We start from the raw sequence: 53218 nt of genomic DNA on the forward strand, positions 1-53218 counted from the left end.
ACAAGTTTCATGAAAAGTGGATCAATAGCAATTGTTGCCCTATTATTTTACGGTATTGCTTTTTTAACGAAGAAAATATTAAAAATTGAAAAGACAGCCTTTGCCTTAATTGTTCTTGGAAGTTTGTTTTTGCCAATTTTTATCCTATCGCTTGGATGGTTTGGGTTATTAGGACCATATTTATCAATATCAGGGGAGGGACGTTATCTACTCGGAACGCTCGGGAGTTTGCTGCCAATTATTGTTTACTATTTATTTGCAAAGAACTTAGTTTCTAGATTATTTGTTTGGTTTACCTATGTCTCAATAAGCATAGGAACTGCCTTTCTTTTAGCCAGCTTCCATCTAAAAAATGATTTCTTTTACCTAGGTTTAATGGTTTTTAATGCTATCTTTATTTTTGTATATCATCAGTTAAAACACAAGGATTCATTCAAATTATTTACGAATGAATTTATTCCGTACGTCCAAGTAAATCTAGTTCTTTGTACCTTATTTATGCTTTTTTTATACGATAATGAGGTCTTATACAGCTTCAACCTGCTGTTAACAGCGATTATTTATTTATCAATGATGTATGTGAGCGGTCGAAAAGAATATCATTTCATTTTTAGCGTCATGATCGTTTATGGTGCTTATCAGTTAATTGAGCATAGCTTCCTCGTTAGTTTTGGGGAGATTGTATATGCTTTTATCGGATTTGGGATTGTATTCGTTCCAAAGGCTTTGGATGATAAATTCACATTAAATAAAGCCTTCCAATATACAAGTGCTGTTATCTCAGGTTTAGCGTTTATTTACATTAGCCTGGAGGGAATTCTCCTTCGTGCAGGCAATCCATCGATTGTGCTTATGCTTGCTTATTTTATCATTGCAGTTAACTTTATTTATTTATCCTCACAGGGTTCTAGACGATTATTTCCTTATTTAAGCGCAGTTTTTGCAGCTTCTGGCATTTATGAAACGATTGCATTAGTAAGCCAGCCTTTCGATATGGTCAATTTTTCTCTTCAGTTGTCTCTAGCCGGTTTTATCCTATATTTTGGGTTAGGCATTGCGCTACTTTCAAAGTACGTAAAGGTCATTCAGACTGCCTCCAGAGATGTCAGCTTATCGATAATGGTGCTGGCAATTTTGTCTGCAATTTCTTGGTTATTATGGTGGGAACTAGGCGTTATGTTATTACTATTGGTGGTTGCTGCCTTTCTATTGTATAAGAAGGAACCACGGATTTATCTTCAGGGGGCCGCTTTATGGAGTATTCCTGGTTTACTTGGTCTTTCCATCGTAGCTTTCGGAGAAGAAATTAATACAAATATTTCTGTTTATCTTAATGAATATGGTTATGCAATAAATTTTGCGGCTGGGGCAATCATGGTTTTATTATTTAGTTTTGTATGGAAAAAAGTTGGGGAAAAGGAATTAGGTATTATATCGGTATATACCTCACAGGTACTCTATACATTTGCCATTTTCCACGCTTTGCTAAGTCCGATTAACCATTTATGGGTTCAGCCGCTTGTTTTGTTGGTTGGAATCGGTATGTATTTTTATTTATATAAAAAAGTTGGTACGAAGTGGGTCCCTTTTATTGTAAGTATCTCAGTACTGCTTACGTATTTTTCGATTATCCAATCTACTACGCTTAAATTTTCATTAAGTCATACAATTAATTCACTAATTGCTTCAACAAGTGCAGTGGTCATGCTTCTAATCGCTTATCTCAGTCAGAAAAATGACTTGAATCTTTCCATTGCCTTTGCCTGGGTTGGACACAGCATTTATCCACTAGTGCTATTCTTCACATGGTTTGCATATCAGTCAGACTCGATTTATAGCTTTATCTTGGCAGTGTTTGTATATGCTTTTAGTACAAAGTTTACTAAGGTAGAATGGAAGATAAAAGTTTTTCTTTATGGGAGCTTTACGTCCTTCTACTTTATTGTTTCAACTGGGTTAGATCAATTAATCAATCGATATTTTGGAAACTATGAATTTCCAATCACTAGCGGTTTCATTCTTCTATTTGGATTTTTCGCTAAGGATGAATTTAAGAAACGGACAGCTTATTATTTCGTCCCATTTTCAACAATCGGAATTGTGTTTACATTAATTACCTATCCGTTTGATTTGCTGCCGTATCTTGTTACGCTTGCCTATATTGTTGGGACACTGTTTTATATGCATAAAATCAAATGGGATCTTCTAGGGGTCATCCTATTATTCTTAGCATTTATTGCAACGATTGAATACTCTTATCTTAGTGAATTAGATGAACTCGATAAAATCCTTCTGTCTGGTGGCTTAGGGATTGTTCTGTTGATTATTGGCCAATTCGTTTATAACAAGCTAGTTGAATATGGACCGAATATTCAGCAAACAAAATTCGATGGATTTACGCTAGTTTCATTCATGTTTTTCGTTCTTATGTACAGTTTCGAGAATCAATACATCTGGTGTCAGGCACTGCCAGGAGTGCTTATTTCAGCTTCCTTTTTGCTGCAAAGGAAAAGGGTTTCTGCAAGGTTCTCTGTCCTTTTGACAATACTTGGTGGAGCCTATTTGTTACAACCATACTATTCCATAATGGCTATGCTTCATATTCCGTCATTATGGGAACGTGAAGTGATTGTCCTTCCGTTTATAATTCTAATCATTTTCATTCGACGTTGTTTAAAGGGAAGGTATTCTGATATAACGAAGGCTGTTCAATGGGGAGTCCTAATAATCGTATCCCTATTATTAATCCAAGATGGCTTAGCAAGCAGCACGATTTATGATGCAATTATTTTAGGAACACTCTCATTGTTAGCGATGATGGCAGGTATGCTCCTGCAAATTAAATCCTATTTCTTTGTTGGGGCAGGTGTATTATTATTAAATGTCTTCCTGCAAACTAGACCATACTGGGGGAATTTGCCATGGTGGTTCTATTTATTAATTGCTGGTCTTATCTTGATTACAGTAGCAAGCTTTAATGAATGGAATAAGCAAAAAGTAAATAAAGGTGAATCGACCTTTATCACCAGTTTCAAGGAAAAAGTAATTGATAAAATGAAAAAGTGGGACTAACCGTGGAAAGACCGCCTGCAATTAATTCTCATTGAATAAAAACATAAAGTTTGTTATAATAGTAATAATTAAATAAATCATTTATTGTTTTTGGAGGAGCCTGTCACCAAGGGATATCTATGTCCCGTGGTTGACAGGCTTTTTTTGTTTTCTACAAAAAGGGTCTGATTTTTATAAAGCAGGCCCTTTAATTTTTTACAAGGAAAGGTGATTGGATGGAATTAATTTTTGAATTAGCGGTTATTTTATTTGCATCTAAAATTGCTGGGGATATCTGCGTTAAATTGGGTCAGCCCTCGGTTCTAGGGAAGTTGTTAATAGGGGTCATTTTAGGTCCAGCTGTGTTAGGCCTCGTTTCAGATACGAAAACATTGGCGGACCTAAGCCAAATTGGTGTCATCTTGTTAATGTTTATAGCAGGTATGGAGACTGATTTAAATGAATTTAAACGAACGTGGAAGGCATCAACCTTTGTTGGAATCAGTGGAATCATTGTTCCTTTAGTTTCAGGTTACTTAGCAGGAATTTTGATGAATATGACAACATTTGAAGCCTTATTTTTAGGATTATTACTTTCTGCAACAAGTGTAAGTATTTCCGTTCAAGCACTTAAAGAGTTAAATAAGATGAAATCTAAAGAAGGGACCGCGATTTTAGGGGCTGCCGTCATTGATGATGTTCTTGTGATTATCGCCCTGGCCTTTTTAATGAGTATGGCCGGTGGAGAAGTTAATTTAAGCATGATGATTATTAAAAAGGTCCTCTTTTTCATGAGTGCTATTTTAGTAGCTTGGAAGGTGGTTCCATGGGTTTTAAAGAAATTTGCCCCATTAAAAGTCACAGAGCCGCTCGTCACGGGTGCATTAATCATTTGCTTCATGTTTGCCTATGTAGCCGAAATAACAGGTGTTGCGGCGATTATAGGGGCGTACATCGCTGGGGTAGCTATTAGTCAAACTGAATATAAATTTAAAATATTTGAGAAAGTGGAAACAATCAGCTATTCCATTTTTGTACCTATATTTTTTACCTCGATAGGGGTAGCAGTTAGCTTTGACGGAATATCGAAAAATTTCGGGCTAATTATCGGTTTTAGCATCCTAGCCATTTTAACCAAGTTAATCGGTGCTGCAATGGGAGCAAAAATAGCTCATTTTTCCTGGAAGAGTTCACTTGGAATTGGAGCTGCTATGGTTTCACGTGGAGAGGTTGCCTTAATTATTGCCTCGATTGGTATGGAGACAAAATTAATCAGTCAGGAATTATTTGCTGTTTTAGTGGTAGTAGTACTAGTTACTACCATTGTTACACCCCCAATGATGAAGTATTTTTTCAGCGAAGGTAATAAACAAACAGAAATCAAAAAAACAGTATTTAGTAAAGTGGAAATTTAGTTAATAAAATCCAGCCAAATCATATTGGCTGGATTTTTGGGTTATTATGAAACTGATTTTAATGTTTTTTCATTCGATTGCTTCCCAACATTTTTATGCCAATGATTCCTTTTTATGAAAACCAGTGAAATATATCATACTTTCACAATTTATCAACAAATAAGTACTATTCCTTTTCATATTTTTTTGATTGATTGAGAAAGTACCCCCATTATTTTGGTGGAATAGTCGAATTATCTTTCAAACAAAAAACTTACTAAATTCAGGGGGTTAGAAATGGGAACCGTGATCATTGATATCGACAAATTACTAGAAGCAACGTCAAATCTAACATCTGAGAAAAGCAACAATAAAATGAAAAAGGTTGAAATTGACCTCTTACTTGAAAATACCCGTGATTGGTAAAAATAATATTATCAAGATAGTTTTCTAGAATGCCTTTCATTTATAAGAAGGCATTTTTTGTTGTTTAAAAAGAAAATGAAGGTTTTTAATAATGTCAAGATTTCCTATTAAATTATGCTGCTTTAAAGCGAAAAAATATTTTACGCATTTCTATTGCTTTTCGTGCAAAAAAATACTAGAATAATTTTTAATATATTAAATTTTATGAAAATTAGTATTTTATTATTTAAGGGGGATTTAGCTAGATGAAGAAAAAAGTTAAAGTATTGTCGATTGCCTTAGCAGGAATGATGTTGCTTGCAGGCTGCGGTAGTAAAGACAAAGCAGGGGGTTCTGAAAAAGAAGGAGCGGATAAGGAGTTCAAAGTTGGAATTACCCAGTTTGCCCCACACCCATCTCTAGACGCTGCGACAGAAGGCTTTAAAAAAGCCTTAAAGGATAAAGGGATTAAGGTAAGCTATGATGAACAAAATGCTCAGGCAGATATGAACAACACTCAAACAATTGCCAATAATTTTGTCGGTGACAAAGTGGATTTAATTTTTGCTAATGCCACTCCAAGTGCAACGGCAGCATTGAATGCAACAAAGGATATTCCGATTATCTTTACATCGGTGACAGATCCTGTGGGAGCAGGTTTGGTAGAGGCTTTTGATAAACCAGGGAAAAACATTACAGGTACAACCGATAACCATCCAGAAGCAACGAAAAAAACAATTAGCTTTATTACAGACGAAGTGAAAGCAAAAAATATTGGTGTGATCTATAACTCTGGTGAACAAAATTCAGTGGTTCAGGTGAAAGAAGTTAAGAAAATTGCTGAAGAGAAGGGTGCTAAACTTGTTGAAGTATCTGTTTCAACTACAGCAGAAGTGAAGCAGGCAGCTGAATCATTAGTTGGCCGTGTTGACGCGATTTATGTTCCAACTGACAATACCGTAGTTACTGCTCTTGATACGGTTATTGCCGTTGCAAACAGCAAAAAAATTCCACTTTTCGTTGGTGAACTTGATTCCATGAAAAAAGGAGCCGTTGCTGCCAGCGGGTTCAGCTATTTCGATCTTGGCTATCAATCTGGTTTAATGGCTGCTGATATTTTAAGCGGGAAGAAGAAGGTATCTGAAATTCCAGTAGAACTTCCAAACAGTTTAAAGCTTGTCATTAATACCAAGGCTGCTGAAGCTCAAGGCTTAACAGTAAATGATGCTTGGAAAAGTTTAGGCGAGTTTTTCGAAGGTAAATAAAATTATATTTTTCATGGATGGAGCCTTCATTTGAAGGCTCCATCCATGAACCAAACATTAGCTTGAAATAGGTTATTGCATCTTAGAGCAGGCTTAATGATTTAAAGAAAGGATGATCTCAATGTTTACAGCCATATTTGGATCATTTGAAGCAGGTATTATCTATGCGATTATGGCACTGGGCGTCTATCTTTCCTTTCGTATTCTGGATTTTCCAGATTTAACGGTGGATGGGAGTTTTGTGACGGGGGCAGCAATTTCTGCTGTAATGATTGCGAATGGAACCGATCCATTTTTAGCAACAATCATGGCGTTATTCGCCGGTTTTGCAGCTGGATGTATGACAGGTCTTCTACATACATTTGGAAAGATTAATAACCTGCTTTCCGGAATTTTAATGATGATTGCACTTTATTCAATAAATCTTCGAATCATGGGACGCTCAAATATCCCATTATTAAATACAGATACAGCTTTTACGAAAATTAGTGGATTTTTTGAAAAGACAGGAATTGATTCATTTTTCAATAACATTCTCTCTATGGTGGGGCTTGGCGACAGCTTGCCGGAAACATGGGGAATTCTTATTTTTATGATTATCGTAACATTTGTGATTAAATTCTTTACCGATCTGTTTTTGAAAACCGAAATTGGGCTTGCCGTCAGGGCTACGGGAGATAATAAACGGATGATTCGCAGCCTTTCTGCTAATACCAACCTCCTTGTTGTGCTTGGTTTAGGACTTTCAAATGCTCTTGTAGCTTTCTCAGGTGCTCTGATTGCCCAGCAAGGTGGATTTGCTGATGTGGGTATGGGGATTGGAATGATTGTGATTGGTCTAGCCTCCGTTATTATTGGTGAAGCCTTATTTGGTACAAAAACGATTGCTAGGACCACTCTCGCTGTTATTGGCGGATCGATTATTTATCGAATTGTTGTTACCTTAGCATTACGGGTAGATTTCTTGGACCCTGGTGATATGAAGCTGATTACTGCTCTCATTGTTATTCTTGCTCTTACGACTCCAAAGATTATTGAAAGTTCCAAAGAGAGAAAGCGGAAAGCCCGCAGAAGATCTGAAAGATCAAACATCATTCAGACTTCTGGCCATGCGAAGGGGGACAATCATGTTACAATTAAATCAGATTCATAAAATATTTAATGAAGGGACACCTGATGAAAAAATCGCCATTGATCATGTGAACCTAACCCTTCAGCCTGGTGATTTCGTAACGGTAATTGGCAGTAACGGGGCGGGGAAATCAACCTTAATGAATATCATTTCAGGTGTGTTAATCCCGGATATAGGGGAAGTACAGATAGGCGGAAAAAATGTCACAAATATGTCAGAGTTTAAACGGTCAAAAATGATCGGACGTGTTTTTCAGGATCCAATGGCCGGTACGGCTCCAAGTATGACGATTGAGGAAAATCTTGCCATGGCTTATTCTCGGAATAAAATGAGAACACTTCGACAAGGAGTTACAAAAAAGCGACGTGATTATTTTCGTGAGGTATTGGAATCCCTGCATCTAGGCCTCGAGAACCGCCTAAGTGCAAAGGTAGGCTTGTTATCCGGGGGAGAACGTCAAGCACTATCCCTGTTAATGGCTACCTTCACAGAGCCTTCCATCCTCCTTCTTGATGAACATACGGCAGCACTTGATCCATCAAGAGCGGAATTAATTACGAACTTAACGAGAGAAATTGTAGACAAATATAAACTGACCACATTAATGGTTACTCATAACATGCAGCAAGCCATTGACTTAGGCAATCGATTAATCATGATGGATAAGGGCCAAATTATTTTAGAGGTCAATGAGGAAAATAAGAAGCAATTAACAATTGAAGGTTTACTGATGGAGTTTAAAAGGATACGTGGGGTACAAATGTCAAGTGACCGTGCCATTCTTTCCTAATAGGAAAAAATTTTTTTTGAGTGTCTATTTTAGATTTGCTTTTATAAAAAGTATTTCCAATATCATTAAAGGAGAAACTGCCTGTTTTGGGTAAGTTTCTTTTTGTATTTTGGGAAATAATTCGAGGATATCTAAATTACTTTAGTACAAAAAAGCGTTATTGCTTTACCTCCCATCCTTGAAAGGACAAGATTCTTTCATTTAGAATTAATTCAGAATATTATTACTTTTAAACTTATGGGGGTTTCTAAATGAAAGAAAATAGAGTAAGGGCAGACCAATTAGTTGATGATTTTTTCCCCGTTCGAGATGTTGACTATATTGAAATTTACACAGGGAATGCCAAGCAAGCATGTCACTTTTTTTGCACTGCCTTTGGTTTTCACCCAGTAGCTTACGCTGGTCTTGAAACTGGTAATCGTGAAACCGCTTCCTATTGTTTAAAGCAACGGAATATTCGCCTCGTCCTAACAGGCTCTTATACCGAAGACAGTAAAGTTTCCCAATTTGTAAAAAAACACGGTGACGGTGTGAAGGACATAGCCCTGTTAGTCGATAATGTCGAGAAAGCTTTTGAAGAGGCAGTGAAAAGAGGAGCCATTGTAATTGCTGCTCCATCTGAAATCAAGGATGAAACAGGTGTGATTAAAAAAGCCGTTCTTGGTACATATGGGGATACCATCCATACGTTAATTGAACGGAAAAATTATCAAGGGGCATTTTTACCCGGGTATGTCGCATACTCGGCGCCACTTCCTATTAAAGATGCCGGGTTAATTGGGATCGATCATGTAGTGGGTAACGTGGAGAGGATGGAGGAGTGGGTCGAATATTACGCTAAGGTAATGGGCTTTAAGGAAATGAAACATTTCTCTGACAAGGACATCACGACGGAATACTCAGCTCTAATGTCAAAGGTTATGCATAACGGAGGGCGGATTAAATTCCCAATCAATGAACCGGCAGTCGGAAAACGTAAATCACAAATACAGGAATATCTAGAATTCTACAATGGTCCGGGTGTCCAGCATTTGGCGATATTAACGGAAGATATTGTATCAACTGTCGCTATTTTAAAGGAGAATGGGGTAGAATTCCTGAATACTCCACTAGCGTATTATGAATCCTTAGGTGAACGCATCGGTAAAATTGATGAAGAAATTGAAAAGCTTCGCGAACTAAATATTTTAGTAGACCGTGATGATGAGGGGTATTTATTGCAAATTTTTACAAAACCAATTGTAGACCGTCCGACATTATTTGTTGAAATTATTCAACGAAAAGGGGCACGTGGTTTTGGTGAAGGAAACTTTAAAGCTTTATTTGAGTCAATTGAACGGGAGCAGGAAAGACGAGGAAATCTCTAATATATAGAGCAAGGGTTTAAAGGACAAAAGTATAGAGCGGAGTAGGAAAAGGGAGAGGTAATTACTCCCTTTTTTTAAAAGTTAACCTGTAAGGGGTGAATATGTTATGGAGATCTCGCCGAAAACACTGGAATGGAGAGAGGCATATAAACTATTAGTTGGTTCGATCCTTCCCCGTCCAATTGCTTTTGTTTCGACCATAGATGGAAATGGGGTAGCTAATGCAGCACCATTTAGTTTTTTTACTGCGATTAGTGCGGACCCCATGCTTATCTGTTTTTCACCGATGAGAAGAGGAACGGATGGGGCTAAGAAAGATACACTTGTAAATATTGAAAGCACAGGTCAATTTGTCATTAATATTGTAAGTAATAGCATGGCTGAGCAAATGAATGACTGTGCGATCGAATTCAACCCGGATATCGACGAAATAGCAGAGGTGGGTTTAACGAAGGAACCAAGTTTAAAGGTGGGTGTACCGCGTATTAAGGAATCACTCGTTCATTTAGAATGTGAATTAGAGCAGGTATTACATTTTGGTAATATGCCCGGTGCAGGGAGCCTTGTAATAGGAAAAGTAGTTCATGTCCATGTGACCGATGAACTATTTGATAAAGGGAGAATTGATACGGCCAAGCTGAACCCAATTGGACGGATGGCTGGGAACATCTTTACTGACCCGTTAGCTAAAATGTTTGAAATGGATCGAAAAAAGTAGAAAAGGTGAGTGTCGTGAAATTTGTAACTTTTGAAAAAAAGGATGGGACAATCCGAGCAGGCTGGTTACTTGACCAACACTATGCCGTTGATATGTATGAGGCATCAGGCGGGGTGCTGCCAAGTAATCTATTAGCTTTTCTTGAAAATAGTGACGCCCATCTGGAAACAGTGGCTAGTTTAATCCCATTTACAAAGGGACAAAAAGGCGTTTATCCATTGAGTCAACTTGGTTTAAAGGCACCACTACCTATTCCTAGGAGTTTTCGTGATTTTTATGCATTTGAGCAGCATGTGAAAACAGCGAGGGAGAATAGGGGCCTCGAGATGGTTCCAGAATGGTACGATATCCCTGTCTTTTACTTTTCCAATCATCTTGCAATTAAGGGACCAGGAGAGGAAATAATCCAGCCTGTAAATTGTAACTGGCTTGATTATGAGCTGGAGATCGCATGCATTATTGGCAAAGAAGGCAGAAATATTTCCGCAGATGAGGCAGATGAGTATATTTTTGGCTATTGTATTTTAAATGATTGGAGCGCAAGAGACCTACAAAGGAAGGAAATGAAGGTTGGACTGGGGCCCGCAAAAGGGAAGGATTTCTCGACATCGATTGGACCGTGGATTGTCACAAAAGACGAGTTAGAACCATTTAAATTAGGGAAGGGCTTCAATCTTTCGATGAAAGCCCGTGTTAATGGGGCTCTCCTTTCCAAGGGGAATATGAAAGACTTATATTATTCATTTGCTGAAATGATTGAGAGGGCTTCTGCTGGCGTGACTTTATACCCTGGAGAGATGATTGGTTCAGGTACAGTTGGTTCTGGATGTATTCTTGAGCTTGGAGAGAAGGTTCATCGCTGGCTAATACCAGGTGATCAAGTCGAACTAGAGATTGATTATCTTGGAGTGTTACAGAATGGGATAATCGCTGAAGAGAGGTGAGAAGATGTATTACCGTCAAATGGGTAAGATTCCGCACAAACGGCATACGATGTTTAAAAAGAAAGATGGGAGTCTTTATAGGGAGCAAGTTATGGGCACTCGTGGTTTCTCAGGAACACAATCGATTTTATATCATCAATATATGCCGACAGAAGTGGTGAAGGCAGAAGTGGTAGGAAATTACTTGCCCGTATATGAAGACCAACAGGAGCTCAAACATCGTCATTTTTTTACAAGTAAAGTACCAACCAAAGGAGATGCCCTGAAATCGCGGGAATATATCTTGGGAAATCAGGATTTATTAATTGGAACAGCCAATGTGACAATGCCGATGCCAAGTTTTTATCGGAATGGTGATGGCGATGAAATGCTTTTTATCCACTACGGCTCAGGAAAATTAGAAACGATGTTCGGGACTCTGTCATATCGGCCAGGCGATTATGTGATTATTCCGATTGGTACCATATACCGTGTCATACCGAATATAAATGAGGAGACAAAAATGCTTTTTGTTGAATCCTTCAGCCAAATAACAACTCCTAGACGGTACCGAAATGAATATGGTCAACTTTTAGAGCATAGCCCATTTTGTGAAAGAGACCTTCGTGGACCGGAAGAATTGACGACATTTGATGAAAAGGGTGAATTTGAGGTTTTAACGAAATCAAGAGGGAAGTTATCCTCACATATCATTGGACATCATCCACTTGATGTAGTTGGCTGGGATGGGTATTTATATCCATGGGCCTTTAACATCGAGGATTTTGAACCAATCACAGGAAGAGTTCATCAGCCGCCTCCCGTCCATCAAACCTTTGAAGGTAATAATTTTGTCGTTTGCTCATTCGTCCCGAGGCTGTATGATTATCATCCAGAATCGATTCCTGCTCCCTATTATCATAGTAACGTTAACAGTGACGAACTCCTTTATTATGTGGAAGGAAATTTTATGAGTCGTAAAGGAGTACAGGAGGGCTCTATCACGCTTCATCCAGGCGGGATCCCACATGGACCTCATCCTGGGAAAACGGAAGCGAGTATTGGAAAAAAGGAAACTCTTGAACTGGCCGTTATGATCGACACCTTTCATCCACTAAAAATCGTAAAAACCGCACAAAAAATTGAAGATGCTAACTATATGTATTCTTGGTATGAAAAGAAGGATTAATGATTTTTCCAGAACAATCCAACGTATTTCTAGTTGGATTGTTTTTTCAATCTAAGGTAAAAAGTGGTATGGTAGTAATAAGAAAAAACTGTAAATGAATAGAGGTGAAATCATGGAACTGGAATCAATAGTAACTAAATTAAAAAGTCATACACCTAAAATTCTTGGAAGTGAGAAATTTTCAAAATATGCTGTCATGGTACCACTCATAGAAAAAGAGGATGGGATTCACGTGTTGTTAGAGGTTCGTTCCCTAGAACTAAGGAGGCAGCCTGGAGAAATATGTTTTCCAGGGGGGAGAATTGACGCACAGGATATCGATGAAAAAGATGCAGCTATCCGAGAAACGGTTGAGGAATTAGGAATTAACAAAGAGCAAATTGCAGACATTAACCCACTAGATTATATGATTTCACCATTTGGAATGATTATCTATCCTTTTGTTGGATACATTAAACATCCGAATAGGATCGTTCCAAATCCATCAGAAGTCGGGGAGATTTTTACTGTACCACTATCTTTTTTTATAAATAATGAGCCAGAGATATATCATATTGAATTTAGGCCAGAACCTGAAGAGAATTTTCCCTTTGACCTAATTGTCGGCGGAGAGAATTATAATTGGCGGACTCGAGGGGTCGAGGAATATTTCTACCGGTATCAAGGAAAAGTAATTTGGGGATTAACCGCTAAGATTCTTTCCCATTTTATTGAACTTATTCGTTAGTATCTATAAGAGCATATCCTTGGTTATTTTATGAAACAATGATTATAGTTATATTGGAGCTTGAAATTCAAGGATAAGGAGTTTATTTTTATGAAAATCGTAGCAATCGTTGGCAGTAATAGAAAGGAATCTATTAATAAAAAGCTGGTAGAATTACTGAAGGAACGTTATCTCGAAAAAGTTGAAATTGAGATATTACCGATCGAAGGCCTTCCAATGTACAACCAGGATGATGAGTTAACACCAGCAGAAGTTGTGATTCAAATCAAAAAAATAGTGGCAGCAAGTGATGGTGTACTAATTGCCACTCCAGAATATAATCATGCAATTCCTGCATTTTTGAAAAATGCACTTGATTGGTTTTCACGAGTGGATAAAGTAATGATGAAAAAACCAGTAATGATTGTTGGCGCCACACCAGGTGTTCTTGGAACTGTAAGAGCACAGGTTAATCTTAGACAAATATTAGCTGCTATGGGAGCATTAACGCTTCCTGGAAATGAAGTATTTATCAATGCTGTCCATGAAAAAGTGGATGAAGCCGGGAAATTAACACATGAACCTACACTTGGATTCCTAGATACTGTGATGAATAACTTTATCGATTGGGTAGAAAAAACAAAACATTTGTAAACGAACATCTAAAACAGTGGATTTCAAGCCGAAATTCACTGTTTTTTATCTTTTTGTCCACATGTAGAGGACAAATGTCTTTCTCTAAAAGAAAAAACTTGATTATTTTCTGAATATCGTTAAAATTAAAATTATATTTTTAGATATTAGGGAGATGTAGGGATGAAGGTCGTAAAGTTTGGTGGGTCCTCGTTAGCATCCGGAAAACAAATTGAGAAGGTATTTAAGATAGTTGTTTCAGATTCCGAGCGGAAGGTAGTTGTAGTATCTGCGCCAGGAAAAAGGTTTTCGGAAGATAACAAGGTAACTGATTTATTAATTGAATGTGGAGAGTTATGTTTGCAAAATAAAAATCCAAGGGAAAAGTTTGATGCAGTCATCGATAGATATTCCACTATCGCCGAAGAATTATCCCTACCTTTAGAAATTATTAACGAAATTCATGACGATTTAACAAAGAGGTTGAGTAGCGACAAAACAAAACCGGATCGTTTTCTGGATTTATTAAAAGCGAGCGGTGAGGATAATCACGCCAAGTTGGTAGCAGCTTATTTCCAGGAGCAGGGGGTTGAGGCCTATTATGTTGACCCTAAAGAAGCCGGTCTCCTCGTCAGTGATGAGCCTGGCAATGCTCAAGCACTACCAGAAGCCTATAGTCAGTTATATTCGCTGCACGAGCGTTCTGGGATTTTAATTTTCCCTGGATTCTTTGGATATAGCAAACAAGGAGAGGTTTTTACCTTTTCGCGAAGTGGATCCGATATTACTGGATCAATCCTTGCAAATGCTCTGAAATCCGACTTATATGAGAACTTTACGGATGTAGATGCTGTTTATTCCGTGAACCCTTCTATTGTAAAGGAGCCGAAGGAAATAAAGGAATTAACCTACCGGGAAATGCGCGAGCTTTCATATGCAGGATTTACTGTGTTACATGATGAAGCACTGGTTCCAGCATTCAGAGCGGGAATACCTGTTCAAATCAAAAATACCAACAATCCAAGTGCACCAGGAACGAGGATTGTTTATGAGCGCGACAATACGAATGGGCCTGTTATTGGAATTGCAAGTGATCAAGGTTTTTGTAGTATTTATGTAAGCAAATACTTAATGAATAGAGAGATAGGTTTTGGCCGCAAGCTTTTAAGTATCTTAGAGGACTTCGGACTATCCTATGAACATACGCCTTCTGGAATTGATGATGTTTCTGTTATCCTCCGTGAAAATCAAATGGATGCAGAAACGGAAAAGGCGATTAAGGAACGGATTGAAACTGAACTACATGCCGATCAAGTAAAATTTGAACACAGCCTAGCTCTCATTATGGTTGTCGGTGAGGGCATGCGCCACAATGTAGGAACAATGGCAAGAGCCTCCAAAGCATTGGCGAAAGCTCGTATTAATATCGAGATGATTAACCAAGGTTCATCTGAGGTCAGCATGATGTTTGGGGTTAAAGTAGTAGATGAAAAAAGAGCGGTTCATGCTCTTTATGAGGAATTTTTTGTGGCAGTAACGGTTTAATTTTAAGTGTAGAAAAAGGTACGTCAAAAACGACGTACCTTTTTTAACTTAATCCTTGTTCGAATCCCAGCCCACATTGCAATAACCAGTCCGCCAATTGTATCAGCAATTAAATCAGTCATCGTATCTTTATTTCCGCCGCCTTGTAAGGTCATATCAAAAATTTGGTCAGAGCTAAATTCATAAATTTCCCATAATACTCCACCGAGTGCTGCGAAGGATAACGTAAATAAAAACACAAACCATGGCGATATTTTATCCCCCGCATTTCTATGGATCAATCGTTCATATAAAGCAATTCCAGAAAAAGCGAGAATGGCTCCACTGACCACATGCATAAAGGTGTCCCACCAACCGAGTCCATACCAGCCTAATATGGAACCGAGATATTGTGAACCGACTAAGAAAATTAAATAAGAAATGACAATGGGCAAATTGAATTGGAGCTTAGTAAATAAGGCCAATAATAACGGGACTGCTCCACAAACAATTCCTCCAATGGCAACTGTTCCTTTAAAGGTTACATCGTTTGAAAAGTAGTAGACGGCTAATGCTGCCATAAAAATGACATAGATTAAACTGAAAATGATGACAAGCTTTCGATTCATAAATTTCCTCCTCTCATACTTTAGGCTTTCGCACAAAGGCGTAAAAGGAGACTAGGAGTCCCCCCGCAAATCCACAGAGTAAGTCATACATTGTATCTTTATTTCCTCCTCTTTGCATGGTGTGAGTAAACGTTTGATCCCCCACAAACTCATAGATCTCCCAAAGTGCACTTGCTAGGACTGAGAGTGAAAGAACAAAAAGAAATAAAATCCATCTTGAAGCATCATTCCGCACATCTTTCGGAATGAATAATTTAAATAAAGTTATACCAACAAAAGCTACATATATACCCTTTAAAATATGAATGGTAGAGTCCCACCATTTATAATGAAGGTAAAAACTAGCGATCGATCCTAAAAATAATGTACAGAAAATAAACATATAATAACCTATTATAATTGGGAGGTTAAATGGATTCTTTTTCTTAAATATTAGTAGGAGTGGCAATCCACTCACAAGAATGCCGCCAAGTGCTACTTGCCATCTCGAGGAATCCCCTTTAATAAGGTAATAAACAAATAAGGCAGACATTAATAGAATAAAAACAACACTTAAAAGGATAATTACTTTCCGTTTCAAATACTTCACCCCATTAAACAAGATTCCTTACAATTATGTCCAATAAATACAAATGAAATCATGAAAGTTAAACTGAGTGGAAATGAAATATTTGTTCTCGCATATACACATGGAAAAGAGTATATTTGATAAGTAGCAATTACTATAATTATGTACAGACTCATGTAAAGATATAGATGGCGGAGGAAGCTATGCAAAAGGCACAAATACCAACTTACGAGCGAATTGCGATAGATTTAGCAAATAGGATCTACGATGGGAAATTTAAGGTAGGGGAAAAGATTCATGGCAGATCGACGTTAGCAAGTGAGTACAAGGTTTCTCCTGAAACTGTTAGAAGAGCGATTAAGATTCTAGAGGATGTTGAGATTGTCCAATCCACTAAAGGTAGTGGAATCGTCATATCTTCTCGGGAAAATGCCTATAAATATATTCAACGGTTTTCCAACATAGCAAGTATTAAAGATCTTGAAAAGCAAATGAACTCACTGATTTCTGAAAGAGACAAGCTCGATGAGCAGCTGTTTGACACGCTTAGAAAAATCATGGACTACTCTGGAAAGCTTCGTCACACGAACCCATTGGCGCCAATCGAGGTAGAAGTTATTCCAGGCTGTATTCATATAGGACAAACTATTTCGGAATTGAAGTTTTGGCAAAATACCGGGGGAACCGTGATCGGCATGAAACGGAAAGGTGAATTAATTATCTCACCGGGACCTTATGCGGTAATTCTTGAGGGGGATGTCCTGCTTATCATAGGTGCTGAAGAAACTCATGACCGGGTGCTTCACTTTATGGAAGAGTAAAAACGATATGGAATATGCGAAAAAGCCGGTTTCGAAGACCGGCTTTTCCTTTTGTAATTATTCTAATAATCCTTCTGATTCCAAAAATTCTTTTGCGACTTTGGCAGGTGACTGTTTGAGACTGTCGACCTTATAGTTAAGTTCGCGCATTTTTTCATCCGTCAACTTACCAGATAAAGAATTAATAACTTTTCTTAATTCTGGATGTTCCTTTAATGTTTCTTCTTTTAACATTGGTACGGCATAGTAAGGAGGGAAGAAGTTTTTATCATCCTCTAATACCTTCAATTTAAACTCTTCAAGTAACCCGTCCGTCGAAAAGGCATCGATCACATCACTTTTATTGTTGTTTAATGCAGTATAGCGTAACCCGCCATCAATGGCTTTTACGTCTTTAAATTTCAAATTATACTTTTTGGAAAGTCCGATTAATCCGTCCTCGCGATTTGGAAATTCGATCGTCGGACCCATGGTTAATTCCGAGCTTACCTTTGCTAAATCAGAGATCGTCTTTAAACCATATTCTTTTGCGGTGTCTTGACGAATTGCTAAGGCATAGGTGTTATTAAATCCAAGCGGTTTTAACAATTCAAAACCATATTTTTGCTTGAATTCCTTCTGGACAATATCGTAGACGATGTCCGGATCACTCTGTGGCTTCTTCTTTAAGATATTAATTAATCCTGTCCCCGTATATTCAACATACATATCAATGTCCCCATTTTTAAGGGCACTGAAGGCAACCTGACTACCACCAAGATTTAGTTTTCTTTCTACTTGAATATCAGTCTTATTTTCTATTAAATCAGCGAGCATATTACCTAATATCATTTGTTCGCTGAAATTTTTTGAACCTATTACAATTTTATCCTTTGCGTTTACCTTTGAATAAGCAGTAAAAGTCCCGGCAATGATTAACAAAATACAAGCCAAACTAATCATTATTTTTTTAGTGGTTTTACCAGTCTTTTTTGCTGATCTTTGCTTGCTTGTATAAGAAAGTGAGGATTCGAGTTTTCCGACAATAAAATCAATGAGAAGAGCAAGAATACAGGCGGGAATAGCTCCGGCCAAAATCATATAATTGTCAACTGTTTGCACACCAGAAAATACGAGATACCCAAGTCCGCCTGCACCGATGAAGGCTGCAATGGTCATTAATCCAACAGCGGTAACCGCTGAAATTCTGATACCCGCCATAATCATCGGGAAGGCTAGTGGTAACTGAACCTTTCTCATCGTTTGACTCTTGGTCAGACCGATACCTCTGGCGGCTTCCAGAATGTCCCCATCAATATTCGTTAAACCTGTGTATGTGTTTTTAACAATGGGAAGCAGTGAATATAGAACGACCATGATTATCGCTGGGGTACTGCCGATTCCAACGAATGGGATGAGAAATCCAAGTAATGCCAAACTCGGTACAGCTTGGATCACATTCGTAGTTCCAATAATAGGTTTTGCGAGCTTTGGTTGTCTTGAAATTAATATACCAAGCGGGATCCCAATTATAATTGCTACTAAAACAGAAATCACACTTAAGTAAAGATGCTGGCCAAGTAAACTTAAAACCTGCTCATAGTTTGTGGTTAAATAGTTCCAAAATCCACTCATTAAAAGGCCACCTCCAAATCAATTAGTTGGCTGCTTAATGCAGATAGAATACTGCTTCTCGTAATGAGACCAATTAATTGGTTATGACCATTCACAACAGGTACATAACCGATTTTATGTTCATTCATTGTAGCTAACACAGAAATTAAATTGGCATCCTGTGAAACGGAAAGAACATTTTGTTCCATAATCATTTCAATCGACGTCGTTCGATTTAACAACTGGATGCTTTTTAATGTCACTAAACCCTTAAGGACATTATGTTTGTCAGTAACTATTAGGCTGTCTACCTTATGGTCCTTCATAATCTCAATGGCCTGAAGTACGGTCCGCCTTGAGGTGATTTTTACCGGATTAGGTATCATAATATCCTCAGCCATTAATAATTCAGGATTATTCCAAACTCTTCTTTTTCCAATAAATTCTTCAACAAAGTCATTAGCAGGATTTTTAAGAATGTTTTCAGGCGTATCATATTGGAGAATATCACCGTCTTTTAGAATGCAAATCTTATCTGCTATTTTAATAGCTTCGTCCATATCGTGGGTGACGAAAATAATCGTCTTGTTTAATTCCTTTTGCATTTGGAAGAGTTCATCTTGAAGGGAGCTTCTTGTGACTGGATCTAAGGCGCTAAATGGTTCATCCATTAAAATGATATCGGAGTTGGTTGAGAAGGCTCTTGCTACGCCAATTCTTTGCTGTTGTCCCCCGCTCAATTCCTTCGGAAAACGATGTAAGAACTCCTTAGGATCTAAGCCGACCAACTCTAGCAATTCACCTGTTTTTTTGGTAATCGAAGCGGGATCTTCACCCTTTAGCTTTGGAATCAATTCTAAATTTTCTTTAATGGACATATGTGGAAATAAACCAGTATTTTGAATGACATAGCCAATGTTTCTGCGGAGCTCAATCGGATTTATGGTTGAGATATCCGTCCCATTCACATAAATTTTTCCAGAAGTTGGCTGAATCAATTTATTAATCATTTTCAGTAAAGTGGTTTTCCCACAGCCACTCGGTCCAATAAAAACAACTAACTGTCCAGCCTCAATATCTAATGAAAAAGGATTAATAATTGTTTTTGTCCGATACTTCTTAACAATGTTTTTAAATTCTATCAATTCCATTCCCCCCAATAATTAAGTTGTCTTGCGTCAATGCAACAACTTAACGGTAACATAAAAGTTGTTGGTTTGTCTAATTACCTAATCGGTTATTCTTTCCAAATCAATATCATTTAAGTAGAATAAAGTGAAGAAAATATGTTTAAAAAGTGAGTAGGTGATAGTTTGAAGACGATTTTAATTGTTGATGATGATGTGTTCATCCGCAATCTTGTTAAAGATTTGCTAATGAGAGAAGGATTTAAAGTAATTGCAGCAGAAAATGGAGTGACAGCACTTGAGGTATTAAATAATCAGTTTTGTGATTTAGCGATAGTGGATATTATGATGCCTGTCATGGACGGCTATCATTTAACCACTGAAATTCGGAAACAGTATGATATTCCAATCATCTTACTAACAGCCAAAAGTCAAATTGAAGACAAAGAAAAGGGATTTGAGTCAGGAACTGATGATTATTTAATTAAACCGTTTGAACCAAAAGAGTTGATTTTCAGGGTGAATGCATTATTAAGAAGATATGGAAAAACGGGTGAAGCCAATATTAAGATTGGGTCCTTGTACATAAACAAAAAAAGCTATGAGGTAAAAATCAATAACAAGACCTTCATGCTTCCATTAAAGGAATTTGAACTTTTAACCTTTCTATCTACACATCCAAACCAAGTATTTAGCCGTGGTCACCTTATTGGGAAAATTTGGGGTCTCGATTTTGAAGGTGATGAAAGAACGGTTGACGTCCATATAAAACGATTGCGCGAAAGATTTTCGAATTTCACCGAGGAATTTGCCATCAAAACGATTAGAGGGGTAGGTTATTCCCTGGAGGTTCAATAAATAATGATTATGAAATCTTTGTATAGTAAATTCGCCTTCATTACGATTATGATCATGGTCGTCAGCGGGATTATTTCATTTTTTCTCTCCAATGCTTATTACCAAATCAAATTGAAACAGCAAAATGACGAGAAAATCATGAATTTTGCTAATGAAATAGCAGACTTTGCAAGTAAGCACCCTTTGATTAGTTTACAGGATTATCTTGACCATATCGGGGCGATCGGTTACAAAATTCTTTTGGTAAATAACGAAGGGGATAAGGAGTATTTTGGCTCTTCCTTTCGTGAAAAGAATTTACCTGAAGGTATTCCTGAAAAAGTATTACATGGCGAGGTATACCACGGGATTCGTTCTTTTCCACATAAAACCTTTGTAACCGGCTTTTTTGCAAATGAATTAAAGAATACAGTCGGTATTGCTTTTGTGTATAAAAGTAAAAAATATGCCATGTTTATCAGGCCAGATATTAAACTTATGTTTAACGAGATGCATATTCTTTTCGGATGGCTGCTAATCATATCTATTTTATTAAGCATTCTATTTGTTCTAATTAGTACCAAATATTTAGTCAATCCGATTAGAAAGCTTAATAAGGCAACAAGAGAAATTGCAGAAGGCAATTTTTCAATTAAACTGGATATTGACCGAAGCGATGAGTTAGGAAATTTAGCGATTAGTTTTACTAAGATGTCCCAGAAATTAGCAAAAGTAGATACGTTACGAAAAGAACTAATGACTAATATTTCTCATGATATCCAATCACCACTAGCCAATATAAAAGGCTATCTCGCTTTATTGGAGAATAGTGAAAAAAGTGATCAAGAGAAACAACAATATCTTCGTATTGTTCAATCCGAAGTAAACCGACTTTCCAGTTTGACCAAACAATTGCTGCTTTTATCCACGATTGAAAGTAAAAAAGATTTAATGGAAGTTAGTCAGGTTAATATCGCAGGACAACTTAAAGCTGTTATTCATCAATATGAATGGAGTATTCTAGAAAAAGACATTATGTTAAGTTATTCTCTTCCGGATGCCATGGTTAAAGGGGATCGAGCTTTATTATATTCTGTTTGGGAAAATCTGTTGACAAATGCGATTAAGTATAATCGTGAAAACGGTACAATTGATATAAAATTGTCTGAATCGGAGTTAGAAGTTGTAATAGTTATTAAAGATTCTGGCGTCGGCTTAAATCATCAGGAGATTGATAGGATATTTGACCGTTTTTACCGCGCGGATGCCTCTAGAGCACGTTCAGTTGAAGGGGCGGGGTTAGGTTTGTCCATCGTCAAGTCCATCGTTGATATGCATCAAGGGAAAATAGATTTAAATAGTGAAAAAGGGAAAGGAACTACTTTTACCGTCATCCTCCCTAAATTGTAAAATGAAGTTCATCATCCGTTCATATTCAAGCAGTATTCTGTTTATGAAATGAAAGGGAAGGTGAATTTTTTTATGTACTTTGTACCGATTAAGGAAATGACATTTTTTAAAGTGAGATATTTATTAATCAGCTTTATATTATTTTTTGTTGCGATTCTTGTCTTCGTCATCAGTGGGCTTGCGAATGGCTTGTCAATGAATAACGCTTCTTCGATCATTAATATGCCAGCAGACTCCTTTTATCTGCAAAAAAGTGCTGAGGGACGAATTGACCGGTCCCATTTAGCAATAGATATAGAGAAATTGACAGCAACAAGTGACCTACAGCCAATTGGTGTTCAAATGGGAGCCATTTCTAAAGTTAACTCCGAGGATAAACTAGATATTACATTTATGGCAATAAAACCAGGCAGCTTTTTAGAGCCGGATGGAAGGGACGGAAAGAGTTTAGAAACGAGCGGGGAAAATTCTGTCTTACTAGACCACTCGCTATCTGGAACAATTAAGATAGGAACGACCGTAAAAGATGCACGGAGCGGCATCATCTTAAAAGTTGCAGGATTTCTTGAAGATCAAACCTTTAGCCATACACCAGTTGCGCTTATTTCCCTTGATACATGGAAGGAAATCTCTGGCGGCTTAGATAAAACTGAATTTAACGGTATTGCAATAAATAAAGCTAATTCAAGTTTGAAAGAGGATGTTTCTAGGATAGCTAAAAATGGGGAATGGGTTGAAAAGGAAAAGGTGGTTAAAGGTATTCCTGGGTATACAGCTGAACAAAATTCGCTGTACATGATGCTCTCGTTTTTAATTGTAATAGCAGTTTTTGTTTTAGCCGCATTCTTTTATATAATGACCATTCAAAAAACGGCCCAATTTGGCATCCTAAAAGCCATTGGTGCAAAATCAAGTCAATTGGTCAAATCGACAATCTTTCAGGTCATAATATTAACCATTGGTAGTATCGCAGGTGCAGTTGCCTTTACAAAGGGGTTTATGACGCTTCTTCCGGATGATATCCCGTTTATTTTTGATTTGGTACAAATAGCTAAATTCTCAGGAATATTATTCCTAGTATCGATTTTCGGTTCGTTATTATCTGTTTTTAATATAGTGAAGGCAGATCCAATACAAGCAATGGGGAGGTTAGAATAACCATGGTAATCGAACCCTTAGTTCTAGAACATGTGGAAAAATCATTTAAAGATGGCGATAAGGAAAATCACATCGTCAGAAACTTATCATTTCGTTTGAAAATGGGCGAGGTCGTTGCCGTTATTGGACCTTCCGGATCTGGGAAGTCAACGTTTTTATCAATTGCCGGTGCCTTACAGTCTCCTGATAATGGAAAGGTAATCGTAAATGGGACCAATATTGCCTCCTTCAGTGACACAGAAAAAGCAAATATAAGGTTGAATCATCTAGGCTATATTTTTCAAACTTCAAATTTAGTGCCTTATTTGAAGGTGGAAGACCAGTTAAGCCTTGTGTTAAAAATGGCCAATCAATGGACAAAAAAAAGCAAAAGGAAAATAAATGAGATATTAATGGCAGTCGGCATGGAGCATCGTACCAAGTTTTATCCACACCAATTGTCAGGCGGGGAAAAACAAAGGGTGGCAATTGCCAGAGCATTTATTAATGATCCTGAAATCATTTTAGCGGATGAACCAACAGCGAGTTTGGATTCCAGTCGAAGCATGGCTATTATTGAACTAATTTCAAAAATCGTATGGGAACAAAATAAATCAGCCATTATTGTCACTCATGATGAACAGATTCTCCCGTTATGTGATCGGATTTATCGAATGAAGGATGGACAACTAGTTGAAGTTGAAAAAAGAGGTTAATTGAAGCAGCTAGCAATCTAAGTGATTGCTAGTTTTTTAAATGGAGCCATCCAGAGTTGAAATTTGTAATAGTGATAACGAAACGTGATAAAATGAAGTTAGCAAATAATTTAAAAAAAAGGAGAATTTATATTTTGATCTTTGTTCGAGACAAATTCAGTGCGAAGTTTTTCTTTTTCCTCGTGTTTGCTTTTCTTTTAATACATGTGCCATTGCTAGGAAACTATGTCAAAGTCATTAATACCCTTATACATGAATCAGGTCATGCTTTGATTGCTCTTTTTGGGGGTAATGTAGAAAGAATATCTTTATTTATGAATTCCGAAGGGGCTACATATAGTAATCAGTCTTCTTGGTTGGGAAGCTTCCTTACCAGCCTTGGTGGGTATACCTTTTCCTCCTTTATGGCATTTGTCTCATTTTTACTAATTGGAAAGAAAAAGCAGATTGTGTTGATTGATATATTGCTAGGTTTTATCGGTTTAAATCTTATTTTTTGGGTAAGGAATCCTTACGGGTTGTTTTGGCTATGCTCATTTGCCGTTGCATTTCTTTTATTACTCATAAAAGGGAGTCAAAACTTTAGAGATAACCTATTGCTTTTAATTGCATCAATTTTATTGGTTGATTCAGTACAAAGTGCTTATGAAATATTATTCATTAGTATATTTCAGCCCCAATCAGCAGGGGATGCAGCAAATCTTGCACGGATCACAGGTTTTATTCCAGCTCCTATTTGGGGGATTTTCTTCTTTGTCCAATCACTATGGTTTTGCTATTATGGCTTAAAACGGGGATATTATAAACTGGCGAATTAAAACTTTTACGTACAAAATATAGGGAGAGACATAAGATATTACGATGGGTTTCGAAATGAATATAAAAGGGGAGTCATTGATTGAAAATTATTGATTTAATTAAAACTCGGCGCAACATAAAAAAATTCAAACCTGATGAAATTGACAAAAATCTACTTCACTCATGGCTAGAGGCTGCTGCAATGGCACCAAATCACCGCATGACAGAACCATGGGAAATTTATTTTATTGGAGCAGAGACAAGAGAAAAGTTAAATCATAAAACAAATTTTGGAAACGCACCGATAGTAATGATGATTTTATCCAAGCACGGGGCGACATCCATAGAAACAGTGGAAAATGCGCTGGCAACTGCATGCTTTATCCAAAATTTTAATTTAGCGGCATGGGCAGAAGGAGTTGGGACCTTTTGGTCATCGATTGGCATTACGCCCAAAAACAGGGGGATTCTTGGTGTACCGGATGGCTATGATATTATTGGCGTTCTGGGAGTAGGCTATCCTGCTGTAATCCCAGAGCCAAAGCCACGTACACCGATTGAGAACAAATTCAGAAATTTACCATAACAGGAACAGGAAAGAGCCTTCCGTATGACGGTTGGCTCTTTTAAATATGCTAGATAGCCTGATTGTATTCTAATGTAAGATTATCAATGATTGTTTGAACGGGAAGAATATCTTTGATTTCTCCAACTCTAGCCCCTGCAAAAACAAGGCCATTTTCCGCATCGCCATTCATGGATACCAAAAGAGAATCCATGGTGCAAAAGCGGTAAGAACAATTCTTTAAACAATCAATGCATTTAGCGATTTTTAGCTTATCTGTTCCACTAATTAATTTTGCAAAATTATTATTAATGGCTCTTCCCTGAAGACCAACGGTTGTTTTTACCAAAACCAAATCTTCTTTACCTGAATCAACATATTTTTGTTTAAAAGCTAATGGGGCATCACATTCCTCGCTGGCTACAAAGCGTGTTCCCATTTGTACACCAGAGGCACCCATTGAAAGAGCTTTTGCAATATCGCCGCCAGTCATGATTCCTCCTGCCGCAATAACGGGGATGGAAACCGCTTCAACGATTTCTGGGAGGATATCAAACATTGGGCGGTCTGTTCCAAGATGTCCTCCTGCTTCAAAGCCTTCAACGACAACTGCTGATGCTCCCAGTCGTTCGGAAATCCTGGCTAATTTAGCAGATGAGACTATAGAGATAACAGGAATTCCTGCTTCTCTTCCCCATGCGTACATATCTCGTGAGATTCCAGCGCCAGAGATAATAAAGTCAACTTTTTCTTCTAGAGCTGCTTTCATTTTTTCAGCAAAGTCATTCACCGCGAATAGAACATTTACACCAATGTATCCTGCATCTTTGATCAGACTTTTAGCTTTTCTTATATGTGTTCTCATTTCGTCAGTTGAAATCCCTGTTCCAGATATAATCCCAATCCCGCCTGCATTTGCGACAGCTGAAGCCAATTTGCTTAGAGAAATACCGACACCCATTCCGCCTTGCATGATTGGAACTTGAGGTCTCATATGGCCTATTTTAAGTTGTGAAAAGTTCAAATTATAACCCCGTTTCATTATTTGTATTAGAAACTTCCCATGCATCATACCATGTCATTTTTAATATGTCTGTGATTACTATCACCAGGTCATAGTGGTAGGTGGTATTATTTTCTATATGATAAAATAAAGATTAATGTTAAATCATAACTAGGTTAACCTGCATAAAAAATTTGCTGAAACCAAACGATACGTTATGAAGCAAAAAATGGATGGTGGTAGATAGGATGATTATTTTTACGGATATTGATCTTGATGGTCTTGGTTGTGGACTTATTGCGAAACTGGCATTTGCAGACAAGGCCAATATATTTTACTGTTCTTATCGAAATTTAAATCAAAGAGTGGAAGCAGTTATTAAAAACCCTGAGAATAATAATGTGGAAATCTACATTACTGATTTAGCTGTAAATGAGCAGGTCGAGAAAAAACTCGAGGAGCGGTTCCAAAAGGGAAAACCAGTTCAAATGATCGATCATCATGTGACTGCTTTGCATTTTAATCAATACAAATGGGGGAGTGTAATTCCTGAGTATGAGACGGGAAAAAAGACTTGTGCAACTTCTTTATTTTATGATTACGTAATTGAACACAAAATGATGGAACGAAATAAAGCACTTGAAGAATTTATCGAATTAGTACGTCAATATGACACATGGGAGTGGGATGAAAATAATAATTTAACAGCCAAACGATTAAATGATTTGTTCTATATTATGAGTCGTGAACTGTTTGAGGAGGAAATGTTAAAGAGGTTGACTGAAAATAATGAATCATTTGCATTGACCGATACGGAACATATGCTACTTGATATCGAGGAACAAAAAATTCATCGTTACATCCATTCGAAAAGTAGACAACTGCTTCAAACTTTTATTGATGATTACTGTGTTGGAATTGTTCATGCCGAACAATATTTATCAGAGCTAGGTAATGAATTAAATAATTTATATCCGCATTTGGATATGATTGTCCTTCTAAATATGGGTGGAAAGAAGATGGGATTTCGAACCATTCATGATGAAATAAATGTAGCCGAATATGCAAAAAGGTACGGAGGAGGAGGGCATCCGAAAGCCTCTGGATCAGAAATGACAAGGGAAGCGTTTGAAAAGTTTGTAATAAATGTTTTTGAAACGATTCCACTTAAACCAGATGCAGATGGGAATGAATTTAATGTTAAGGATTCACAGGTTGGAACATCTTATCAGAACCCGTTAGGAGAAAGTTCATATATCATTCCATGTGGAGATGGCTCTTTTTCTATAATACATAATAAGAAGAAATTGGAGCAGTCTTTCTCTGAATTTGCGGATGCAGAACGGTATTTAAAAAGAAATTATTCTTCTTGGCTTCGAAGCGACCATGAATATCTTTATCACGTTTCAAAAGCGCTTCGGATCTCACAAGATGAATTAAGAGGGAATTATCAGGAAATCATCAGGAACCATCTTGTAGATATTACTTTATGAATTAGTAAAAGCCATTCCTTATCGAAAAAAGGAGTGGCCTTTTTTTGTTTTTTTAACATTTAATTTTAAGGGTTTATTAAGAGTGAAGTGGTAATATAATCGTAGGTATATGAGATTATTATTTCAAAATCGTAATAACCATGCAACAGAAAGTTAATTTATATACATATTCCTGTAATGTTCTTTTGTTATGATTGGTTAACGACTATGAGAATTGGTCGTGGGAATTAAATGGTGAGGGTTTGAAAAAATATTAATATACCTTTTTGATTGAATTAACCTATGGGGTGATATGATGGCTTCAGCTTCAAAAAGGAGTAAATATTTTGATAATGCAAAATTCATTTTGATTTTTCTCGTCGTTTTTGGGCATCTCATAAGTCCATTAAAGGAACATGATGGGATCCTTTTCACTTTATATACAGTTATTTTTCTATTCCATATGCCCGCTTTTATCCTAATCTCTGGATACTTTGCGAAAGGTTATAAAAAGAAAGGCTACTTTATAAAGTCTATCAAGAAGATATTACTTCCTTATTTTATTTTTCAGATGATCTATTCCATTTATTATTATTTAAATGGGCAGGAAAAAAATATAGAATTTGATTTTTTACATCCTCATTGGTCGCTTTGGTTTTTGATGAGTTTGTTTTTTTGGAATTTACTGCTACATCTCTTTGCAAGGTTAAGATGGAGGGGCTTTTTTATTGCCATTGTCTTGGGAATCGCGATTGGTTTTGTTGATCACGCGGGTAGTTTTTTAAGCCTATCAAGAACATTTGTATTTTTCCCCTATTTCCTCTTGGGGTTTTTACTAAATGGTGATCAGTTAAAGAAAGTAATTCGGGCCAGATATTCACTTCCAGTTGGAATAATAATCATTATCGGGACTTATATTTTCTTTGGGTTCAGTTTCCCTCAAGATGCGGTGCCATGGCTTCTGGGCGATACATCATATGCAAATATGGGGGAAAAAGAGTTGGCCGATGGGCTGTTGCGAGGACTTCAATATGGGCTGACATTAATAGTTGTATTTGGGTTTTTAGCATTAATACCTTCCAATCAATTTAAAGTAACGAAAATTGGTGAAAGAACTTTATATGTCTATTTGCTTCATGGATTTATTATTAAATCGCTCCAAGAGATTCTACCAAATAAAAGTATCATCTCCGTTTCAGGGAATTATCTTTTACTTTTCGTTCTTTCCTTTATGATCTGTATCGTTCTAGGAAGTTATTTAATTAAAAAATATACTCAACCGCTTGTCGAATTTAAAGTTTAAATGAATACAGTGAGTAGTAATGAAAGCCGAACTAGTATGGACCAGTTCGGCTATTTTTTGTGTATTTAAATTAGAAAATTGTAACGAACTAAAACCCAAATAATGAGCTGACAATATTTTTCTTTTTTCTTTTTACTTTACTGTGATCAAATACAAGTGGTTCTTCCATTTGCGAGGTCATTTTTAGTTGGTTCATTTGTTTTTGAAGTTGTTCTACCTGTTGCGATAAATCTTTTACAAGATTTTGCAAATCCTCTAGTTCACGGCGATGCTGAAGGAGTTGATAGGTAGCAACCGAATCTGCTTTTGAATTTAGATTACTTTCCAATTCACTGACTTTTGAATATAACTTTTCTAGTGCTTGATTGTCATTTACCGCTTTAACAGCACCTTTTCGAGGATTTTTTTTCTCTTTTAATGGGACTATTTCTTGGATTAGTGTTCCGTTTTGGAGCTGTTCGTGTATTTTTTTTAATAGTTCTATATCCTCGCTGCTAAAATGGTAATGACCACGCTCATTTCTTTCCATTGGAAGTTCAAGCTGTTTTACCCAGCGCTGAATAGTACTTGTAGATACTCCTAATAATTTTGCTACTTCACTTGTATTCATTTCGAATCCCTCCATTGATAAAGTAAACCCCAATCTACGAGTGACGAAATTATTGTTTTTTGTCTTTAAAAGGGAGTCGTTCTAATCGAAGAAAACTTTCGTATTAAGTCCAGAATTTCCACCATTTCTTTTCTTTTGTTGCTGCCACATGTCTATAACTGTTAAGCATTTGTTGAAAGGCTAATTCTCTTTGCGAAATTTCATGTCGGTACTGATTACGCTCTTCAAGGAAAAATTCACGTTCTTTTGACATTGCCTCAGTTAGACTTGAGATTTCGTTATTGGTAACATCCACATAGTGGGATAGTTCTTCGGAAGTTTCTGACAACTGCTTGGAAAGTGTATAAATTTCTTGCGAAGTCTCTACAGAGGCGTTAACAATGTTGTTGGATAGGTACTGTAATGAGTCAGCTGATAGTTCAGAGGCTTTTTCAAGAGTCTCTGATAACTCCTGAATCTCAGCTCTTGTGTTAGCAGATGATTTATATATCGAGTCAGATAATGATTTAACTGTGGTATAAGTTCCATTCCTTATTTCCTTTTTTACTTCATCTAGTACTTCTCTTCGAACAACCGTCCGGATTTCATCTTTTACGTCGCTTAAGAAATTTTGCTTGTACGTATCCATTGCCTCGAAAAACTGATGTGCATCTATAGCGTCTTGGATGGTTATCGGTTTGGCTGTGTCCGAAATGACCTCTAATGAGACCATAGATGGTTCTTTCATATCCAGATTTTCAATGGCCTTGAGTGATACAGCGAGTGATTCTGAGACATCCTGATTTTCAGTGACCTCTTGGGAAACTGCGAAAGATTCTGAGACATTCTGATTTTCAATGACCTTTTGGGAAACTGCGAAAGATTCTGAGACATTCTGATTTTCAATGACCTTTTGGGGAACTGCGAATGATTCTGAGACATTCTGATTCTCAATGACCTTTTGGGAAACTGCGAAAGATTCTGAGACATTCTGATTTTCAATGACCTTTTGGGAAACTGCGAAAGATTCTGAGAAATTCTGATTACCAATGAACGCTTGTGAAACTTCGGGGAATTGGGGATCATCCTCACTTTCAGGGTGAAGTTTTTTTTGCATCCATTTCCTGATTGTTTCCTTACTTAACTTTTTTTCATATAGTTGTTTAATTTCTATTAGCTGTTCAATCTCCCTTTCTGTACATATTCTGGCCCCTTGTTTTGAACGTGGAATTTCTAGTAAATCAACTAAATCTTTTTCCCATTGACGTATGGTGCCTGGTGTTGTATTTATTTTTTTGGCTACTTCTTTTAAGGTATAGGACTTCATATAAAAATCATTCCTTTCTATTTAGCTCGGAAATAATTCATCGTTGTGTTAGTAATTCACCATTCGGTAGCACATTTTCCTGCTAGATGACAAAAGCTATCAAAACAAGACGGAAAGCATGAAATAACAACAATATTTTGCAAATTGAGCATCTATTACGAAAAAACGATTGAGCAGACTAGAAAAGAGGTTTATTATATGGAGTGGAAATGATGTAGAAAGAAGGAACCCAACATGTGGATTGCAGCGGCCTTTATTACTATGGTTTGTTTTGGGACTAATAATACTATTTTCAAGTGGAGCTCGGAGAAGAAAGTGTCGAAAGTACATATTCAGTTCTTCTTCTATTTTGTAGCATTCCTATTAACTTTGGGATTTGCTTTTGTAAACGGGACAGTCCATTTGAATCTTATCACCATTTTACTAGGAGCTTTTATTGGAATATTAAATGCAAACGGAAATATCCAAATGTCAAAGGCCTTTGAAAAGGGCCCTGCTAGTTTGACATCGCCATTAGTAGGAACAAATACAATAGTTCCAATCGTATGTGCTGGCGTTCTTTTTCATGAACATATCACAGTGATTCAGTGGGTAGGAATCATAATTATGCTTGGCTCAGCCATGGCCATCCAGTATTCATCTGGTAATAATAGAGGAATAAATTATTTCCCTTGGATGATTCGCGTTGGGCTTGCGATATTTTCTTTTGGTTTACTAGGGGTTTTAATGAAAACTACATCCTATTTGCAAATAAATTCATTAGATATCCTCATTGCCATGTATGGCGGGGGGAGTGTCTATTTAGCTATTTGCAGTATCTTGAAAAAAGAAAAGTGGCAGAGGTCAGAAGCCAATGTGGGATCCATTGTTGGACTAATTAGCATTTTAGGATATAGCAGTTATTTCTATGCCCTTAATTCAGGAACGGCAAGTATCGTGTTTCCAATTGTAAGTTTAAATTGTCTAGTAGTGGTTCTAGCTGGGTTTTTACTTTTTAAAGAAAAATTAAAAAGATATCAAGTGATCGGTGTATGTACTGCTCTACTTGGGATAATTTTCACAAAGATCTAAAGCGCAAAAAAGTGCAGATTGTTTCAAGTTAAATTGAAATTCTCTGCACTTTTTATATGGCATCATGATTTATTACCTATCTCAATTCATCAACCCAAGCTTTTTCAACCCATTATAAATTCCAGAATCAGTAACCTTGGTAGTTTTATGCTTTGCGTATTTAAAAAGGTCTGGATGGCCGTTCCCCATGACAAAGCTTTCGCCCGCGTTTTGAAGCATTTCCTTATCATTCATTCCATCTCCAAATGCAATCGAACTTTCCTTAATGATGCCTAGCCGCTTCAAAACTACGTGAACTCCATAGCCTTTGTTCACTTTGTCCCTGATTACATCATAGCAATGATGCATTCCCTCGACATTGACTTGGGATAAATGGATTCCCTCTTCTTTATTGTAAAGGATAGGGTCATCTTTTTTTAGATTGATTAGTGTCATCCCTAAGATCGAACTATTAACTGAAGGAGAATAAGGTTCATTTTTATGTAAGTGGAATTTGTGCATAAACTCCGTTGTGATCTCAGAATCTACATTGGTAAAAACGTTCTTATTATTCGTATACAGGACCACTTCATGCTGGTTATCCTTAGCAATCTCTAAGAAATTCATAACTGTAGAGCTCTTCATAGGCTCCTGGAATATATCTTCACCTTTATAAATGGCATATGCACCGTTATAACCAATGAATGAGTGAATATTTAACTCTTTTGCGAGTTCATCTAATTCATGTAGTGGCCTTCCTGTAGCTAAGAAAACTTCCAAGCCCTGAGCCTGAACCTTTGAAATGGCCTTTTTTGTTGAATCTTCAATCGTACCATCTGGTCTCAGTAATGTACCATCGATATCTAAAAATAAAACTTTATAATTGGTCATGAATCGCTCCTTTTGAAGAATGTTGTTTTTAGTTTACCACTTTTTGTTAAAGGGAGTCACATTAAATAGAATCGTTCAATCAATTAATAGCGACAGTAATTCCTTGAGGGGATATTAGTTTCATGGCGTTTTTGTAATTCGATTGGATTTTCAACAAACGGAAAATGCTGCGTCCGCAGTTTTTTAATGAAATGGTATTTTGGAGGAATAATAGGTGGTGATAAATATAAAACGAAAAAGTGAGGAATTTTATGAAAAAGATTTTATTACTATTCTTATCTCTTCTCATTTTAGGACTTCCCAAAAGCGTCTATGCTAAGCAAAAGATTCCTATATTAATTTATCATTCCATCGCTCAATTTAACGGTATTGGATTCAAGGAGTTATATGTAACTCCAGAAAATTTTGAGAAACAAATGGCATATTTAAGAGAACATGGTTATACCTTATTAACTTTCGAGCGTTGGAAGGATATTAAAACTGTTCAAAAGCCAATCTTTCTCACCTTTGATGATGGTTACAAAAATAATCTTAATGCCTATTCGATTTTTCAAAAACTCACAACAAAAAGTTTTCATCCAGCCGGTACCTTTTTTGTGATTTCTGATTTCGTAGGAAGGGCAAACCGCTTATCTAAAGCAGATCTTAAATTGTTAGCGAATTCAGGATTAATATCTATTCAGTCACATACAGCTACACATCCAGATTTAACCAAAGAGGAAAACTTAAAATATGAACTAAAAGATTCTAAAGAAAAAATTCAGCAAATAACTGGGAAACCCGTTATTGCACTAGCTTATCCCTATGGTAATACAAATGAACATGTGGTGGCGGAAGCGAAAAAGTATTATCGGTATGGACTGACTACAGCGCCAGGCCCATTTTCAATGACAGGCTTTAAGAACGAGCTTTACTATTTACCTCGAACGTATATAAAATATTCAACTACACTCGATGATTTCGAAAAAGCAGTGAAGATAGACTAAATTTAAAAACTATTACTTTTAAGAGGCAAACGTTTGCACAGTTTTTTATTGATTTTATACGAGTTCTTATCCCAATAAATCTGCCACGTATTAATAACCTAGAAAGTATTACCAGTGTGGATCCAATTACTCAGGTGATTAAGGAGAAAGACTCAAAAAAATAGCTATTGAAAAGACAATGTAAACTAGCCGAAACCTCTATGTAATCAAACCACGTTATAATAGTGTAAACATAATTCGAGACTGTATTAGGGCGGGTGTTTATATGGAAGAGACAATGGTAAAATCCTACTTGCAAAAATCACTAGATGAGTGGAAAGATGATATTTCACTTGTCTTAACTGAAATTGCAAATGAATATGATGAAGTGGCACAGGAATTAAAGGTTTATTCTTACAAATATGGGATTACCAAGCAAGTAATTCAATCGACAGTAAATGAGGAAATTATTGATAAAATTCGTGACATGTACCATAAACCATTTGAAGAAAGCTATAACCAACTGAAAGAATACATAAAAGACCTAGAGGAGAAAAGGCGAGTTTTTCAAATGTTTATTCAAAAAATTGAAGAAGTAACAAGGAAAGAATCTGCGAAAATTACTACATATTAGTAAGTAATTTCATCCCCCTATAACTCAAAAGCAGCCTTATCAATTGATGAGGCTGCTTTTTTATTTGAAAAAAAGCATATTCGTAAGAATTATGTAAGATTTTTGTCTGATGATGTAAACATGAAACAATTTAATTAAGTTGGAGAAATACCAGAGGGGCAGCCCTTATAGGAGGCTGCTCTTTTTAGATTTCGTTAAAGAAACCGTGCTATAGATTCCTGCATATATTAATAACAGATTTATATTGTGAGGTGTGAAACAAATGATCACCGCTAATATTGGAAGTAAAACCTATCGGATCCCGGATAACCTTGAAGAATATTTTCAACCGTTTCGCTCACAAGTGATTGGGACGAACCAAGTGTTTGATTCCCCCTATGGGAAAAAGAAAATCATCTATGCGGACTGGACGGCAAGCGGACGACTTTATCGACCCATCGAACAGAAAATTTCTGAGGTATTCGGACCCTTTATGGCAAATACACATACAGAATCGAATATAACTAGTTTAATGATGACAGGGATATATAATCAATCCAGAAAAATTATTAAGGAACATGTTAACGCCGACGAGCATGATGCCCTAATCCTGGATGGATTTGGAATGACCTCTGTGATGAATAAGTTTCAGAGATTATTAGGAATTAGAGTTCATGAACAGTGGAAAGGGCGGCTGCAGATTTCCGAAAATGAGCGACCAGTAATTTTTATTACGCATATGGAACATCACTCAAACCAGACATCCTGGCTCGAGACACTGGGGGATGTGGTTGTATTAAGTCCAGACGAGGATGGAGGTGTGGACAAAAACCGGCTTGTTCACCTGCTGCATCAATATAAGAATAGAAAAATGAAGATTGGTTCGTTTACAGCATGCTCAAATGTAACAGGGGTTCAAACCCCATACCATCAATTAGCAAAAATTATGCATCAACATGGTGGCATTTGTATAGTCGATTTTGCGGCTTCGGCTCCGTATGTGACCATTAATATGCATCCAATGGATCCTTTGGAAAAACTTGATGCCGTCTTTTTCTCTCCTCATAAGTTTTTAGGGGGACCGGGAACTAGTGGTGTTTTGGTCTTTGATACTAGATTATATGCTAATCATGTCCCAGACCATCCCGGGGGAGGGACTGTGACCTGGACGAATCCATGGGGCGAGCATCAATATCATACTAGCATCGAGCTGCGTGAAGATGGTGGGACACCAGGAATATTACAAGCCATTCGGACCGCCCTATGTTTGAATTTGAAGAATCAAATGGGTGTGGACAATATATTAACAAGAGAGAAGGAACAGTTAAGTATTTTATTACCTAGATTAGTAGAGATTCCCGGCCTTCATTTATTAGATGGTCATAAAAAAGATCGTCTGGGTATTGTTTCGTTTTTTATTGAGAATATCCACTATAATTTAATCGTCCGCCTGCTTAATGACCGGTATGGGATTCAAGTAAGAGGTGGATGCTCCTGTGCTGGGACCTACGGGCATTATCTTCTTCACATTGATAAACCTTCCTCTAAGCATATTTCTGAACAGATTAATCAGGGAGATCTGTCGGAGAAACCAGGGTGGGTTCGTTTCTCATTACATCCGATTATGACTAACGAAGAAATCCTATTGTTTGTAAATGCCATAAGAGATATCACCTTAAACATAAATGAATGGAGAAACGATTATCGATATGATAAGGCAAGTAATGATTACTTTTTTGTGAACCACGTAAGAGAGGATATGGCCCCACTATTTCGGTTTGAATAATGCTAATCCAGCTAGAAATGCAGGATATCAGTACCTATTCTAAATAAGGCAACCAAAAACTTGTATGGGCATATGCTATCAGAAGAGAGGTGGGATCGTATGATTCATATAGTTAAGCCTGGCGAAACGCTGGGGATTATCTCTGCTAATTATCGCGTAAGTCTCCGTAGACTTCACGCAGCAAATCCTGGGGTCGGGCAATTACATGTAGGCCAAAAAATCCAAATTCCAGGTCTGCCAGAACCCACTACTATTCCCTTTTCCATTCAAATCTCTGTCGGAAAACGAAGACTTACATTATATAACAATGGAAGGCTAGTAAAAATTTTTCCAATCGCGGTAGGGAGGATGCTGACGAATACTCCAACAGGTGATTTTGTGATTGTAAATCGGCAGTATAATCCAGGGGGACCATTTGGAGTGTTGTGGCTTTCACTTTCCAAACAAGGTTACGGGATTCACGGCACAAATGACCCAAGTTCGATTGGAAAAGCCGTTTCCCATGGCTGTGTGAGAATGTATAATCGGGATGTTTTGCAGCTGGCGGATATGGTACCAAATGGGACTAGAGTGATTATTCGTCCCTAAAAAAGTCCCACCTTCTAAAAAAGAAGGTGGGACTCATTTAATTACTTATAGATTACGATTGAGCCAACAGATTTGTCTTTGGATTGTCCGTTTACACGAACTTTAAGTCCATAGTGTGGGATATCTCGACCTGCATCAGGTAAGAATTCATTTAAGTACGACTTGCTGTCATCAAATATTGATACAGGTGCTTGACTTGGAACATTCAATGTCTGAATACCAGGATAAGTAATATTTAATTCAGAAGTAGGATTTAAACCAAATGCCGCATCAGCAATTTGGAAACGAGTACTTGCTTTTGCAGTTTGTCCATTAGCAAGGAGCCATCTTAAGTCCTTGTCTAGATGGGAATCGACAACACCAAGGAAGCCATTTCCAGGGTGAGTACCTGTCCAGTTATCTGTATAGCTATTATCTACGTACCATACAACCAAACCTCCATCATAGCTCATTAATGAGCTTCCGCGTTTAATGTGAGCAAGACCTTGGTCAACCCCTTGATGGTTACGCCACTCAAGTAAGTAATAGTGGTCAGCATAAACATTGCCATCGAACTTGTTGAATCCGTTATGAGTGAAGGCAGAAGTTGATCCTTCTCCGTCCTCATTAAAAATGCTTGAACCGTCAGCCGTAACCTTTACGTTATCAACGAAGAAACCAGTGTCGTTATATCCCCAGTCAGTAATGTAGCGGAACTTTATTTGAATCTTCTTGCCTGCATATGCTGATAAATCAAAAGATTGTCTTGACCAACCATTTGAGTCCCCAGTGAAACCTGGAAGATTCGCAGGAATTGTTGGGTAAACACCTGATACTACACGAGAAGTTGTGTTCGCATTTGAAAGTGAGTGCCAATTAGTACCGTTATCTTCAGAAACTTGTACGAAAGCGTAGTCCCATTCATCTTCAATCTTGTATAAAGCGTCAAAATCCAGAGTAGCAGAACTTTTACCAGTTAAATCAACTGAAGTTACCATGTTATTGTCAGACTCATCTCCAGTGCCGCCCCAGAAAGAGTATTTGCCAGCAAACGGATCTAATACGTGCTTTACCTTTTGTGGCAGATTTACTCGAATTGCTTGATTATTCTTTCCAAGTGGTGAATTTGCTTGATCTAGTAAGAACTGCTTTCCTTTTGAAGTAACATCCTCTAGATTAACTACTGTTGGATCTGTCCATTTTCCTCCAAGTGTTGCTTGGAAATACTGCTTTGCATAAGGGGAGAAGCCTGTTGGTTCTGCGCCAGGAACTTTCCCGGCCCATGAACCGCTTGACATAATCGACCAATATTGATTAGGCTCATCTAAACCTGAATAGGCTGTATCATATTCATCAGGAAGGCCTAAATCATGACCATATTCGTGAGCGAATACACCGGTAGCGCCATCTTCAGGCATCACAGTATAATCATAGAATCCTGGCAAGCCTGCTCCAAGACTATCTGGATCATAGAAAACTGCAGAGCGATGTGACCAAATTGCATTATTACCAAGTGACCCACCACCAGCTTCTTGTCCCATTCCAGCGTGAATAATTTGGAGGTGGTCAACCAATCCATCGGGCTCCCAGAAGTTACCATCATCATCTAAATCATGTGGATCTTCTAAGTCATAATCTTGTAAAGGTATTCCAGCACCGATAGCAGATTGATATGTGTCCTTTACTAATTGTGCTGCACCACCTGGTTCCACATTATCATGGCCTGTGCCTTTGTCTGCACCATAAAACGCCGCAGTACCAGGAACTTTTAACCATCCGTAGGCTTTCCCATTTATCGTATACGTCCCACCAGATTGCTGCTCATAGTATTGCTTTTGAGAAATGAAGTTTTCACCATTTGGACCAGTTACTCCGTTAGCACCAAAAATCATTTCTTCAAAGTGCTTAATCGTATAATCCCGGTAATAGTTATCTGTTAGATTTGGTTGAATTTGATTGTGTTCAAAATCGGAGTATTCTACTACAAGCGTTAATAATTTTCCTTGATTGATGATTCCAGGTGACTTTCCTTCTTTTACGTTTTGTCCGTTTTTGTTACCGTTTCCTTTCATCATTCCGTTATTATATTCCTTGAACTTCTTTTGCTTTTTTGCATCGCCTTTTTTAACTTTTGCCGCTATTGGGTCATTCGTTTTTATCTTATCCTCTTTACCTTTTTGTACTAGGTATTTGTGTAATGCTTCTTGTTTCTCTGCTTGAGAGGCATTCTTAGAGATTAGACCTTCTCTAATTAACAAATCTATCAATTTATCTTCATTTACCACCGATAGGTCTAGTGAACTATAAGAATGCGAATTAGTGGTTGGACCTTTTGCTAGAACTCCACCCGATGTACTAGCATAGTTGCCAGGAAAACCGGCAAACAATGTACCAGCAATTATTGCGGTGGATAGACCTGTTTTTAATAGTTTCTTCATAAAACTCCCCCTAATTTTTTTGGTTGCTAGTAAATAATATTTCGAAAATTGAAATAAAACAATAGGATTATTTCCTTAATTTTCTGTTAATTCAGATAAGTTGTAGTCCTTTTGAATTATTTTATCGACAGCGATTTTAATTTTTAAAAGGTTATATCATATATGAAAATAGCCGGTTGGACTAATCTTTTAATTTAAAATGGGTGTATTCTATTAAAAAAAGGCGTGAATTCGATGTGAATTCACGCCTGAAATGACTTAATGTGTTTGATTAATCTTAATTACTCAGCTTTGGCTGCTTGAATTTGTAAGTTGATTTTTACCTTGTCAGCAACAAGAACGCCGCCAGTTTCAAGTGCCGCATTCCAAACTAGGCCATACTCAGAACGATTGATCGTACCCTCTGCACTAAATCCAACCTTTTCATTTCCCCATGGATCTTTTCCTTGACCTTCGAAAGTAACTGCAAATGTTTCAGGCTTTGATACACCACGTAGTGTTAAATCACCAGTAACATTGTATTCGCCGTCATCTGTTTTTTCAATTTTAGTAGAGCGGAAAGTCATAGTTGGGTGATTAGCTGCATCAAAGAAATCTGCAGAAACCAAGTGTCCATCACGGTCTTGATTTCGGGTGTCTACACTTGCAGTATCAACTGAAAATTCAATGCTTGCAGTTGTTAAATCGGTTGGATCTGCATCAATCGTTGCGTCAAACTTGTTGAAAGTACCTTTCACGTTTGCGATCATCATGTGACGAACAGAAAAATCTACACTGCTGTGTGATGCATCAAGAGCCCATTTAGTTTTTGTCATTTTATTTCTCCTCCATTTATCTCGAAATAAAAATAACTTAATTCAAGACAAATTATATGTTGTGGCCAAACATATTGTCAATTAGATTTTATAAATTTTTTTTGAATTTTTTCCAATACTATCTATATAAGTATTTAGGATTGGACGAATTAAATAATTCAAAGAGAATATATTTAAGTTTACGGATCACAGGAAGAAGGATAGGAAGAAAATTGAGGATTACAAAACTTAGATAGGACAATAAAAAAAACGCCCCTGAAGGCGTTTGTTAATGGCATAGAAAAATCTCCTTGAAAATGTAGGAGGAGCATGATATGATGATATTTGGCATAAATATTTATTATTGTAATTACTTAAAAACTATCTATTATAACATTAACACAATTTTATTCGATTGTCAACAAATGACCAAAACAATTATCTGGGGAGTGGTTTGATGAGCGATTTACAGAGCAAAGGCCTCAAAATGGAACAAAGAAGAGTGACAACGGTTGTAAATGAAATCGAAAAAAAGATAAATAAATTAAAGCTAAATGCTGGAAAGGTAAGTTCTGATGTTCTCGAGATACGTAAAGAATTTTGGGAAGATGTAACCGTCAATATGGATGAACCTGATGATATGATAGAAACAGCAGCGAGTATCAAACAACAGGCCGAACTGCTCTCAGAACGTGAGCGGACCCATAGACATTTGGATAAACATCTCAATACACTATCAAGGTTAAAGTATTCCCCATACTTTGGACGGATTGATTTTTTAGAAAACGGGGAAGAAGCAGAGGACCGGGTATACCTAGGAATTGCATCGTTAATGGATGAACAGGATGAAAATTTTTTGATTTATGACTGGCGTGCCCCTATATCTAGCCTTTATTATGATTATTCACCTGGTCCTGCCATATATAGTACCCCTGAAGGAATGATTGAAGGGGAAATGAACTTAAAACGTCAATTTATTATTAGGGCTTCAGAAATTAAAGGGATGTTTGATACAGGGGTAACTATCGGAGATGAAATGCTTCAGGAGGTTCTTGGAAACAACGCGAGTACGCAAATGAAAAGCATTGTTGCTACTATTCAAAGAGAGCAAAATGAAATTATTCGCAATGAGCGGGCGAAAATTATGATCGTCCAAGGTGTAGCAGGAAGTGGAAAAACTTCTGCTGCCCTGCAACGGGTTGCTTACTTGCTCTACCGTTATCGAGGGACATTGAATTCAGAAAATATTATGCTTTTTTCACCTAACCCTTTGTTTAATAGCTATGTAGCAACGGTTTTACCAGAGTTAGGTGAAGAAAATATGCAGCAATCCACCTTTCAGGAATATTTACATTCTCGATTAGGTAAAGAATTTAATGTGGAAGACGCCTTTACGCAAATGGAATATTTGTTAAGTGAAAATGATGATGAAAAGGAATATAAACTTAGAGTTGAAGGAATTCGTTTTAAAGCAAGTCTTGAATATAAAAATATCATTGATCGATATGCGCATGGATTAACGAAAAGGGGTCTAATTTTTAGGGATTTAATATTTAGAGGAGATGTATTGATTTCTAAAAAGGAGATCCATGATTATTTTTATTCACTAGAAGAAAGCATTAGCATACCCAACCGCATGCAGCTTGTAAAGGAATGGCTTTTAAGAGATTTAAAGCGGAAGGTTAGACAAGAGCGTTCGAGAAGCTGGGTGGAGGAAGAAGTCCAATTTCTCGATAAAGAAGCCTTTATGGAGGCCTTCAAAAAACTTCAGGAAAAAAATCAATTTTCGGAAAATACATTTGATGATTTTGAGCAGGAGCAAAAACTCCTTGCTGAAATGGTCGTAAAAGAAAAATTCAGGCCATTATTTGCGAGAGTAAAAAGTTTGCGGTTTATTGATTCTCCAAAAATTTATCACCAACTTTTTAAGCAAGCTGAAAATATGAATGAACGCTTACCTGTTGATTGGGACCAAATTTGCAGGAAGACAGTGAAGAAATTAAAGGATATGGATATTCCCTATGAAGATGCCACACCATATGTTTATCTCCAGGATTTAATTGAAGGTCGTAAGTCCAAATCTACTATTCGTCATATTTTTATTGATGAAGCACAGGATTACTCACCCTTCCAGTTTGCTTTTATACAAAAGCTATTTCCTTTTAGCAAAATGACTTTACTCGGTGATTTTAATCAAGCGATATTTTCTGGGGCCACTGGCGCGGAAACGGTTTTATCTGACCTAAATATCTCGGGTGAGACAATCGAATCGTTTGTCCTTACAAAAACCTATCGATCGACAAAAGAGATTGTTAACTTTACCAGTGCGTTGATTGAGGGTGGAGAAAATATTGAACCCTTTAACCGCACGGGCAGGAAGCCGTTAGTTACTGAAATAGAACCCGATGAAATTACGCGATCAATAATCAAAACAATTAAAGATTTTCAAAATGATGGCCATCGAACCATTGCTGTAATCTGCAGGACAGCCGATGAGAGCAAGAGGGCCTTTGAAGCGCTCAAGAACGAGGTATCGCTCCATCTCATTGAAAAAGGAACGATTTCGTATGAGAAAGGAATTCTCGTTATTCCCTCCTATCTTGCGAAAGGAATTGAATTTGATGCCGTTATTTTATACGATTGTTCTCAATATAAAAAAGAAAGTGAACGCAAATTATTTTATACCGTCTGTACAAGGGCCATGCATGAACTTCACATGATCGCAACATCTGGGATTAGCCCGCTAATGGAGGCTGCTCCTAAAGATACCTACACACTTGTAAAACCAAGTAAATGCTAATGAAAAAGAAGCTGTATGTCTCGATGACCTGAGCACACAGCTTCTCTAAGTTTAGGCTATGTTAAAAGTACTATGCATTTGCGCCAAATTCATAAACTAACTAGAAAAAATTAAAAAACAGCTGAATCTATTTCCGCTGTTTTTTGCTATATTATTTTTTCCATTGTTTTTGAACTTGTTCTAAAGCAAGTTGGAATATTTCATCATCGGATGTTTCCCGATTAGCAATGACATTTGTTAAATAGCTTTTTCCTTCGAAAGTTACTGTTACTTCTACTTGTACCATAATTGAATCTCCTTTTCTATGTTTAAATTATTAGTAAAAAGTGTAGTCATAAATTACACAACGATTCAGTGTATTAAGTTATTTAAATAATTATGACGATATTTTTTCGACAAATGTTACTAAAACTTTCAGTTTTGATATAATTGTTTTATAAAAACAAAAGGGAGGTAAACAAATTCAATGCATTTTGAAGAGGTAACAAAAGCAACATTGTTTATTGCACTCGAAATGATAAACTCGAATCCAGAATATAATATTTTTGAAAATGGCAAAGAGGCAAGAACACTAGCTGACATGGAAGAAGAATTCTTAAATCCTAATACTAACAGTGCATTTATAAAGCTTGATGACACCTATATTGGAATAATTGACTACTTATTAGAAAATCCGAAGGATCATTACCCCTGGCTTGGTCTTTTACTGCTTCATAGTGATTATCAAGGTTATGGTTTCGGTGCACAAGCTTTTGCAGTATATGAACATGAGATGCTTAAACGAGGAAAGAAGTGTGTTAGAATTGGTGTCTTAAAAGAAAATAAAAAGGCTCAACGCTTTTGGGAATCATTAGGATTTATCTATTATAGTACTTCAACATCACAAAATGGAACTGGTATTTTTTGTTATGAAAAACAAATTGGATAATAATCCAAAATGGATACCTTAAATTTCTTGATACATAAATTGCTCAGCAAATTGCTGAACTTGATCTTTATCGATTTTATTCTTTTTCAGGAACGATTCAGCGATGACCAGATTGGCTTGAATAGATATATTTCTTTTTAAATCACGAATGGATACATCTCCATTCAATAATTGGATAGCTTTTTCTCTAATGTCTTGATTCTTAGATGACTTGTATAAAAGGTAGGCAATACATGTGATCTTGTCCACATCAAACACTCCTCTTAAATCAAGTATAAACATTTTTTTACTATTTCGACGATAAGCAACGTTTTTCCTGCTATTATTCTGAAAATTTTAAAAAACTTAAGGGACATTGTACGGATAAGAGATTTATGGATTTATTCGTTCTATTAATCTGAAAATTCAAATAAGTTAGTAAAAAAGAATCTTCGCGGGGGCGGTAAAGAATGTTTGATTACGATGTAGAAACACGAGCAGGATTTGAGGTGATTTCATCTATTTCAAAAGAAGGTTATTCTATTTATGATGTTAATTATGAAAGCCTTTTCAATAGAAGGATGCCTGCCCTTCTTTTTATTCCTAACAAGGGAGGACCATTTCCTGCTGTCATTTATATGCATCCTAGTCAAGGAAATAGAAAAACATTTTATCATGAAGCAAAATTGCTTGCAACAAAAGGTTATATTTCCCTCCTAATTGAAGCACCGTTTTTCGGTAGGAATAGTCAAACGGATGATCTTGATAGGAAAAAATTCACAAAAAAAATTGAAGCCTTAGCGGATATTCAAGAATACATTCATACTGTAATGGATATTAGGATGGGAGTCACACTACTTAGTAATCTTACGATTGTGGATGAAGCCCGGATTGCTTTTGTTGGCCACGGTTTTGGAGCAGCTTGTGGCGGGATAATTTCAGGAATTGATTCGCTCATTAAAACGTTTGTCTTAATATCAGGGTATGGGGAGGCTTCAGAGTGGCAACTGACTAGTGAACATCCAATCGCAGCCATCATTCGCAGCTTTTTACCGCCTGAAAGATTTGAATATTTTATTTCAAGTCTTAAAAAAGTAGATGCCATCCACTATGTAAAAAATGCTGCGCCGGCATCAATTCTCTTCCAATTCGCCAAAAATGACGAATTTATCGAACGTGGCCATGCTGCCACTTTTTATTCTGCTGCAAGCTCTCCCAAAAAAATCATCTGGTATGATACCGATCATCTATTTACCAATTGCAAAGCAGCCTTACTTGACCGTCAAGAATGGCTCTCTGACCATATTTGTGCTCAAAATAACACGTTTTCAAAAGAATCTACAAAAAACTAAAATAAATCTCTTTCATACCGGAAATTTTGTTGAAAATTGCTTATTTGATATGGTATTTTATATAATATTGAAGGGATAAAAGAAATACGATGATCGTACGGTGGAATTTTACCTTTCGTCCCAAAAGGGATGGAAGGTTTTTTACTTTTTTACATAAGATTTAGGAGGAAAACCAATGAAACAGGCCTTAATCAAGGATTTGTACAGAAATACGGAAAGCTATATTGAACAAAAAGTCCAGTTATCTGGATGGATTCGCACGATTCGCGACTCTAAAACTTTTGGGTTCATTGAATTAAATGATGGCAGCTTTTTTAAAGGGGTGCAGATTGTATTTGATGAGCAATTAGAGAACTTCAAGGATATTGCAAAGTTACCAATTAGTTCATCCATTAGGATTGAAGGAGACTTTATTTATACTCCTCAAGCGAAGCAGCCCTTTGAAATTAAAGCAACTAATATCGTGATTGAAGGTTCGTCAAATGTAGATTATCCCTTACAAAAGAAAAAGCATTCGTTTGAATATTTGAGAACTATTTCCCATTTAAGACCAAGAACCAATACGTTTTCAGCTGTTTTTCGTGTGAGATCACTTGCTTCCTATGCATTGCATAAATTCTTCCAAGATAAAGGTTTTGTCTATGTTCACTCACCAATTATTACCGGCAGTGATACAGAAGGTGCAGGAGAAATGTTCCGAGTGACAACACTAGATATGGACAATCCTCCAAAAAATGAAGAAGGCAAAACAGATTTAACCAAGGATTTCTTTAACAAGGAAACTAATTTGACTGTGAGCGGACAGCTTTCGGCTGAGGCGTTTGCCTTGGCTTTCCGTAATGTCTATACCTTCGGCCCAACGTTTAGAGCAGAGAACTCTAACACTGCACGACATGCAGCGGAATTTTGGATGGTAGAACCGGAACTTGCCTTTGCTGAGCTTCCAGATATCATGGACTTGGCTGAAGAAATGGTGAAATTTGTGATAGGCTATGTCCTAGAACAAGCCCCTGAAGAAATGAATTTCTTTAACAGCTTTATCGAAAAGGGGTTATTGGATCGTCTAAATAATGCCTACACAGCAGACTTTGGCCGTGTGACATATACCGAAGCCATTGATATATTAAGGGAGTCCGGAGAAACTTTTGCCTATCCGGTAGAGTGGGGGCTTGACCTGCAAACGGAGCATGAACGTTATTTAAGTGAAACAGTATTCAAACGCCCAGTATTTGTAACAGACTATCCAAAAGAAATTAAAGCCTTCTATATGAGATTAAATGAAGACAACAAAACAGTAGCGGCAACTGATTTACTTGTCCCAGGAATTGGTGAATTGATTGGCGGCAGCCAGCGTGAAGAACGCGAAGAAATTTTGGCTGGGAAAATTAATGAGCTTGGTATGAATGAAGAAGATTATTGGTGGTACCTTGAATTAAGAAAATATGGTGGTACGAAACATTCTGGTTATGGTATTGGTTTTGAGCGTTTAATTATGTACTTAACTGGAATGACTAATATTAGAGATGTCATTCCATTTCCGAGAACAACTGGAAATGCCGAGTTTTAAAACAAATTTAAAAAGGAGAAAGCTGATTCACAGAATCGGCCTTCTCCTTTTTATTTATTAAAGAACCTTTAATTCCTCTTCAAAAAAGAATGTTTCTGGATGTTCCTTAACGATATAAGAATATCTTTTCATGTTTTTAACATATTGTGATTTTAAAATTGTGACGACCTCGCCAGTTTCTTTAATGTTAACTGACTGTCCGTTTTTGTACAGATTGTTTGAGCTTTTCATGTTTCACACTCCTTTACCTATTCCTAATTAAGTATAACATAAGCCAAGATGGAAAGGGGGAAACCCTTCTTCCTTTCAATTACGAACTTAATGTGTTATGCTTTTAAAAAAGTGAGGTGTCATTTTGACAAATTATAAAGCAAAAAAAAGTAACCTCAAAGATTTATTATCAAAAAACGGCATGGACCTGGAAAGTTTGGAACGGAATACAAGTATTCCTCAAACTCAGCTCAACGACTACTTGTCCAAAAAAGTGATGAACCTAAATACTGCGATGACAATTTCAAGAGAATTAAATTGCTCTATTGAAGACTTATACATTTGGTCATCTGAGGAAAAGAAAGCGTAATACTTAAAAACAGGCTCTTCAATTGAGTCTGTTTTTTTATTGGATTAAAAAAAGCACGCGGAAATTTTCGCGTGCTTTTTTCTAAACAAACTAATTTCTTAAATCACACTTTTCTAAAGGTATAACCTTAGTTTTCTTTGCGAATTTATATCCTAGCCATACAATAAGGAATAATGGCAGTCCGATATATGAAACAAAAACACCATTCCAATCGATTTGGTCACCCGTGAATGCTGAATAATTTTGTCCTAAGACAACAAACCCACAAACGGCAAACGCGAAGAGCGGACCAAAAGGGAAGAATTTTGATTTATATGGTAACAAGCTAAGGTCCTTACCTTGGGCGACAAATGCTTTACGGAATCGATAATGACATACCGCAATCCCGAGCCATGCGATAAAGCCGGACATACCAGAAGCGTTTAACAACCATACATAAACCGTTCCATCCCCAAAGAAGGAAGCAAGAAATGCGAGTGTTCCCACTAAGGTTGTTGCAATTAAGGCATTGACTGGAACACCTTTTTTGTTTAATTTACCAAGGAATTTAGGTGCTTTGCCTTGACGGGCCAAATCCCAAAGCATCCGAGTGGATGCATACATTCCTGAATTTCCTGCCGATAATACAGCAGTAAGAATAACAGCATTCATGATTGAAGCGGCGAAAGCGATGCCTGCCTTTTGAAAAACCAGCGTAAATGGACTAACGGTTATATCCCCATTTGCTAAATTCCCGTTTGTATATGGAATAAGCAGTCCGATTACTAGTATAGCCAATACATAGAATAATAAAATACGCCAGAAAACTTGTTTCACTGCACGAGGAATAGCTTTCTTTGGGTCCTCCGTTTCACCAGCAGCAACACCTAAAAGCTCTGTTCCTTGGAAGGAGAAGCCTGCAGCCATAAAGATTCCCAGCATGGACATAAAGCCGCCGTGGAATGGAGCATCACCAACAGTGAAGTTTTTGAAGCCGATTGCTTCATTACCCATGATGCCGAAGATCATTAAAGTACCAGTAACGACAAAAATAATAACTGTAACCACTTTAATTAAGGAAAACCAATATTCTGCTTCTCCGAATCCTTTAACAGAAAGATAGTTTAATAGAAACATGATGACTAAAAAGATGCCGCTCCAAATGAATGAAGGCGTATGTGGAAACCAGAATTTCATAATCATTGTTACAGCAGCTAATTCGGCAGCAATCGTAATCGCCCAGTTATACCAATAGTTCCAGCCTAGAGCAAAACCAAGGGAAGGATCGACAAATTTGGTTGCGTACGTACTAAAGCTTCCGGCAACTGGCATATAGGCACCCATTTCTGCTAAGCCCTGCATCAAAAAGTAAACCATAATACCAATTACAAGGTAGGAAAGAATTGCCCCGCCGGGTCCCGCACTATGGATAGCGGCGCCGCTAGCTAGAAAAAGTCCAGTGCCAATCGTCCCGCCAAGGGAAATCATTGTGAGGTGACGGGATTTTAAACTTCGTTTTAATTCCGTTGGATCCTGTTGTATTGTTAAGTCACTAGTATATTCGCTCTCTTTTAATACTCTTGCTGTTTGCATTGTCTTGACTCCTCTTTTTCTAATTTTTTCGAGAAGGAGTTTGGAATAAAAAAATGCCATCGAAGAAGTATCGATGGCATTGTAAATACCCCGCATCATACCTTCCGAAAGATAGCTCAACACGCTTAGCTGGTAGGTTTAAGCGTGACAGTTCTGTTCCTATTTGGAGACAGCCCCAGCATGCTTTTTCAGAGATGAAAGCACACTTCGGCAGCTTTTCCTTTCAAACGGAGTCAGGGATGTCTCTCTCATCTCGTCCGCTTTACTGATAAAAACCGCGACCTCTACCTCATCGGTTTTGATGAGGATTTATCATATATAGTTAATATATTACTAAAGTATAAATATTATTTTAGAATTGTCAATAATATATTATTCCAGAAATAAGAAGTCTTTATTCAATCAATTAGAATAGACAGATAATTGAGTTTCTTTTTAATAAATTATTTAATTTACTTTAAAAGAGAGAATAGGTATTATTTTTAAATAGGATTAATTGCCTGTTTTTCATAGGAGGATTTTTACCATGCAGATTGTTGGAATGATTTCGGGATCTCTAATTGTTGTGGTTGCCTTTAACCTTTTCTTAATCCCTCATGAAGTGTTAAGCAGTGGATTGAGCGGAATTTCTATGATTTTAGGGATGATCTCGCCTGTTAATACAGGGGTGGCAAATTTCCTGCTGAATTTTCCGTTATTGATTATTGGTTATAAAATGTTAGGTAAAAGATTTATCGTGAATTCCATCTTTTCTGTAATAATGATCTCAATCGGCCTTTATTTAATTCCCGTTCATGCCATTGCCGATGATAGGATTCTCTCTTCTATTTTCGGAGGTGCTTTAACCGGGTTAGGTGTCGGAATAGTTTTTCGCTGTTCTGGATCGACCGGGGGATTTGATATTATTGGCATGATTGTGGCGAGAAAAAGGGATTTTCCGATTGGTGTTTTACTTTCAGGCATGAATGCAGTCGTCATCTTGATCAGTGGATTTTTATTTGATTGGGATTCTGCTCTTTATACCTTGGTTTCCATTTTTGTTACAGGTAAAGTGGTGGATGCAATTTATACAGATCATGCTAAATTAACTTTAATGATCATTACAGATAAGGGCGAAGAAATGAGAGGTCATTTGCTTACAAACTTGTACCGAGGCCTGACGATTATGGATGGTGTTGGCGGCTACTCAAATCATCAAAGAAACGTAATGATAACGGTAATTTCTAGGTACGAACTTAATGAAGTTAAAAACTTAATTTCAGAAATTGATCCATCAGCATTTGTCAATATTACCGAAACAATTGAAGTCATGGGGCTGTTTCATCGGCCAAGTCCATAAAAACAAAAAAGGTTTGCTTCTATACAATAGAGCAAGCCTTTTTTGTGTAAGATAGTTATCGAGCATCACAGGGATTTCCCACGTTTTTTTACCCATTTCATTAGCACATGAATAACCTCATCTAGTTCTTTACCAGTTGGAGTCAATTCATATTCCACTTTTTTTGGTGAGGTAGTAATGACGTTTTTGACAATCAATCCCTCATTTTCTAAATCACGTAAGCGTTCGGTTAAGAGACGATCAGATATTCCTGGAATAGATGATATTATTTCATGGTACCGCTTCGGTCCTTCCATAAGTGTATAAATAACAGAACCCATCCAACGTTTGCCAATAAATTCGATTGCCTTATGAAAGTTAGTACATATATGTTTAATTTCCTCTGCAGAATGAGTCATACAATCTTGGTGGTTAGGTTCACTCATATAAAATCCCTCTTTTTTACTATTCTAACTGTATAATAACATATTTGAATTACTTGACGATATGTACTTACTAATAGTAAGATGAATCAGAACTTACTTTTAGTAAGTTAAAAATTCACAGGGGGAAATCTCTCATGCAAACCACATTAATAAAAAGTTTATCTGAAGTGATAAAAGAACGTCACTCTGTCAGAAAATATGATTCAACATACAATATTTCTCAAGAAGAAATTAAAGATATGCTAAAAGAAGCGACACAAGCACCATCCTCTAGTAATCTTCAACCATGGCGTTTTATTGTAATTCAAGATCAGAAGGCGAAAAAGGAACTAAGAGCAATCGCCAACAATCAAGAGCAAGTAGAAACAGCGTCTGCCGTTATTGCAGTATTAGGCGATAAGGAAATGTATAAAAGTGTTGAAACAGTCTATCGAAGTGCATACGAGGCTGGTTTGATGGACGAAGCTAATATGAATCGATTAATAGAAGGTACAAATAAAACATACCCATTTGCTCCAGAAGAAGTCTTGAAAAATATTGCCTCATTTGATGCTGGTTTAGTGTCGATGCAGTTGATGTTAATTGCAAAAGACAGAGGGTATGACACCGTTCCAATGGGTGGCTTTGATAAAGATAAATTCGCAAAAATGTTCAATGTCTCCGATCGTCTTTTCCCAATTGTGTTGATTTCCCTAGGGAAGGCGGCAGCACCTGCTTTCAATACAACACGTTTACCATTGGAGGATGTATTAATAGATTATAGATAAAAAAGTAGGCGCATGATAATTTTTCATGCGCCTACTTAGTTTATTAGTTATTAATATACTTTTCAAACACATAGCCGAAATCTTTTACTATATATTGTTTTTTGCTGTCTTCTAACCACTGAAAGGCTGCCTGATTAAGCATTTTGAATTGAACAACCAAGTTGCTGTCTGGACTTGTCACACGACCGAGAGTAGTGGAAGCGACATCAAGGCTTTGTTTAGCAAACTGAAGCGAAATTTCATTTTCATGTGAGATTTCTGAAATTTTGATTAAGGCTTTATATAAATCCTTAACTTCTTCAATATGTTTCTTATGAACGTCGATGGAGAAAGGAACTGAGCCGATTTTAAATTTTATTTCTACATCAAGGTCAACGGTTCCGGCCGTTTCGAGTTTTACCTCTGAAATTCTATTCGTTGCATAACTATAGCGATGGAGCATTCGCTTTTTGCTGGTTGCACTTGTCCCATCTAAATGGATAAGGGCGTTGTTTGTAAAACAGTATTCATCAGACTTTGATTTGATGAGAAAATAAATTTTCTCATTGTCTTCATGCATGACATAATCATCTGCGTCCACCTTATCGTAATTTTCCGGCTTAATGACAGAACCCACATCACTTAATCCCAAAATATCCGCTGCTACTTTTCCAAACATTGGTATCAACCTCACTTTTATAAAATCATTCCAACCATTTTTACGAATGGGGGACAATAAAGTTTCATCCTTACCCCAAAAACTTTATGCTTTAAAAAATGGTAGTATGCACCTGATTTCTAAAAACAAATAATGAAAAGAGGGAAACTACTTGATGGTTTCCCTCTCAGATTGTCGAGAAAGGGTATTTTTCTCGGCAATTTTTTATTCTCAGCATTTAATTATTCATTGTACCTGCTAATGGGCCTGTTGATTTCCGCTCTAGGCACTTCGCTTTCCGCGGGCGGTCCGGGGAGCCTCCTCGGCGCTAGCGCCTGCGGGGTCTCCCCAGCCCCGTCCTCCCGCAGGAGTCTGCGTGCCTTCCGCGGAAATAAACAGGGAGGTAATCAACCTAAAGAATTGCAACTCACTTTTTCTAGCCTTGCTAATTGTGTTGGAATCTTTTTCATATTTTGGCAGGCTGCCGTAAGGAGAGCCTGTTTGTTCGCTCGCTTTCTTCAATCCCCGTAACCGGCAATAGCGAAGCCCGTGCAGCTCTTTTGAGTCTGCGAAGCTTCGCTAAATTTTTTCCTTTCTAAATTTATAAAGCATTTTTCCAGATTTAGATAAGCGATTTTCCCTTACCAAGGTAAAAATAGTGACACGTCATGTTTGGCAAGAGCACAAGGAAAATATTTTTGGAGCGTGTACATTGGGAAAGAAGTGGGCAGTTTTCACATTTCTTCGAATCAGTTTTATATTCTTTATAACACTCACGGTTTGTTGTTCTGTAGGTTTCAATTTCTCTTTGTAATTGTCGCTCGGATCGGATGCCATAAATATAACCAATAAACATCATTTTAAATAGAATAGTGGGATTGGAAGGGCGTCCGTTATCATCACTATAATAAGGACGTACCTTTTCAAAAAGGAATGAAAGATCAATATATTTATCGATTAAACGAAGAAGGTGATTGTCAGGAACCAATTCATCAATAGAAACAAATTCATATTCACTTTGGGTAGATACTCTTGGTTTAAACATAGATTTCACCACTTAATTTTTTATTGTTTGGTTGTGTTAAGAGCAGTGTATTATTGATTTTACAGCTCTGTTGATTTGCGCGGAAGGCACGCAGACTCCTGCGGGAGTACGGGGAGGGGAGACCCCGCAGG

51 protein-coding genes, 1 pseudogene and 1 riboswitch (1 of these 53 running past the window's edge) are annotated in these 53218 nt (G+C 37.1%); of the genes and pseudogenes, 34 read left to right on the top strand and 18 right to left on the bottom strand.

Features of this window, described 5'->3' with window-relative positions; all coding sequences use genetic code 11:
* The 13 genes from J7E66_RS05405 to J7E66_RS05460 form a co-directional block, all read left to right on the top strand.
* Window positions 1-3072, top strand: partial view of a hypothetical protein gene (locus J7E66_RS05405; RefSeq protein ID WP_214998382.1) — the 3' portion only. Its footprint begins 336 nt before the window's first position; the window shows 3072 of its 3408 coding nt (coding positions 337-3408); the start codon falls outside the window, past its left edge; it ends in the stop codon at window positions 3070-3072.
* Window positions 3073-3287: 215 nt separating this feature from the next.
* Window positions 3288-4466: a cation:proton antiporter gene (locus J7E66_RS05410; RefSeq protein WP_214998383.1), complete on the top strand. Its 1179-nt coding sequence runs from the start codon at window positions 3288-3290 to the stop codon at window positions 4464-4466.
* 276 nt (window positions 4467-4742) lie between these two features.
* The gene (locus J7E66_RS32255; RefSeq protein ID WP_256942446.1) at window positions 4743-4871 is read left to right on the top strand and encodes a hypothetical protein; all 129 of its coding nucleotides are present in this window, start codon (window positions 4743-4745) and stop codon (window positions 4869-4871) included.
* A gap of 245 nt (window positions 4872-5116) precedes the next feature.
* Window positions 5117-6115 (top strand): ABC transporter substrate-binding protein, encoded by a 999-nt coding sequence (locus J7E66_RS05415; RefSeq protein ID WP_214998384.1) that lies wholly within the window; start codon window positions 5117-5119, stop codon window positions 6113-6115.
* A 121-nt stretch (window positions 6116-6236) separates the two neighbouring features.
* On the top strand, window positions 6237-7268 hold the full coding sequence (locus J7E66_RS05420) for an ABC transporter permease (RefSeq protein WP_214998385.1): 1032 nt from the start codon (window positions 6237-6239) through the stop codon (window positions 7266-7268).
* On the top strand, window positions 7243-8037 hold the full coding sequence (locus J7E66_RS05425; protein ID WP_214998386.1) for an ABC transporter ATP-binding protein: 795 nt from the start codon (window positions 7243-7245) through the stop codon (window positions 8035-8037). Before J7E66_RS05420 ends, J7E66_RS05425 begins: the two co-directional genes overlap by 26 nt.
* A 251-nt stretch (window positions 8038-8288) precedes the next feature.
* The gene (hppD, locus tag J7E66_RS05430; RefSeq protein WP_214998387.1) at window positions 8289-9404 is read left to right on the top strand and encodes a 4-hydroxyphenylpyruvate dioxygenase; all 1116 of its coding nucleotides are present in this window, start codon (window positions 8289-8291) and stop codon (window positions 9402-9404) included.
* A 106-nt stretch (window positions 9405-9510) separates the two neighbouring features.
* Complete coding sequence (locus J7E66_RS05435) at window positions 9511-10122, top strand: flavin reductase family protein (RefSeq protein WP_214998388.1); 612 nt, start codon at window positions 9511-9513, stop codon at window positions 10120-10122.
* Window positions 10123-10136: 14 nt separating this feature from the next.
* Window positions 10137-11066, top strand: coding sequence for a fumarylacetoacetate hydrolase family protein (locus tag J7E66_RS05440; RefSeq protein ID WP_308162470.1), 930 nt, complete (start codon window positions 10137-10139; stop codon window positions 11064-11066).
* 4 nt (window positions 11067-11070) lie between these two features.
* Entirely contained in the window at window positions 11071-12234 is a 1164-nt protein-coding gene (locus J7E66_RS05445) for a homogentisate 1,2-dioxygenase (RefSeq protein WP_214998389.1), read from the top strand.
* A 112-nt stretch (window positions 12235-12346) separates the two neighbouring features.
* The gene (locus J7E66_RS05450; RefSeq protein ID WP_214998390.1) at window positions 12347-12961 is read left to right on the top strand and encodes an NUDIX hydrolase; all 615 of its coding nucleotides are present in this window, start codon (window positions 12347-12349) and stop codon (window positions 12959-12961) included.
* Window positions 12962-13051: 90 nt separating this feature from the next.
* Window positions 13052-13594, top strand: coding sequence for an NADPH-dependent FMN reductase (locus J7E66_RS05455; protein ID WP_214998391.1), 543 nt, complete (start codon window positions 13052-13054; stop codon window positions 13592-13594).
* 162 nt (window positions 13595-13756) lie between these two features.
* Complete coding sequence (locus J7E66_RS05460) at window positions 13757-15118, top strand: aspartate kinase (RefSeq protein ID WP_214998392.1); 1362 nt, start codon at window positions 13757-13759, stop codon at window positions 15116-15118.
* A 23-nt stretch (window positions 15119-15141) separates the two neighbouring features.
* Here the strand turns inward: J7E66_RS05460 and J7E66_RS05465 are convergent, their stop codons facing one another.
* A complete protein-coding gene (locus J7E66_RS05465; protein WP_214998393.1) occupies window positions 15142-15726 on the bottom strand; it encodes a DUF2238 domain-containing protein in 585 nt (194 codons plus the stop codon).
* Window positions 15727-15739: 13 nt separating this feature from the next.
* Entirely contained in the window at window positions 15740-16306 is a 567-nt protein-coding gene (locus J7E66_RS05470; protein WP_214998394.1) for a DUF2238 domain-containing protein, read from the bottom strand.
* A gap of 191 nt (window positions 16307-16497) precedes the next feature.
* Here J7E66_RS05470 and J7E66_RS05475 point away from each other — a divergent pair, with 191 nt between their 5' ends.
* Entirely contained in the window at window positions 16498-17115 is a 618-nt protein-coding gene (locus tag J7E66_RS05475; RefSeq protein ID WP_214998395.1) for a GntR family transcriptional regulator, read from the top strand.
* Between the two features lie 57 nt (window positions 17116-17172).
* Here the strand turns inward: J7E66_RS05475 and J7E66_RS05480 are convergent, their stop codons facing one another.
* Together J7E66_RS05480 and J7E66_RS05485 are read right to left on the bottom strand one after the other, a co-directional pair.
* On the bottom strand, window positions 17173-18729 hold the full coding sequence (locus J7E66_RS05480; protein ID WP_214998396.1) for an ABC transporter permease/substrate-binding protein: 1557 nt from the start codon (window positions 18727-18729) through the stop codon (window positions 17173-17175).
* Window positions 18729-19853 carry an ABC transporter ATP-binding protein gene (locus J7E66_RS05485; protein WP_214998397.1) on the bottom strand — a complete coding sequence of 375 codons (1125 nt, stop codon included), beginning with the start codon at window positions 19851-19853 and terminating at the stop codon, window positions 18729-18731. The genes J7E66_RS05480 and J7E66_RS05485 overlap by 1 nt, the downstream gene beginning before the upstream one ends.
* Window positions 19854-20021: 168 nt before the next feature.
* Here J7E66_RS05485 and J7E66_RS05490 point away from each other — a divergent pair, with 168 nt between their 5' ends.
* From J7E66_RS05490 to J7E66_RS05515, 6 genes are all read left to right on the top strand, one after another.
* Window positions 20022-20693 (top strand): response regulator transcription factor, encoded by a 672-nt coding sequence (locus tag J7E66_RS05490; protein WP_214998398.1) that lies wholly within the window; start codon window positions 20022-20024, stop codon window positions 20691-20693.
* Window positions 20694-20696: 3 nt separating this feature from the next.
* Window positions 20697-22082: a HAMP domain-containing sensor histidine kinase gene (locus tag J7E66_RS05495; protein WP_308162472.1), complete on the top strand. Its 1386-nt coding sequence runs from the start codon at window positions 20697-20699 to the stop codon at window positions 22080-22082.
* A 72-nt stretch (window positions 22083-22154) separates the two neighbouring features.
* Entirely contained in the window at window positions 22155-23240 is a 1086-nt protein-coding gene (locus tag J7E66_RS05500; protein WP_214998399.1) for an ABC transporter permease, read from the top strand.
* A gap of 2 nt (window positions 23241-23242) precedes the next feature.
* Window positions 23243-23935, top strand: a complete 693-nt coding sequence (locus J7E66_RS05505) for an ABC transporter ATP-binding protein (RefSeq protein WP_214998400.1) — start codon at window positions 23243-23245, stop codon at window positions 23933-23935.
* Between the two features lie 134 nt (window positions 23936-24069).
* Window positions 24070-24753, top strand: coding sequence for a M50 family metallopeptidase (locus tag J7E66_RS05510; RefSeq protein ID WP_214998401.1), 684 nt, complete (start codon window positions 24070-24072; stop codon window positions 24751-24753).
* Between the two features lie 80 nt (window positions 24754-24833).
* The gene (locus tag J7E66_RS05515; RefSeq protein WP_214998402.1) at window positions 24834-25319 is read left to right on the top strand and encodes a nitroreductase family protein; all 486 of its coding nucleotides are present in this window, start codon (window positions 24834-24836) and stop codon (window positions 25317-25319) included.
* A 49-nt stretch (window positions 25320-25368) separates the two neighbouring features.
* Here the strand turns inward: J7E66_RS05515 and J7E66_RS05520 are convergent, their stop codons facing one another.
* Window positions 25369-26340: an NAD(P)H-dependent flavin oxidoreductase gene (locus J7E66_RS05520; protein ID WP_214998403.1), complete on the bottom strand. Its 972-nt coding sequence runs from the start codon at window positions 26338-26340 to the stop codon at window positions 25369-25371.
* Between the two features lie 209 nt (window positions 26341-26549).
* On the opposite strand from J7E66_RS05520, the gene J7E66_RS05525 reads away from it, so the two are divergent.
* Together J7E66_RS05525 and J7E66_RS05530 are read left to right on the top strand one after the other, a co-directional pair.
* Entirely contained in the window at window positions 26550-27794 is a 1245-nt protein-coding gene (locus tag J7E66_RS05525; protein ID WP_214998404.1) for a DHH family phosphoesterase, read from the top strand.
* 295 nt (window positions 27795-28089) lie between these two features.
* On the top strand, window positions 28090-29076 hold the full coding sequence (locus tag J7E66_RS05530) for an acyltransferase family protein (protein WP_214998405.1): 987 nt from the start codon (window positions 28090-28092) through the stop codon (window positions 29074-29076).
* 88 nt (window positions 29077-29164) lie between these two features.
* On the opposite strand, the gene J7E66_RS05535 is transcribed toward J7E66_RS05530, so the two are convergent.
* Together J7E66_RS05535 and J7E66_RS05540 are read right to left on the bottom strand one after the other, a co-directional pair.
* Window positions 29165-29686, bottom strand: coding sequence for a MerR family transcriptional regulator (locus tag J7E66_RS05535; protein WP_214998406.1), 522 nt, complete (start codon window positions 29684-29686; stop codon window positions 29165-29167).
* Between the two features lie 103 nt (window positions 29687-29789).
* The gene (locus tag J7E66_RS05540) at window positions 29790-30992 is read right to left on the bottom strand and encodes a MerR family transcriptional regulator (RefSeq protein WP_214998407.1); all 1203 of its coding nucleotides are present in this window, start codon (window positions 30990-30992) and stop codon (window positions 29790-29792) included.
* Between the two features lie 234 nt (window positions 30993-31226).
* Between J7E66_RS05540 and J7E66_RS05545 the strand changes: the two genes are divergently transcribed.
* Complete coding sequence (locus J7E66_RS05545) at window positions 31227-32063, top strand: DMT family transporter (RefSeq protein WP_214998408.1); 837 nt, start codon at window positions 31227-31229, stop codon at window positions 32061-32063.
* 81 nt (window positions 32064-32144) lie between these two features.
* On the opposite strand, the gene J7E66_RS05550 is transcribed toward J7E66_RS05545, so the two are convergent.
* Window positions 32145-32933: a Cof-type HAD-IIB family hydrolase gene (locus tag J7E66_RS05550; RefSeq protein ID WP_214998409.1), complete on the bottom strand. Its 789-nt coding sequence runs from the start codon at window positions 32931-32933 to the stop codon at window positions 32145-32147.
* A 251-nt stretch (window positions 32934-33184) separates the two neighbouring features.
* On the opposite strand from J7E66_RS05550, the gene J7E66_RS05555 reads away from it, so the two are divergent.
* The 4 genes from J7E66_RS05555 (at window position 33185) to J7E66_RS05570 (ending at window position 36885) form a co-directional block, all read left to right on the top strand.
* Window positions 33185-33919: a polysaccharide deacetylase family protein gene (locus J7E66_RS05555; RefSeq protein ID WP_214998410.1), complete on the top strand. Its 735-nt coding sequence runs from the start codon at window positions 33185-33187 to the stop codon at window positions 33917-33919.
* A gap of 265 nt (window positions 33920-34184) precedes the next feature.
* Window positions 34185-34532, top strand: a complete 348-nt coding sequence (locus J7E66_RS05560) for a hypothetical protein (RefSeq protein WP_088088565.1) — start codon at window positions 34185-34187, stop codon at window positions 34530-34532.
* Window positions 34533-34794: 262 nt separating this feature from the next.
* The gene (locus tag J7E66_RS05565; protein ID WP_214998411.1) at window positions 34795-36297 is read left to right on the top strand and encodes an aminotransferase class V-fold PLP-dependent enzyme; all 1503 of its coding nucleotides are present in this window, start codon (window positions 34795-34797) and stop codon (window positions 36295-36297) included.
* A 99-nt stretch (window positions 36298-36396) separates the two neighbouring features.
* Window positions 36397-36885 carry a L,D-transpeptidase family protein gene (locus J7E66_RS05570; protein WP_214998412.1) on the top strand — a complete coding sequence of 163 codons (489 nt, stop codon included), beginning with the start codon at window positions 36397-36399 and terminating at the stop codon, window positions 36883-36885.
* 41 nt (window positions 36886-36926) lie between these two features.
* On the opposite strand, the gene J7E66_RS05575 is transcribed toward J7E66_RS05570, so the two are convergent.
* A complete protein-coding gene (locus J7E66_RS05575; RefSeq protein WP_214998413.1) occupies window positions 36927-39302 on the bottom strand; it encodes an immune inhibitor A domain-containing protein in 2376 nt (791 codons plus the stop codon).
* 281 nt (window positions 39303-39583) lie between these two features.
* Window positions 39584-40117 carry a YceI family protein gene (locus J7E66_RS05580; RefSeq protein WP_214998414.1) on the bottom strand — a complete coding sequence of 178 codons (534 nt, stop codon included), beginning with the start codon at window positions 40115-40117 and terminating at the stop codon, window positions 39584-39586.
* A gap of 436 nt (window positions 40118-40553) precedes the next feature.
* Here J7E66_RS05580 and helD point away from each other — a divergent pair, with 436 nt between their 5' ends.
* Window positions 40554-42896, top strand: a complete 2343-nt coding sequence (gene helD, locus J7E66_RS05585) for an RNA polymerase recycling motor HelD (protein ID WP_214998415.1) — start codon at window positions 40554-40556, stop codon at window positions 42894-42896.
* Between the two features lie 151 nt (window positions 42897-43047).
* Here the strand turns inward: helD and J7E66_RS05590 are convergent, their stop codons facing one another.
* Window positions 43048-43182 (bottom strand): BA3454 family stress response protein, encoded by a 135-nt coding sequence (locus tag J7E66_RS05590; protein ID WP_168244706.1) that lies wholly within the window; start codon window positions 43180-43182, stop codon window positions 43048-43050.
* Window positions 43183-43362: 180 nt separating this feature from the next.
* On the opposite strand from J7E66_RS05590, the gene J7E66_RS05595 reads away from it, so the two are divergent.
* Window positions 43363-43824 (top strand): GNAT family N-acetyltransferase, encoded by a 462-nt coding sequence (locus J7E66_RS05595; RefSeq protein ID WP_214998416.1) that lies wholly within the window; start codon window positions 43363-43365, stop codon window positions 43822-43824.
* An 18-nt stretch (window positions 43825-43842) separates the two neighbouring features.
* On the opposite strand, the gene J7E66_RS05600 is transcribed toward J7E66_RS05595, so the two are convergent.
* Window positions 43843-44073: a hypothetical protein gene (locus J7E66_RS05600; protein WP_214998417.1), complete on the bottom strand. Its 231-nt coding sequence runs from the start codon at window positions 44071-44073 to the stop codon at window positions 43843-43845.
* 200 nt (window positions 44074-44273) lie between these two features.
* On the opposite strand from J7E66_RS05600, the gene J7E66_RS05605 reads away from it, so the two are divergent.
* Both J7E66_RS05605 and asnS read left to right on the top strand, forming a co-directional pair.
* Window positions 44274-45155 (top strand): alpha/beta hydrolase, encoded by an 882-nt coding sequence (locus J7E66_RS05605; RefSeq protein WP_214998418.1) that lies wholly within the window; start codon window positions 44274-44276, stop codon window positions 45153-45155.
* Between the two features lie 175 nt (window positions 45156-45330).
* Entirely contained in the window at window positions 45331-46722 is a 1392-nt protein-coding gene (gene asnS, locus J7E66_RS05610; protein WP_214998419.1) for an asparagine--tRNA ligase, read from the top strand.
* A gap of 57 nt (window positions 46723-46779) precedes the next feature.
* Here the strand turns inward: asnS and J7E66_RS05615 are convergent, their stop codons facing one another.
* Window positions 46780-46953, bottom strand: coding sequence for a hypothetical protein (locus tag J7E66_RS05615; RefSeq protein WP_168244701.1), 174 nt, complete (start codon window positions 46951-46953; stop codon window positions 46780-46782).
* 124 nt (window positions 46954-47077) lie between these two features.
* Here J7E66_RS05615 and J7E66_RS05620 point away from each other — a divergent pair, with 124 nt between their 5' ends.
* Window positions 47078-47302 carry a helix-turn-helix domain-containing protein gene (locus J7E66_RS05620; RefSeq protein WP_088088554.1) on the top strand — a complete coding sequence of 75 codons (225 nt, stop codon included), beginning with the start codon at window positions 47078-47080 and terminating at the stop codon, window positions 47300-47302.
* Between the two features lie 90 nt (window positions 47303-47392).
* On the opposite strand, the gene J7E66_RS05625 is transcribed toward J7E66_RS05620, so the two are convergent.
* Window positions 47393-48874: an amino acid permease gene (locus tag J7E66_RS05625; RefSeq protein WP_251032778.1), complete on the bottom strand. Its 1482-nt coding sequence runs from the start codon at window positions 48872-48874 to the stop codon at window positions 47393-47395.
* A 104-nt stretch (window positions 48875-48978) separates the two neighbouring features.
* Window positions 48979-49169, bottom strand: a riboswitch (Lysine riboswitch).
* 231 nt (window positions 49170-49400) lie between these two features.
* On the opposite strand from J7E66_RS05625, the gene J7E66_RS05630 reads away from it, so the two are divergent.
* A complete protein-coding gene (locus J7E66_RS05630; protein WP_214998420.1) occupies window positions 49401-50213 on the top strand; it encodes a YitT family protein in 813 nt (270 codons plus the stop codon).
* 65 nt (window positions 50214-50278) lie between these two features.
* On the opposite strand, the gene J7E66_RS05635 is transcribed toward J7E66_RS05630, so the two are convergent.
* On the bottom strand, window positions 50279-50638 hold the full coding sequence (locus tag J7E66_RS05635) for a winged helix-turn-helix transcriptional regulator (RefSeq protein ID WP_251032779.1): 360 nt from the start codon (window positions 50636-50638) through the stop codon (window positions 50279-50281).
* A 134-nt stretch (window positions 50639-50772) separates the two neighbouring features.
* Between J7E66_RS05635 and J7E66_RS05640 the strand changes: the two genes are divergently transcribed.
* On the top strand, window positions 50773-51405 hold the full coding sequence (locus J7E66_RS05640) for a nitroreductase family protein (protein WP_214998421.1): 633 nt from the start codon (window positions 50773-50775) through the stop codon (window positions 51403-51405).
* A gap of 43 nt (window positions 51406-51448) precedes the next feature.
* On the opposite strand, the gene J7E66_RS05645 is transcribed toward J7E66_RS05640, so the two are convergent.
* The 3 genes and pseudogenes from J7E66_RS05645 to J7E66_RS05650 form a co-directional block, all read right to left on the bottom strand.
* Window positions 51449-52063: a PH domain-containing protein gene (locus tag J7E66_RS05645; protein ID WP_214998422.1), complete on the bottom strand. Its 615-nt coding sequence runs from the start codon at window positions 52061-52063 to the stop codon at window positions 51449-51451.
* A gap of 386 nt (window positions 52064-52449) precedes the next feature.
* A pseudogene (locus tag J7E66_RS32770) lies at window positions 52450-52660 on the bottom strand (transposase); the annotation flags it as partial.
* Window positions 52661-52664: 4 nt separating this feature from the next.
* Entirely contained in the window at window positions 52665-53087 is a 423-nt protein-coding gene (locus tag J7E66_RS05650; protein ID WP_374103830.1) for a transposase, read from the bottom strand.
* Window positions 53088-53218 lie beyond the last annotated feature (131 nt).

The sequence above is a fragment of the Bacillus sp. ISL-7 genome (genome assembly GCF_018613065.1).

Bases quoted from the DNA above. Each gene is read 5' to 3' on its own strand.
- J7E66_RS05410 (WP_214998383.1), top strand. From the start codon at position 3,288: ATGGAATTAATTTTTGAATTAGCGGTTATTTTATTTGCATCTAAAATT.
- J7E66_RS32255 (WP_256942446.1), top strand. From the start codon at position 4,743: ATGGGAACCGTGATCATTGATATCGACAAATTACTAGAAGCAACGTCA.
- J7E66_RS05415 (WP_214998384.1), top strand. From the start codon at position 5,117: ATGAAGAAAAAAGTTAAAGTATTGTCGATTGCCTTAGCAGGAATGATG.
- J7E66_RS05420 (WP_214998385.1), top strand. From the start codon at position 6,237: ATGTTTACAGCCATATTTGGATCATTTGAAGCAGGTATTATCTATGCG.
- J7E66_RS05425 (WP_214998386.1), top strand. From the start codon at position 7,243: ATGTTACAATTAAATCAGATTCATAAAATATTTAATGAAGGGACACCT.
- hppD (WP_214998387.1), top strand. From the start codon at position 8,289: ATGAAAGAAAATAGAGTAAGGGCAGACCAATTAGTTGATGATTTTTTC.
- J7E66_RS05435 (WP_214998388.1), top strand. From the start codon at position 9,511: ATGGAGATCTCGCCGAAAACACTGGAATGGAGAGAGGCATATAAACTA.
- J7E66_RS05445 (WP_214998389.1), top strand. From the start codon at position 11,071: ATGTATTACCGTCAAATGGGTAAGATTCCGCACAAACGGCATACGATG.
- J7E66_RS05450 (WP_214998390.1), top strand. From the start codon at position 12,347: ATGGAACTGGAATCAATAGTAACTAAATTAAAAAGTCATACACCTAAA.
- J7E66_RS05455 (WP_214998391.1), top strand. From the start codon at position 13,052: ATGAAAATCGTAGCAATCGTTGGCAGTAATAGAAAGGAATCTATTAAT.
- J7E66_RS05460 (WP_214998392.1), top strand. From the start codon at position 13,757: ATGAAGGTCGTAAAGTTTGGTGGGTCCTCGTTAGCATCCGGAAAACAA.
- J7E66_RS05465 (WP_214998393.1), bottom strand. From the start codon at position 15,726: ATGAATCGAAAGCTTGTCATCATTTTCAGTTTAATCTATGTCATTTTT.
- J7E66_RS05475 (WP_214998395.1), top strand. From the start codon at position 16,498: ATGCAAAAGGCACAAATACCAACTTACGAGCGAATTGCGATAGATTTA.
- J7E66_RS05480 (WP_214998396.1), bottom strand. From the start codon at position 18,729: ATGAGTGGATTTTGGAACTATTTAACCACAAACTATGAGCAGGTTTTA.
- J7E66_RS05495 (WP_308162472.1), top strand. From the start codon at position 20,697: ATGATTATGAAATCTTTGTATAGTAAATTCGCCTTCATTACGATTATG.
- J7E66_RS05500 (WP_214998399.1), top strand. From the start codon at position 22,155: ATGTACTTTGTACCGATTAAGGAAATGACATTTTTTAAAGTGAGATAT.
- J7E66_RS05505 (WP_214998400.1), top strand. From the start codon at position 23,243: ATGGTAATCGAACCCTTAGTTCTAGAACATGTGGAAAAATCATTTAAA.
- J7E66_RS05520 (WP_214998403.1), bottom strand. From the start codon at position 26,340: ATGAAACGGGGTTATAATTTGAACTTTTCACAACTTAAAATAGGCCAT.
- J7E66_RS05525 (WP_214998404.1), top strand. From the start codon at position 26,550: ATGATTATTTTTACGGATATTGATCTTGATGGTCTTGGTTGTGGACTT.
- J7E66_RS05530 (WP_214998405.1), top strand. From the start codon at position 28,090: ATGGCTTCAGCTTCAAAAAGGAGTAAATATTTTGATAATGCAAAATTC.
- J7E66_RS05535 (WP_214998406.1), bottom strand. From the start codon at position 29,686: ATGAATACAAGTGAAGTAGCAAAATTATTAGGAGTATCTACAAGTACT.
- J7E66_RS05540 (WP_214998407.1), bottom strand. From the start codon at position 30,992: ATGAAGTCCTATACCTTAAAAGAAGTAGCCAAAAAAATAAATACAACA.
- J7E66_RS05545 (WP_214998408.1), top strand. From the start codon at position 31,227: ATGTGGATTGCAGCGGCCTTTATTACTATGGTTTGTTTTGGGACTAAT.
- J7E66_RS05550 (WP_214998409.1), bottom strand. From the start codon at position 32,933: ATGACCAATTATAAAGTTTTATTTTTAGATATCGATGGTACATTACTG.
- J7E66_RS05555 (WP_214998410.1), top strand. From the start codon at position 33,185: ATGAAAAAGATTTTATTACTATTCTTATCTCTTCTCATTTTAGGACTT.
- J7E66_RS05560 (WP_088088565.1), top strand. From the start codon at position 34,185: ATGGAAGAGACAATGGTAAAATCCTACTTGCAAAAATCACTAGATGAG.
- J7E66_RS05565 (WP_214998411.1), top strand. From the start codon at position 34,795: ATGATCACCGCTAATATTGGAAGTAAAACCTATCGGATCCCGGATAAC.
- J7E66_RS05570 (WP_214998412.1), top strand. From the start codon at position 36,397: ATGATTCATATAGTTAAGCCTGGCGAAACGCTGGGGATTATCTCTGCT.
- J7E66_RS05575 (WP_214998413.1), bottom strand. From the start codon at position 39,302: ATGAAGAAACTATTAAAAACAGGTCTATCCACCGCAATAATTGCTGGT.
- J7E66_RS05580 (WP_214998414.1), bottom strand. From the start codon at position 40,117: ATGACAAAAACTAAATGGGCTCTTGATGCATCACACAGCAGTGTAGAT.
- helD (WP_214998415.1), top strand. From the start codon at position 40,554: ATGAGCGATTTACAGAGCAAAGGCCTCAAAATGGAACAAAGAAGAGTG.
- J7E66_RS05590 (WP_168244706.1), bottom strand. From the start codon at position 43,182: ATGGTACAAGTAGAAGTAACAGTAACTTTCGAAGGAAAAAGCTATTTA.
- J7E66_RS05595 (WP_214998416.1), top strand. From the start codon at position 43,363: ATGCATTTTGAAGAGGTAACAAAAGCAACATTGTTTATTGCACTCGAA.
- J7E66_RS05605 (WP_214998418.1), top strand. From the start codon at position 44,274: ATGTTTGATTACGATGTAGAAACACGAGCAGGATTTGAGGTGATTTCA.
- asnS (WP_214998419.1), top strand. From the start codon at position 45,331: ATGAAACAGGCCTTAATCAAGGATTTGTACAGAAATACGGAAAGCTAT.
- J7E66_RS05615 (WP_168244701.1), bottom strand. From the start codon at position 46,953: ATGAAAAGCTCAAACAATCTGTACAAAAACGGACAGTCAGTTAACATT.
- J7E66_RS05625 (WP_251032778.1), bottom strand. From the start codon at position 48,874: ATGCAAACAGCAAGAGTATTAAAAGAGAGCGAATATACTAGTGACTTA.
- J7E66_RS05630 (WP_214998420.1), top strand. From the start codon at position 49,401: ATGCAGATTGTTGGAATGATTTCGGGATCTCTAATTGTTGTGGTTGCC.
- J7E66_RS05635 (WP_251032779.1), bottom strand. From the start codon at position 50,638: ATGAGTGAACCTAACCACCAAGATTGTATGACTCATTCTGCAGAGGAA.
- J7E66_RS05640 (WP_214998421.1), top strand. From the start codon at position 50,773: ATGCAAACCACATTAATAAAAAGTTTATCTGAAGTGATAAAAGAACGT.
- J7E66_RS05645 (WP_214998422.1), bottom strand. From the start codon at position 52,063: ATGTTTGGAAAAGTAGCAGCGGATATTTTGGGATTAAGTGATGTGGGT.
- J7E66_RS05650 (WP_374103830.1), bottom strand. From the start codon at position 53,087: ATGTTTAAACCAAGAGTATCTACCCAAAGTGAATATGAATTTGTTTCT.